Genomic DNA, 54,165 nt, shown 5'->3' on the forward strand with positions numbered 1-54,165 from the left:
GACCAGCCATGCGGCCGCGGCCAGCGCCAGCAGCAAGCCCAGCCCCTTGCCAAACATGCGCGCGGCCCCGGCGCCCGCCGGCAAGGCGTCGAACGCCCGCAGCATCACGGCCGACACCACCGCCAGGAAGGCCCAGCCCGTCATCTGCACCCAGGTCGGCACAACGGGGATCAGCATCCACCACGCGGTCGCCAGCAGCAACATGCCGAACAGGCGCTTCACGCCGTCCATCCAGGGGCCTGCCTTGGGCAGCAGCGCGCCGGACGAGGCGCCCACGATCAACAACGGCACGCCCATGCCCCAGGCCATGGCGAACAGCGCCGACCCGCCCAGCACCACGTCGCCCGTCTGCGAGATATACAGCAGCGCGCCCGCCAACGGGGCGGCCACGCAAGGCCCGACGATCAGCGCGGACAAGGCGCCCATCACAAGCGCACCGGTATAACGCCCGCCGGGAATGCGCGACGAGCGCTCCGCCAGCTTCGCCTGGATGCCCGACGGCATCTGGAAGGTGAACGCGTCGAACATTGCCAGCGCCAGCACGGCCAGCAAAATGGCGAACAGCGTCAGGATCCAGGGCGTCTGCAGCCAGGCGGCCAAGCCCGCGCCGCTCAGGCCTGCGGCCACGCCCAGCGCGGTATAGACCACCGACATGCCCAGCACATAGGTCGCCGCCAGCGCCAGTCCACGGCCACGCGTTGGCCGGGGCTGCGTCACGCCGCCCAGCACGATCGAAGACAGGATGGGGATCATTGGCAGCACGCAGGGCGTGAAAGCCAGCAACAGGCCCAGCACCAGGAACACGCCCGCGGTCTTGGCCCAGCCCAGGCCGCCCAGCGCGTCAGCCAGGCCGGTGTCGCCGGCATTGAACAGCGCGCTCAGTCCGCCCGAAGACGCGGCCTGCGACGCCGGCGCCAGTGCGGATGCGCCGCCGGCCAGCGCGTAACCGCCCGCCACCGGCGTCAGTTTCACGCTGCTGTCCATCGGCGGATAGCACAGGCCGGCGTCCGCACAGCCCTGGCCGGTCAAGGTCAGGGTGAAAGGCTGACTACCGGCGCCGACGGGCACGCGGATCACCACGTCCTTGTGGAAGACCTCCATGTCTTTCTCGAAGGTCGGGTCGTACTTGACCTCGCCCTTGGGGTACACCGCCTCGCCCAGCGTCGTCGCGCCGATAGGGCTGATCGTGATGCCGAAGCGCTCTCGGTACATGTAGTAGCCGGGCGCGACCTTGTAGCGCAGCTCCAGCGTGTCGGGCGCGGCCATCTGCGCGCTGAACACAAAGGCCTTTTCGGGATCCAGGAACTCGGCCTCGGCATGCGCCGCCGCCTGCCACCCCATCAGCAGCAGCGCCATCGCCAGGAACACGAGGCATTGCCTGAACAGGGCATGGGCCGCGCGGGCAGCGCGGGTGGCGTGAATCGGGCGCCGCGGCGCGCCGACACTACCGGCAAGTTGCAACATCAGTCTCTCTTGTTCTGCGTGACGGCCGTCTGCTCGCGCACCCAATCCAGATAAGGCGCCGCGCCACCGATGACCGGCAGCACGATGATTTCGGGCACATCATAAGGATGCATCTGCGCCAGGGCCTGAACCACTGCCTGGTGGCGCGCGTAGGTGGTCTTGATGTGGATGGGGACTTCTTCCGCCCCTTCGACCTCTCCGTTCCACTGGTAGATGGACAGGCCCGGCGCGCCAAGGTTCACGCAGGCCGCCAGCCCGTCTTCGACCAGCACGTGGGCGATGCGCTTCGCAAGCAGCACGTCCGGCGCATTGCTGATGACCAGCACGACGTCGTCATCGCGCAACATGGAGCCTCCTCGGGATACCCGTGTGAGATGTAACTCGGGGTATTTTATCGGTATTGCGGCGGCCGCCCGGATCCTCGGCGCCGGCCATGCCACCCAGCCATCCGTTTCCATCGAGGCACGCATGTCCGACAACTGCCTGTTCTGCCGCATCGCCCGGCACGAGATCCCCGCGCACGTCATCCACGAAGACGAACGCCTGCTGGCCTTCCTGGACATCCAGCCGGTGCGTCCGGGCCACGTCCTCATCATCCCGAAGCAGCACTACCCTTATTACGAGGACATGCCCGCCGATCTGGCAGGCCATATCCTGAACCTCGGGCAGAAGCTCGGACGGCACATGAAGCGCCTGTATGCCGTCGAACGCGTGGCCTTCGCCTTCACCGGCATCCACGTGGCGCACGCCCATGCCCACATCATCCCCATGCATCACACGCAGGACGTGACGTCCACGCAGTACATCGAACAGCAAGACCTCACGTTCAAGATGCCGCCCCAACCGCCTCAGGAGGCGCTGGCGGCTACCGCGGCGCAGTTGCGGGGGGAATTGCACGCCTCGTGATCCAAACGCCGTGGCGGGCGCGCAAATAAAACAAGGGCGGGTCCGAAGACCCGCCCTTGTCGCTTATCGAGCTACCGAGGATTACTCGGCGCTGTCCGCAGCGGCTTCATCAACTTCCGGACGGTCAACCAGTTCCATGAAAGCCATGGGAGCGTTGTCGCCTTGACGGAAGCCCATCTTCAGCACGCGGGTGTAGCCGCCGTTACGGGCCGCGTAGCGCGGGCCGATTTCGGCGAACAGCTTCACCACCGCATCGCGATCGCGCAGACGGGCAAATGCCAGACGCTTGTTCGCCAGCGTGGGCTCTTTGCCCAGCGTGATCAGGGGTTCGATGACGCGGCGCAATTCTTTCGCCTTCGGCAGCGTGGTCTTGATGGCTTCGTGGGTGATCAACGAAACGGCCATGTTGCGGAACATGGCAAGACGGTGACTGCTGGTGCGGTTGAGCTTACGCAAGCCATTACCGTGACGCATGATAAGTTTCCTTTGAATCTAAAGATGGCGTTCGCCATCGGGTTGCCGGCTCTTCTATCAACCTGCAATCAGGCCGCGGTCCGGTAGAAAACGGTGCATTTTACGACGATTTCGCAAACGGCCCGGCGGTAAAGCCGGGCGCTGCGGGAAACGCCCCGTTTCAGGGGCGCCACCCTCTTAAGACTTACGGACGCTCCAGACCCAGGGGCGGCCAGTTCTCGAGCTTCATGCCCAGAGTCAGACCACGTGCAGCCAGGACTTCCTTGATCTCGTTGAGCGACTTGCGACCCAGGTTCGGGGTCTTGAGCAGCTCGTTTTCGGTACGCTGGATCAGGTCGCCGATGTAATAGATGTTTTCGGCCTTCAGGCAGTTGGCCGAACGCACGGTCAGTTCCAGGTCGTCGACCGGGCGCAGCAGCACCGGATCGATCTGCGGCGTGCCGCGGACCGGGGCTTCGTACGAATCGCCAGCACCTTCCAGAGCGGCGAAGACCGAGATCTGGTCCATCAGGATGCGAGCCGACTGGCGCACCGCTTCCTCGGGCGAGATCACGCCGTTGGTTTCGATGTCCAGAACCAGCTTGTCCAGGTCGGTGCGCTGTTCCACGCGGGCGCTTTCAACCGCGTAGCTCACGCGGCGGACCGGGCTGAACGAAGCGTCCAGAACGATGCGGCCGATGGTGTGGGTACGGTCTTCCGACAGCGCGCGCACGTTGCCCGGCACGTAGCCGCGGCCCTTTTCAACCTTGATCTGCATTTCCAGCTTGCCTGCATCCGTCAGGTTGCAGATGGTGTGGCCGGGGTTGATGATCTCGACGTCGTGCGGCAGCTCGATGTCGCTGGCCAGCACGGTGCCCGCGCCGGTCTTGCGCAGAACCAGGGTCACTTCGTCGCGATTGTGCAGCTTGAAGACCACGCCCTTCAGGTTCAGCAGGATGTCGACGACATCTTCGCGAACGCCCGGGATGGTCGAATATTCGTGCACCACGCCCGTCATCTGGACTTCGGTCGGCGCGTAGCCGGTCATCGAAGACAGCAGGATGCGGCGCAGGGCGTTGCCCAGCGTGTGACCGTAGCCACGCTCGAACGGCTCCATCACGATCTTGGCATGGTGCGTGCCGACCGGTTCGACTTCAATGGAGCGCGGCTTCAGGAAACCTTGAGTGGACATTTACTGTGTTCCTTTTCAATACCCTCGGCTCGTTACACCGATAAGGCTGATGGACAGGGTGAAACATGAAACTCGGACAGCGCGAAAACGCCAGCCGATACTTACCGCAAAGCCCGCCCCACCAAAAGGCGGAAAGCGGGCTGCTGCGGAACGTGCAAACGGGTCGCGAGACCAGCTTCGTGCCGGCACACCTGCGAAGGAGGCGCCGGCCGAGACCTGATTAACGCGAGTACAGTTCGACGACCATCGATTCGTTGATGTCGCGAGCGACGTCAGCGCGATCGGGGACCGACTTGAACGTACCGGTCAGCTTGGTCGAATCGACTTCCACCCATTGGGGGATGCCGATGCTGGTGGCCAGGTCGAGCGATTCCTTGATACGGCCTTGCTTCTTGGCCTTTTCACGGATCGAAACGACGTCGCCAGCCTTGACCAGCATCGAAGCGATGTCAGCCGTGTGGCCGTTCAGTTCGATGGCGCGGTGGCTCACCAGCTGGCGAGCTTCGGCGCGCGTCGAGCCGAAGCCCATGCGGTAGACGACGTTGTCCAGGCGCGATTCCAGCAGCTGGATCAGGGTTTCGCCCGTGTTGCCACGGCGACGCTCTGCTTCAGCAAAGTACTTGCGGAATTGCTTTTCCAGCACGCCGTACATGCGCTTGAGCTTTTGCTTTTCGCGCAGCTGCAGGCCGTAGTCGGAAGTGCGGGCACCCGAAGTGCGGCCGTGTTGGCCAGGCTTGGAATCCAGCTTGCACTTGGAATCCAGCGAGCGACGGGCGCTCTTCAGGAACAGGTCAGTACCCTCGCGGCGCGAGAGCTTGCATTTGGGTCCAATATAACGTGCCATGTGGATTCCCTTTAGATACGACGACGCTTCGGCGGACGGCAGCCGTTGTGCGGAACGGGCGTGATGTCGGCGATGGACGAAATCTTGATGCCCAGCGCGTTCAGCGCACGGACAGACGATTCGCGACCGGGGCCGGGGCCCTTGATACGCACTTCCAGAGTCTTGATGCCGTACTCCAGCGCGACGCGGCCAGCCGTTTCAGCAGCGACCTGCGCGGCGAACGGGGTCGACTTACGCGAACCCTTGAAACCAGCACCGCCCGACGTGGCCCACGACAGTGCGTTGCCCTGACGATCGGTGATGGTGATGATGGTGTTGTTGAACGAAGCGTGAACGTGCGCGATGCCGTCCGAGACGTTCTTCTTAACCTTTTTGCGCACGCGCGAAGCGCCGCTGGTGGAAGCTTTCGCCATAATCCTGTTCCTCGATTATTTCTTCAGGGACGCAGCTGCACGACGCGGGCCCTTGCGGGTCCGTGCGTTGGTGCGAGTGCGCTGGCCGCGCACGGGCAAACCGCGCTTGTGACGCATACCGCGGTAGGTTCCCAGGTCGATCAAACGCTTGATCGAGAGCTGTACTTCACGACGCAGGTCGCCTTCAACCGTGAACAAACCAACATGTTCGCGGACGCGTTCCAATTCAGCGTCGTTCAGATCCTTGACCTTTTTGTCAAAGGGTACGTTTGCCGCTTCGCAAATTTTGCGAGCGCGCGTACGACCAATGCCAAAAATGGCGGTCAGTCCGATCTCGGCGTGCTGTTGCGGCGGGATGTTAATGCCAGCAATACGGGCCATGACTATTCCTTGAATAAATCTGTTGCGTAGTCGCTAACCCGAGTTAGCCTTGACGCTGCTTGTGACGCGGGTCGGTGCAGATAACACGCACCACGCCGTGACGTTTGATAACTTTGCAGTTGCGGCAGATCCGCTTAACCGATGCCATTACTTTCATGGTTGACTCCTAATTTTCCGTAATCCGGTTCCGCTCATTTGGAGCGGAAAACTATCCTGGCTCGCGTCAGATCATAGGGCGTGAGCTCCACTGTGACCTTGTCACCCGGCAGGATCCGGATGTAATGCATACGCATCTTGCCGGAAATATGGCCCAACACCACGTGGCCGTTTTCGAGCTTGACGCGAAATGTCGCGTTCGGGAGGTTCTCAAGAACCTCGCCTTGCATCTGAATGACGTCGTCCTTGGACATTCTTTTGCTTACCGCATCGGCAAACCCGCGCCCTTGAAGTTGGCCTTCTTGAGCAACGAGTCGTATTGGTGCGACATCATGTAGGCTTGAACCTGTGCCATGAAATCCATCGTCACCACCACAATAATCAACAGAGACGTACCACCGAAGTAGAAAGGAACGTTCCAGCGCATCACCAAGAATTCAGGCAACAGGCACACCAAAGTGATGTACAAGGCACCTGCGAGCGTCAGACGCATCAGGATCTTGTCGATGTAGCGCGCTGTTTGTTCACCCGGACGAATGCCCGGAACAAACGCACCACTCTTCTTCAGGTTGTCCGCCGTTTCGCGGCTGTTGAACACCAGAGCCGTGTAGAAAAAGCAGAAGAAAATAATCGCGACGGAGTACAGCGTGATGTAGAGCGGTTGACGAGGCGACAGGGCCGCAGCCAGGTCGCTAAGCCAGCGCATGTTCTCACTGCTGGAGAACCAGCTCGTGATCGTGGCCGGGAACAGAATGATCGACGACGCGAAGATCGGCGGAATCACCCCTGCCATGTTCAGCTTCAGCGGCAAATGCGAGCTTTGACCACCGTAGACCTTGTTGCCGACCTGACGCTTGGCGTAGTTCACCGTGATCTTGCGCTGTCCGCGTTCCACGAACACCACAAAAGCGGTAACCAGCACCACCAGAGCCACGATGAACAGTGCAGAAAGCACGGACATCGCGTTGGTGCGGACCAGGTCCAACAGTGCAGCCAGCGCCGCGGGCAAACCCGCAACGATACCTGCGAAGATCAGGATGGAAATCCCGTTGCCCAGACCGCGTTCAGTAATCTGCTCACCCAGCCACATGACGAACATGGTGCCAGTGACCAGAGTCACAACGGTCGTGAAGCGAAACAGCATACCCGGATCGATCACCAGTCCCTGTTGGGACTCCAACGCTACCGAAATGCCCACTGCTTGCACCAGCGCCAGCACGACTGTGCCGTAGCGGGTGTACTGGGTAATCTTCCGACGACCGGATTCGCCCTCTTTCTTGAGCGCTTCCAGCGACGGCACCACCACCGACATCAACTGCATGATGATGGATGCCGAAATGTACGGCATGATCCCCAGGGCAAAAATCGAGAAACGCGAGAGCGCCCCACCCGAGAACATGTTGAACAGGCCCAGGATCCCGCCCTGGTTCTGACGGAACAAGTCCGCCAGCGCATCCGGATTAATACCCGGTACGGGGATGTGTGTACCCAAACGGTAAACCACCAGGGCGAGCACCAGGAACACAAGACGGCGCTTCAAATCACCGTACCGTGCTCCGGTTTTGCCCAATGCCTGCGCGTTAGCCACTCGTCACCTCGTGATCAAGCAAGCGAGCCGCCCGCGGCTTCGATGGCGGTGCGAGCACCGGCCGTCGCGGTAATGCCCTTGAGCACGACCTTGCGCGAGAGTTCACCCGACTTGATGACCTTGGCGTAACGAACCGCCTGGCCAATCACGCCAGCCGCCTTCAGCACTTGCACGTCGACTTCGTCGATGGGCAGGGCTTGCAGGTCCGACAGACGAACTTCGGCATACAGGTGTTGACCGAGCGGGGTGAACCCACGCTTGGGCAGACGACGCTGCAGCGGCATTTGACCGCCTTCGAAGCCAACCTTATGGAAACCGCCCGAGCGCGACTTCTGGCCCTTGTGACCACGGCCGGCGGTTTTACCCAGACCCGAACCGATGCCACGGCCGACGCGGCGCTTGGCGTGCTTGCTGCCCTCAGCGGGCTTCAGCGAATTAAGTTGCATATCCGACATGGTGATTCCTTAGGCTTCCGAGACGGAAACGAGATAATCCACCTTACGGATCATCCCACGCACCTCGGGCGTATCGACCAGCACGCGGCTGCTGTTGATGCGACCCAAGCCCAAACCGCGAACCGTATCACGGTGCGATTGCTTGGTACCGATCACCGAGCGCACGAGGGTCACTTTGATCTGCTTCTGAGCCATGATTTACCCCAGGATTTCTTCGACCGACTTGCCGCGCTTGGCAGCAACATCGGCCGGGGTCAGGGAAGCGCGCAGACCGTTCAACGTGGCGCGAACCATGTTGTAGGGGTTGCTCGAGCCCAGGCTCTTGGCAACCACGTTACGCACACCCATCACTTCAAAAATAGCGCGCATCGGGCCGCCGGCGATAACGCCAGTACCTTCAGCAGCCGGCGAGATCAGCACGGTAGCGGCGCCATGCTTGCCAACCACGGTGTGGTGCAGCGTGCCGTTCTTCAGGGCAACCTTGAACATGCCGCGACGGGCCTGTTCCATTGCCTTCTGAACGGACACCGGCACTTCACGCGCCTTGCCCTTACCCATGCCGACGCGACCATCGCCATCGCCAACCACGGTCAGCGCGGCAAAGCTCATGGTGCGACCACCCTTGACCACTTTGCTCACGCGGTTGACCGCGATCATCTTTTCGCGGAGGCCGTCATCGTTCTCTTTTTCCGCGGCGTTCTTGCCTTGTACTTTAGCCATTTGACAGATCCTCGCTTAGAACTTCAGGCCGGCTTCACGCGCGGCATCGGCCAGCGCTTTCACGCGGCCATGGTAACGAAAGCCCGAGCGATCGAAAGCGACCAGTTCGATACCGGCAGCCTTGGCCTTTTCGGCCACGCGCTTGCCGACCAGCGTGGCAGCGGCAGTGTTGCCACCCTGACCGGTTTGGCCGGCCAGTTGCGCACGCACTTCGGCTTCCACCGTCGAGGCGCTGACCAGAACGCGATCGCCTTCCGGCGAAATGATGTTGGCGTAGATGTGCTGGTTCGAGCGGAAGACCGAGAGGCGGTGAACGCGCAGCTCGTTGATCTTCCGGCGGGTCGGAACCGCACGACGCAAACGGGAAACTTTTTTGTCCATGATTCGTCCTTGCGTGCGCCGTTATTTCTTCTTGGTTTCTTTGATGACGACGCGTTCGTCCGAGTAACGCACACCCTTGCCCTTGTAGGGTTCAGGTTCGCGGTACGCGCGGATTTCAGCGGCCATCTGACCGACGACTTGCTTGTTGGCGCCCTTGATGACGATTTCCGTCTGGGTGGGGCATTCGGCCTTGATACCGGCCGGCAACTGATGCAAAACGTCGTGCGAGAAACCGAGCTGCAGCTTAACGGCATCGCCTTGGATCGAGGCGCGGTAACCCACGCCAACCAGGGTCAGCTTGCGCTCGAAGCCCTTGCTCACGCCGGTAACCATATTGGCCACCAGAGCGCGCACGGTACCCGACATGGCATTGGCGTGACGCGTTTCGTTGGCGGCGGCAAACGTGAGCTTGCCTTCGTCCAACGCAACGGTGACGTCGCCAGTCAGGGCTTGGGTCAGGGTGCCCAGCGGGCCCTTGACAGTGATCTGATCCTGCTTGATGTCAGCTTCGACACCCTTGGGCAGTTCGACCGGATACTTAGCGATACGTGACATTAGAATTTCTCCTTAGGCCACGTAGCACAGCACTTCGCCGCCGACGCCGTTGGCGCGAGCCTTACGGTCGGTCATGACGCCGCGCGAGGTCGAAACGATAGCCACGCCCAGGCCGTTCATGACCTGAGGAATGCTGGTACGGCCCTTGTAGATACGCAGACCGGGGCGCGAAACGCGTTCGATGCGCTCGATAACCGGACGACCAGCGTAGTACTTCAGGGTGATCTCGAGCTCAGGCTTGGCCTGGGTGCCCTTGATTTCAAAGCTGTCGATGTAGCCTTCGTCTTTCAGCACAGCGGCAATAGCCGCCTTCAGCTTCGAGGAGGGCATGCTCACCGTAACTTTGTCCACTTGCTGCGCATTGCGAATGCGGGTCAGCATATCGGCGATGGGATCGCTCATGCTCATAATGTATCTCCTACCAGCTGGCCTTGGTGATGCCGGGGATTTCGCCCTTCATCGCCATTTCACGCAGTTTGTGACGCGTCAGGCCGAACTTGCGGAACACACCGCGCGGACGACCGGTGACCACGCAACGGTTACGTTGGCGCGTCGGATTGGCATTGCGCGGCAGCTGTTGCAGCTTGAGCCGAGCTTGGTAACGTTCTTCGTCGGTCTTCGACTGGTCGTCGATGATCGCCTTCAACTCAGCGCGCTTGCCAGCGAACTTGTCAGCCAGCTTGGCGCGCTTGATGTCGCGATTGATGAGGGAAAGTTTTGCCACGTCATCAGCCCCTTAGTTACGGAACGGGAAGCTGAAGGCCGTCAACAGCGCCTTGGCTTCTTCGTCGGTCTTCGCGGAGGTGGTGATGCTGATGTTCAGCCCACGCAGCGCGTCGATCTTGTCGTACTCGATTTCGGGGAAAATGATTTGCTCTTTCACCCCGATGTTGTAGTTGCCACGGCCGTCAAATGCACGACCCGAGATACCACGGAAGTCGCGCACGCGAGGCAGCGCGACCGCAACGAGGCGATCCAGGAATTCATACATGCGTTGACCACGCAGCGTGACCATGCAACCAATCGGGTAGTTTTCGCGGATCTTGAAACCGGCGATAGCCTTCTTGGTCTTCGTCACGACAGGCTTTTGGCCAGCGATCTTGGTCAGGTCCGACACCGCGTGTTCGATAACCTTCTTATCGGACACGGCTTCCGAGACACCCATGTTCAGGGTGATCTTGGTGATGCGCGGCACTTCCATGACGCTCTTGTAGCCAAACTTGGCCTGCAGGTCGCCAGCGACCTTGCTCTTGTAGAAATCTTGCAAACGAGACATGTCTATCGCCCCTTACGCCTTGGCGCCGACAACGGCACCATTGGAACGGAACACGCGGACCTTGCGACCTTCGACTTCTTGAACGCCCACGCGGTCGCCACGACCGGTTGCGGGGTTGAAGAGCGCCACATTCGAGATGTGGATCGGCATGGTCTTTTCGACAATCCCGCCCGGGTTGTTAGCCATCGGGTTGGCTTTCACGTGCTTCTTGGCGATGTTGACGCCTTCGACCAGAACGTGGTCGGCATCAACACGAGCCAGCACGGTACCGCGACGCTTCTTGTCGCGGCCGGTCAGGACGATGACTTCGTCGCCTTTACGAATGTTGTTCATCGTAGGGCTCCTTACAGCACTTCCGGGGCCAACGACACGATCTTCATGAACTTCTCGGTACGCAGTTCACGCGTAACGGGTCCGAAGATGCGGGTGCCGATGGGCTCCAGCTTGGCGTTGAGCAACACGGCGGCATTGCCACCGAAACGAATCAGCGAACCGTCTTTACGGCGCACGCCCTTGGCGGTACGAACCACCACGGCATTGTAAATTTCGCCTTTCTTGACGCGTCCGCGCGGAGCCGCATCTTTGACGCTCACCTTGATGATGTCGCCGATACCGGCATAACGGCGCTTGGAGCCACCGAGCACCTTAATGCACATGACATGACGCGCACCAGTGTTATCGGCCACGTCCAGCGTGGTCTGCATTTGGATCATGATTTTTCCTGTTCCAACTTAACTGGAAATACGGTTTTCCCAATAAGGGAACACTGCAATTCCTGCCAGTTTTGGTCCCGTCAGGTCTGCCGCCCTGCTTTATGTGTTGTAGCGCTAGAGCTTTCGCCCTATCTCTGCAACTGGTTGGCAACGCAACGACCCTGGGTTGAAATCCTGCGGGTATTCCCCCAACACGCCGACTAGTCTTCGAAACAACTTTCGGTTAACTGGATCGACAATCTGGGAAAGCTGATCATTCTAGCGTGGTTAAATTTTGAGCGCAAGCACTTTGTTGGAATGACGCACAAAACACCACGCCCCCTCTATGAGGGGAATGGTTTGCGGGCCATCCGCCCCTTATTTGTGGCGGTAAAAGCCCTTCTCCCAGGCATCGTGGTTGGCCTTGCCGCGCCGGATTTCGTCCGTGAACGGGGCCGCCCTGAGCACCAGGCGATTCAGCCATTTTACCGGAACCCGGCACGGGCGTTCAAAGTCTACGAACAACACGGCCCGCAAGCCGTCCGTATCGTTGTGCACCTGGTGCGGATACAGGTCGTCGAACACCACGGCGCGGCCTTCCCGCCAGCTGTAGCGTTCGCCCCCGACCTCGATCCAGCACCGGTCGGCCGGCTCGGGGACGACCAGCCCCAGGTGCAGGCGCAGGACGCCGTTGTACGGGCCGGTGTGCAGCGGGATCCGCTTACCGGGCTCAAGGATGGAGAAGAAGGCGCTGCGGATGCCCGGGATCCCTTCAAGCGCCCGAGCCGTGGCCGGGCAACTGGCCAGGTTGCGTTCGGAACGCAGCCCGTAGCCCATGAAGAGGAACGTCTTCCATTGATCGTCGGACGTGATCATGCCCACATCGGGGGAGATCTCGTGGAAGGCCGGCAACTGCTGCCGTTGCGCCAGCAGCCCCGTCAGTTCGGCGCGGATGGCAGGCGTTTGGGCCTCCAGTGCGGCGATCCAGGGGAACTGGCTGTTTTGGAAGATGGGGCGGTCGCCCACCAGCGACGCCCGGGCGATCCGGTGGCGCAGCCAATCGATGAAGCGGAACAACACGCGGGAATAGAGGCTGGACTTGCCAGCGGGACGCGCGTCGACGGGTTGCACGATGGGTTCGGTGATAGTCGGCCAAAGAGCCCCATTGTGGCCATGCGCGCAAGGGCTGGCAAGAAGGAACGCAGCGCCTCGGATTGGCTCCAGGTTCGCGCGCGGGAGTGGCCCTCCCTGGGGCGGACAAGCTGGTTTAGACTGGCGCGGGCGACAGCGGTCGCACTCCACTCCTATTTCGCAAGGAACGACAGGCATGTATGAACAGTTGGCGCTGTATATCGACGGCGAATTCATCTCCGGCGAGGGTAGGCGCACCCAGGACGTCATCAACCCGGCCACGCTGGAAGTGCTTGGCCAGTTGCCGCACGCCACCGAAGCGGATCTGGACCGCGCACTAGCCGCCGCCCAGCGCGCCTTCGAGTCCTGGAAGAAGTCTTCGCCCATGGACCGCTCCGCCATCCTGCGCAAGGTCGCCACGCTGTCGCGCGAGCGCGCCAAGGAAATCGGCCGCAACATGACGCTGGACCAGGGCAAGCCGCTGGCCGAAGCCGTGGGTGAAGTCACCTCCTGCGCCGAGCACGCCGATTGGCACGCAGAGGAATGCCGCCGGATCTACGGCCGCGTCGTACCGCCCCGCAATCCGGACGTGCGCCAGTTCGTCGTGCGCGAGCCCATCGGCGTGTGCGCCGCGTTCACGCCCTGGAACTTCCCGTACAACCAGGCCATCCGCAAGATCGCCGCCGCGCTCGGCGCCGGTTGCACGGTGGTGCTGAAAGGCCCGGAAGATTCACCCAGCGCCGTCATGGCGATAGCCCGCATGTTCCACGACGCCGGCCTGCCCAAGGGCTGCCTGAACATCGTCTGGGGCGAGCCCGCCAAGATCTCCGACTACCTGATCCGTTCGCCGATCGTGCGCAAAGTCTCGTTCACCGGTTCCGTGCCGGTGGGCAAGCAGCTGGCCGCGCTGGCCGGCGCGCACATGAAACGCGTCACGATGGAGTTGGGCGGCCATTCGCCCGTGCTCGTGTTTGACGACGCGGACGTCGAACGCGCCGCCGAGATGCTGGCCAGGTTCAAAGTCCGCAATGCCGGCCAAGTTTGCGTGTCGCCCACCCGCTTCTACGTGCAGGAAGGCGCCTACGAACAATTCCTGGCGCGCTTCTCGGACGTGTTGAAGAACATCAAGGTCGGCGACGGCCTGGAAGCCGGCACCGATATGGGCCCGCTGGCCCATGAACGCCGCGTGCCCGCCATGAGCGCCTTCATCGACGACGCCAAGAAGCACGGCGGCAAGGTCGTGGTCGGCGGCGGCCCGCTGGACCGCAAGGGATTCTTCTTTGCCCCCACGGTCGTGACGGATCTGCCTGACGATTCCATGCTGATGACCGAAGAACCCTTCGGCCCCGTCGCGCCCGTCGTCCGCTTCAAGGACACCGACGAAGTGCTGCGCCGCGCCAACAGCCTGCCCTTCGGGCTGTCGTCCTACGTGTTCACGAACTCGCTGAAGACGGCCACGAAGGTCTCGAACGGCCTGGAAGCCGGCATGGTCAACATCAACCACTTCGGCAGCGCGCTGGCCGAAACGCCGTTCGGCGGCATCAAGGACAGCGGCATCGGCAGCGAAGGCGGCCTGGAGACGTTCGACGGGTACCTTGTCACGAAGTTCATCACGCACATCTGACCGCTCGCCCGCCACACGGAAAAAGCCCCCTCGGGGGCTTTTTTTCGTCTTCGATGGCGGGATTCAGCCCCGCGCGGCCTCGACCTGCAGGCCCGCCGCCTTCCACTCCGGGAATCCGGCGTCCAGCCGGCGCGCCGGCACGCCATGCGCGCGCAGGGCGGCCACGGCGTCGGTGGACAGCACGCAATACGGCCCGCGGCAATAGGCGACGATGTCGGTGCCCGCGGGTAGGTCGGCCAGCCGGCGTTCCAGGTCTTCGGTCGGGATGTTGATGGCGCCGGGCAAGTGGCCCTGCGCAAACTCGTCGGGCGGACGCACGTCCAGCAGCACGACGCTGCCGCTGTCCAGCATGCCCAGCAATTCCTCGATGGAAACGCCATCCAGGCGGTCGCGCTGATGGATGCTGTCTGCAATAACGTCGCGGATCTCGGCATGCTGATGTTCGGCATAGCCGCGCAGCGCAGCCAGAAGCGGCGCAATCGGCCCCGCCCCCAACCGGTAAAGCACCCGCTTGCCGTCCCGCCGGGTCTGCACGAAACCGGCGCGGCGCAGGTGCTGCAGATGCTGGGAGGTATTGGCAACCGACAGCCCCGAGAGCTCCGCTAGGCGCTCGACCGCGCGTTCGCCCTGTGCGATGTGTTCAAGCAGGGCCAGGCGATGGGCCTGCCCCAGGGTCTTGGAGATCTCGGCAAGCGCATCGAAGCGCTGGGAAGGTTGCGGGCTGTCTGGCGAATTCATTGACAGGACAATAGCATCACTCTAACATTCAATCAATAAATTGAATGACATAACCAGGATACCCGCCGATGACCCCAGCAGTAATTGAATTCATCCACCGCGCCGTGCTGATCGGCGTGGGCGCCACGCTGGTGATGGACCTGTGGGCGCTTTTCATCAAACGCTGCTTCGGCGCCCCTTCCTTGAACTTCGCGATGGTGGGCCGGTGGATCGGCCATCTGCCCCGCGGCCGCTTCCTGCACGAGAACATCGCCCGGTCGGCGCCCGTGCGCGGCGAAGCGTTGCTGGGGTGGGGTGTGCATTACGCGATCGGCATTGTCTTCGCGGCGATGCTGCTGGCCGTCGTGGGCATGCCTTGGACGCTGCGCCCCACGCTGGCGCCCGCCCTGCTCTTCGGTGTCTTGAGCGTCGCCGCACCGTTCTTCATCCTGCAACCCGGTATGGGCGCCGGCATCGCGGCCAGCAAGACGCCGCGCCCCAACACCGCGCGCCTGCGCAGCCTGATGGCGCATGCCGTGTTCGGCGTCGGCCTGTACGTGGCGACGTGGGCCTTGACGCATTTCTACGGCGGCTGACGCCCCCAGCCAGCCCCCCGCTCCTCCTACGAACTCGCCCGCAGGTCCCGCGGCGTCATGCCGAAGCGCCGTTTAAACAGGCGGCTGAAATGCGAAGGATGCGAAAACCCCACCTGATAGGCCAGTTCGGCGATGCTGCGATGGCGGTGCTGCGGACTTAGCAGCAGTTCGCGGCACTTGTCCAGCCGCTGATCGAAAAGGAAGGACTCGGCCGACAAGCCGCCCGCGCGCAGGATGCGGTGCAGGTACGCGACAGACACGCCGCACCCTTGCGCCACGGCCTGCGGCGACAACGCCGGGTCGGCCAGATGCTGCCGGATGTAGGCCAGCACGCGCTGCCGGTGCGCGACCGTGACGCTGCTATCGGATTCCGACGCATGCCCCTGCCCCGACTGCACCAGGAACAGGACGATCAGGTCGATCAGGCGTTCGCCAAGTTCGGTCACCTCGGTGTCGGACCAGCCGTCCATGCCCTTGAACAGGTGCTCCATGTAGCTGGCCAGCATTGCGCCACGCGGCGAACCGTCGTCGACGCGCAGCTTGTAGAAAGCGCCGATGCGGGAGTCCCGCTGCGACAGGGCGCTGCGCGGAAAGGACACGCTCAGGCTGCGGTAGCCCGACGCACCCAGCGCCGTCGCCTGATAAGGCAGGCTCTGGTTCATCAGGTATACGCAGCCGGGCTCGACCTGGAACTCGCGGCCCTGCTGCCGCACGGCCAGCGGACCCGCCAGCGGCAGCCCGAAGGTGTAGAACTCCTGGTCCAGGCGCGACACATTGCCCGCCGTGCGCTCCAGCTTTTGCCCCTGGTAGTGCAGATCGTTGAACTGCAGGCTGGCGCGGCGCGCGTAGCGCACATGCCCGGCGAAATGGCTGGGCATGCCGCCGTGCACCTCGAACGGGCCGAAAGCGTCCGACAGCGCCGCGCGCCATTGCTCACGCCGGTCAGCGCCGGCGCTGGCCGAAATGGCGAATTCCGTATCGGGCATGGCGCGGTCTCCTGTACGCGGCGGGAAGCGCAATTTGATCTTGCGTCTACAACTTCTTGACTCACCCTGCTCTGGGGTGCGCGGCGCATTGTGGATGCGTTTGGCGCAAGTCTATAGTCAGCCCGATAAGCACACAACCTGGACAACCCGGGAGGAGACTCATGGCAAACGCGCCCGCAACGGCCGCCCGCCACACGCCGGCTTCGCGCTATCTGCGCTGCGAAGGCCGCGAGCTGCACCTGACCGAATGGGGCGAGCCCGACGCGCCCCCCGTCGTCATGTGGCACGGCCTGGCCCGCACCGGGCGCGACTTCGACGAACTGGCGAAGGCGCTGGCCGACGACTACCGCGTCATCTGCCCCGATACGATCGGCCGCGGCCTGTCGCAATGGAGTCCCGATCCGGTCGCCGAATACCGACTGGACTTCTACGCGCGCCTGGCCCTCGCCCTGGCCGACGGTTTGTCGCTTTCCCACATGCGTTGGGTGGGCACGTCGATGGGCGGCGCCACCGGCATGCACGCCGCGGCCACGACGCTGCGCGGGCGGATCTCGCACCTGGTCGTCAATGACATCGGGCCCGAGCTGCCGCAGCCGGCCATCGACCGCATCCTGGCTTATGCGGGCAACCCGCCCGCGTTCGATACGGTCACCGAACTGGAGGCCTGGCTTCGCGTCGCCTACAAGCCGTATGGCTGGCAGAGTGACGAGCAATGGCGCCGGATGGCCGAGACCTCGGTGCGCCGGCTGCCCGACGGCCGCGTCACGGCGCATTACGATCCGGCGATCGTCGGGCAGTTCAGCCATCACCCCGGCGACTATGACCGCTGGAGCGGCTACGACTCGCTGCGCATGCCGGTGCTGCTGCTGCGCGGCGCCCAGTCCGATCTGCTGCTGCCCGAGGTCGCCGACGCGATGACGCGGCGCGGACCGTGCGCGCAACGCATCGACTTCCCCGATTGCGGGCACGCTCCCGCCTTGAACGTGGCGCCGCAGATCGACGCCATCCGCCGGTTCCTGGCCACGCCGCCCCCCTGCATGACCACACGGCGGCCGCGCGCGCCCGCTGATAACAGGAGACATCCATGAATCGCATTCTGCTCGCCGCGCTGGCGGCCCTTTGCATGAATTCGGCGGTAGCCGCAAAAGACGTCGTCGTCGCCCACGTCTACGACAAGACGGGCCCGCTGGAGGCCTACGCCAAACAGACGCAGAACGGGCTGATGCTGGGCCTGGAGTACGCCACGCAGGGCACCATGACGGTGGCCGGCCGGAAGATCCGCGTGATTGAAAAGGACAACCAGGGCAAGCCCGACGTGGCCCGCGCGCAGTTGGCGTCCGCGTATGCCGATGACAATGCCGATATCGCCGTCGGCCCCACCTCGTCGGGCGTTGCGCTGGCCATGCTGCCGATCGCCGAAGAGTACGAGAAGATCCTGCTGGTGGAGCCCGCCGTGGCGGATTCCATCACAGGTGAAAAGTGGAACAAGTACATCTTCCGCACCGGCCGCAACTCGTCGCAGGATGCGATCGCCAACGCGGTGGCCTTCGACCAGGCCGGCACCTCCATCGCCATGCTGGCGCAGGACTATGCCTTTGGCCGCGACGGTGTGAAGGCCTTCAAGGGCGCGCTGAAGAACGCCAAGATCGTGCACGAGGAATACCTGCCCGCCAACGCCACCGACTTCACCGCGGGCGCACAGCGCCTGTTCGATGCGCTGAAAGACAAGCCGGGCCGCAAGATCATCTTTATCTTGTGGGCGGGTGCGGGCAACCCGTTCAAGATTGCCGATCTGGACCCCAAGCGCTTCGGCATCGAGATCGCCACGGGCGGCAACACGCTTGCCGCGATGACGCCGTTGAAGTCGTTGGCGGGCATGGAAGGCGCCACGTATTACTACTACGGCATCCCCAAGAATCCGATCAATGATTGGCTCGTTGCCGAACACCAGAAGCGCTACGGCCAGCCGCCGGACTTCTTCACGGCGGGCGGCATGTCATCCGGCATCGCCATCGTGGCGGCGTTGAACAAGACCGCTGGCGATTCGGATACGGACAAGCTGATCAAGGCCATGGAAGGCATGAGCTTCGACACGCCCAAGGGCAAGATGACGTTCCGGCCGGAAGACCACCAGGCCATGCAATCCATGTACCACTTCCGCATCAAGAACGATCCCTCGGTGCCGTGGGCGGTGCAGGACCTGGTCAAGGAAATCACGCCTGACCAGATGGCTGTGCCGATCCAGAACAAACGCTGAAAGCAAGCCGCTGCAATGTTGGAAACTGAATCGCTCACGATCCGTTTCGGCGGGCACGTGGCCGTCAATGATGTCAGCTGCCGTTATGCGCCTGGCACGCTGACGGCCATCGTCGGCCCGAACGGCGCGGGCAAGACCACTTACTTCAATCTGATCTCCGGCCAGTTGCGCGCAAGCGCCGGGTCGGTGCGGCTGAATGGCCGAGACCTGACCCCGCTGTCGGCCCCCGCGCGCATGCACGCCGGCCTGGGCCGCGCGTTCCAGCTGACGCAATTGTTCCCGCGCCTGTCGGCACGCCGCGACCACGCCGCCGCGGACCTGCCGCATGGCGACCAGCGCAAGCTGGAAATCGCGATGCTGATCGCGCTGGAACCGCAGGTCTTCATGTTCGATGAACCGACCGCCGGCATGAGCGTGGACGATGTGCCCGTGGTGCTGGAGCTGATTCGCGAAATCAAGAACGACCCATCCAAAACGATCCTGCTGGTGGAGCACAAGATGGATGTGGTGCGCGAACTGGCCGACCGGATCGTCGTACTGCACAACGGGCAGCTGATGGCAGACGGCGATCCCGCCACCGTCATCGCATCCCCCATCGTGCAGCAAGCGTATCTGGGCATGAGCCCGACGGAGCCCAAGGCATGACCGTCCCGCTGCTTGAACTCAAGGCCGTGCACACGCATATCGGTGCGTATCACATCCTGCACGGCGTGGACCTGTCGGTGCCGCCCGCCGCGGTGACGATACTGCTGGGCCGCAACGGCGCGGGCAAGACGACGACGCTGCGCACCATCATGGGCTTGTGGCGGGCCTCGCAAGGCCGGGTGACGTTTGACGGCACGCCCATCGGCGGACCCGGCACACGCAAATCGCCGCCCGACATGGCGCGCATGGGCATGGCCTATGTGCCCGAGAACATGGGCATCTTTGCGGACTTGTCGGTGAAGGAAAACATCTTGCTCGCCGCGCGGCAGGCGCGCAGCGCAGACCAGCTGGACACCCGGCGGCTGGAATGGATCTTCGGTTTCTTCCCCGCCCTGAAGAAGTTCTGGCTGCATCCGGCAGGCAAGCTGTCCGGCGGACAGAAGCAGATGCTGGCAGTAGCCCGCGCCATCATCGAGCCACGCCGGCTGCTGCTGATCGACGAGCCCAGCAAGGGACTGGCGCCTGCCATCGTGCAGAACATGATCGACGCCTTCCTCGAACTCAAGGAAGCGTCCACCACCATCCTGCTGGTCGAGCAGAACTTCAACTTCGCGCAGCGGGTCGGCGACCATGTCGCGATCATGGACAACGGCCGCATCGTGCACGCCGGCAGCATGCGCGAGCTTGCGCAAGACGAAGCACTACAGACACGCCTGCTTGGCCTGTCATTGGGAAGCCATCAATGAGCACCCTGGATATCGATACTCCACTGCCACGCACGCGCGCGGACCTGCGCCCCGTGCTGCTGGTCGCGGCGTTGGCCGCCATTGCGCTGCCACTGGTGGGTTCCTTTTCGACCTGGGTCACGCTGACGCTCGCGGGCCTGGCGATGGGCATGATCATCTTCATCGTGGCCTCGGGCATGACGCTGGTGTTCGGCCTGATGGACGTCCTGAATTTCGGGCACGGCCTCTTCATCGCCATCGGCGCCTATATGGCGGCGACAGTGCTTGGCGGCATGGCCGACTGGACCCAGACAGGCAGCCTGTGGATGAACCTGGCCGCGGTGCTGCCCGCCATGATCGTGGGCATGCTGGTGGCGGGCGCCGTCGGCTTGGCGTTCGAACGCGTGATCGTGCGGCCTGTGTATGGGCAGCACCTGAAGCAGATCCTGATCACCATGGGCGGCATGATCATCGGCGAAGAGATCATCAAGATGATCTGGGGTCCGCAGACGCTGTCTCTGCCGCTGCCTGAAGCGCTGCGCGGCGCATTTCTGCTGGGCGACGCGGCGATCGAGAAGTTCCGTATCGTGGCGCTGACCGTAGGCGTCCTGGTGCTGGGCGGCATGCTGTGGCTGCTGAATCGCACCAAGCTGGGCCTGCTGATCCGCGCCGGCGTGGAAGACCGCGAGATGGTGGAAAGCCTGGGCTATCGCATCCGGCACCTGTTTGTGGGCGTGTTCGTCGCCGGATCGATGCTCGCCGGGCTGGGCGGCGTGCTGTGGGGCATGTACCAGCAGTCGGTGGTGCCGCAACTGGGCGCGCAGGTGAACGTGCTGATCTTCATCGTGATCATGATCGGCGGCCTGGGCTCGACCGTGGGCTGCCTGATCGGCGCGCTGCTGGTGGGGCTGATGGCCAACTACACCGGCTTCCTCGTGCCCAAGGCCGCCCTGTTCTCGAATATCGCGCTGATGGTCGCCATTCTGTTGTGGCGGCCGCAAGGCGTGTATCCGGTCACGAATCGATAGGAACCGCCGACATGTCTTTCCGCCTGCTCTCCGGCGATCCGCCGCGCAGCCTCCCCCTGACGCTGGCACTGGTCGCGGTCGTCGCCCTGCTTGCCATGGCGCCCTTCCTCTTTCCGGGTCCCAAATCGCTGGCGGTGGCCGCCAAGATATTGGTGTTCGTGATCCTGGTCGCCAGTTATGACCTGCTGCTGGGCTACACGGGCATCGTCAGCTTCGCGCACACCATGTTCTTCGGCATCGGCGCCTACGGCGTGGCGATCGCCAGCATCCGGATGGAACCTGGCTGGACCGCCGTGTTCGCCGGCGTTGGCGGGGCACTGGCGGTGTCGCTGGCCTTCGCCCTGCTGATCGGCCTGGCCAGCCTGCGCGTGCGTGCCATCTTCTACGCAATGATCACATTGGCGGTTGCGGCCGCCTTCCAGACGCTGGTGTCGCAGCTATCGGACCTGACGGGTGGCGAAGACGGTTTGAATTTCAAAGTACCCCAGATGCTGCGGCCCGCGTTCCGGCCATTGTCCGAACCGCTATTCGGCGTCACGGTCGACGGCCGCATCATCACCTACTACTTGATCACCGCGGTCTGCGCCGTGCTGTTCCTGATGTTGCTGCGCATCGTGAATTCCCCGTTCGGCCGCGTATTGCAAGCGATCCGCGAGAACCCCTTCCGCGCCGAGGCGATCGGCTACCGCACCGTGCTGTACCGCAGCCTGTCCAACCTGCTGGCGGCGGGGTTCGCCACGCTGGCCGGCGCAATGTATGCGCTTTGGCTGCGCTACAACGGCCCGGACACGTCCCTGTCGTTCGAGATCATGCTGAACATCCTGCTGATGCTCGTGATCGGCGGCATGGGGACCATGTACGGCGCGGTAGTGGGCGCGAGCCTCTTCGTGTTCGCACAGAGCTATCTGCAAGACGGCCTGCAGGTGATCCACGACGCCGTGTCGGGCATCGCGCCGCTGTCCCTGCTGTTCGAGCCGGACCGCTGGCTGCTGTGGCTGGGGATTCTGTTCGTGGTGTCGGTCTACTACTTCCCGACCGGCATTGCGGGACGGCTGCGGGAACTGGCGCGGCGGCGCTGACGGCGTAAAAAGGGGGCACGGGATGAGGCACGCGCGGCCGCGCCGCGCATGCCTCGCACCGCCTTATTTCACCTTTCTGCTCAAGCGATCCAGGTCGTTGCTAAGCTGATTGACCTGACGTTCCAGCGCGGAAATCTGCCGCTCGTTTGCACTGTTGCTGCTGCTGTTGCGGCTGCTGTCGCTTTGGTTGCGCTCAAGCAAGTCGATCTTCCTGCCCTGTTCGTCCACTTTGCGTTCCAGCGCGCGGTTCTGGTTCCGGAGTTCGTCCAGCGCGCGAGCCTGATCCCTGACCTGGTCCAACGCCTTCTCCAACTCCCGGACTTCGATTCCTGCGCGCGCCCGGCTGTTGCTGCCGACGACCAGGACGCTGTCATGGTACGGCCGGGGGACCTCCACGTCCTTGAAGTTGATATTCTGAGCACCGGCCGAAGGCGAATATGCCGTCCATGCCAGCACCATGAAACCCCCAACGCCCAACCTGCCCGCGGACTTGATCATTGACGCGACTCCTGTGTCCAAAACTGCCAGCGCGTGCGTGCGCTGCTGGATTTATATCAGGAACCGGAAGGCCCGCCGCACCGTCCACGCCAAACGTTGCTACGCCGCGTTTCAACGGCCGCAAACGGCGCGAAGGCCTCGTTATTTGCCGCTGTTTCGCAAGATATCGGCCTCGCGCCGCATGCGGTCAACGCGCCGCTGCATCTCATCGACCTGGCCGTGGCCAAGCTGCGATCCGCCGGGCGTTGGTGCCAAAGGCCTCATCGTCGAACCAGTGTTCAGCGGCAACATCGCCGGCGGCGCCGTGGCGGCGTCCACGGGTTTCTGGTTGAGCAGCCGCTCAAGCAGCCGCAGTTGATCGCGCTGCCCTTGCAGCGCCTGCTCTTGCGACGCCAAGGCTTGCTCGCCTTCGTCGTCGGAGCCGAAAATGGCCGCGTGGTCGCGCGATCCGGGAGGAAGCTTGACGCGCGGCTCCGGCCCAGCATTCAGGACATTCTTGCCCGCGCGCGAATCATCAACGGGCGAGGCCGCCGTGACTTCCGCGCCGGAATCGATGCCTTGCGCGCCGGCGGCCGCTGTCGCGCATAGCGCGACGCCAAGCATGCCGGCCTTGATGGTCCTGCGCATGATGTCCGTTACCTGCATGGGCATGGATCTCCAGGGCAAAAAAAAACGGCAAGGGGGTTAGCCCTTGCCGTTTTATATCAGAACGGCGAACCGTTCCGATGACGACTTAGATGATACGCGCGGCTTCAACCAGACGCACCACACGCCACGACTTCGAGCGCGAGATGGGACGGCCTTCAGCGATTTCAACCGTATCGCCTTCGTTGAATTGGTTCGATTCGTCGTGTGCCTTGTACTTCGCGGAGCGCACGATGATCTTGCCGAAGATGGGGTGCTTGACGCGGCGCTCGACGAGCACAACGACAGTCTTGTCCATCTTGTTGCTGACGACCTTGCCAACCAGCGTACGCTGGCGCTTGGCCACTTGGGTGTTTTGAGTTTCGCTCATGTTTATTTCCCTGCCTTCTCGGTCAGCAAGGTACGAACGCGCGCAATGTCGCGACGCACGTTGCGCAGCTGGCTGGTGTTGGCCAGTTGCTGCGTGGCCTTCTGCATACGCAGACCGAATTGTGCCTTCAGCAGGCTTTCGAGCTCTTTGCCGAGCTCGGCGGCGTCTTTCGAACGGAGTTCGCTAGCTTTCATGTTAGTACTCCTTAAGCACCGATATGACGCGCGACGAACGTGGTCGAAATCGGCAGCTTGGCAGCGGCCAGGCGGAAAGCTTCACGCGCGATCTCTTCGCTCACACCTTCCATTTCGTAGAGCACTTTGCCGGGCTGAATTTCAGCGACCCAGTACTCAGGATTGCCCTTACCGTTACCCATACGGACTTCGGCGGGCTTTTGCGAGATGGGCTTATCCGGGAAAATGCGAATCCAGATACGGCCGCCACGCTTGATGTGACGATTGATAGCACGACGAGCGGCTTCGATCTGGCGAGCGGTCAGACGGCCACGGCCGGTGGCCTTCAGACCGAATTCGCCGAACGACACGTGGGTACCACGAGTCGCCAGACCGGTGTTGCGGCCCTTCTGCTCTTTGCGATACTTTCTGCGAGAGGGTTGCAGCATGGTTATTCTCCTTCAGGCGCCGGAGCAGCGTCCGCCTTGCGGGGACCACCACGACCACGACCACCCGGACGACCGGTGCGAGCACCGTCCGGACGATCACCACGCGGAGCGCGGCGCGGACGACGTTCTTCTTCGCGCGGGGCAGCGGTTTCCGGCGGCAATTCGCCGTTAGCCAGCATGTCGCCCTTGTAGACCCAGACCTTGATGCCGATCACGCCATACGTGGTGTGGGCTTCGGAGGTGCCGTAGTCGATGTTGGCCTTGAGGGTGTGCAGCGGCACACGGCCTTCGCGATACCACTCGGTGCGGGCAATTTCGATACCGTTCAGACGGCCGGCGCTCATGATCTTGATGCCTTGGGCACCCAGACGCATTGCGTTCTGCATCGCGCGCTTCATTGCGCGACGGAACATGATGCGCTTCTCGAGCTGTTGCGAGATCGAGTCGGCGATCAGTTGAGCATCGGTTTCCGGCTTGCGGATTTCTTCGATGTTGACGTGCACAGGCACGCCCATCAGACGCTGCAGATCAGCCTTCAGGCTTTCGATGTCTTCGCCGCGCTTGCCGATCACCACGCCCGGACGAGCCGAGTAGACGGTGATGCGGGCATTCTTGGCCGGACGCTCGATGATCACGCGACCAACGGAGGCGCTCTTGAGCTTCTTCTTCAGGTACTCGCGAACGCGAATGTCTTCGGCAAGCATCGTGCCGAAGGCCTTGTCGTCGGCGAACCAACGCGAGGACCAATTACGGGTGACCGCGAGACGGAACCCAGTGGGGTGAATTTTCTGACCCATCGTGACTCCTTAAGCTCCGACCTTGACCGTGATATGGCAGGTCTGCTTCTCGATACGGTTGCCGCGGCCCTTGGCGCGAGCGGAGAAGCGCTTCATCGACTGAGCCTTGTCCACAAAAATCGTGGTGACTTTCAGTTCGTCGATATCGGCGCCGTCGTTGTGCTCGGCGTTGGCGATGGCGGACTCGACAGCCTTCTTCAGGATGACGGCAGCCTTCTTCGGCGAGAAGGTGAGGATCTCCAGCGCACGGCCGACCTTCTGACCACGGATCAAGTCCGCAACCAGACGGGTCTTCTGTGCCGAGATATGCACCCCACGGATAATGGCAGTAGTTTCCATCGCTTACCTCTTCGCCTTCTTGTCCGCAGCGTGGCCCTTGAACGTACGGGTCAGCGCGAACTCGCCCAGCTTGTGACCGACCATGTTCTCGTTGATGTACACGGGGACATGCTGCTTGCCGTTGTGCACAGCGATCGTCAGACCGATGAACTCGGGCAGGATCGTGGAACGACGCGACCAGGTCTTGATCGGCTTCTTGTCTTTGCCCGCGACGGCCGTGTCCACCTTTTTGATCAGGTGAGCATCGACAAACGGGCCTTTCTTGATCGAACGTGACATAGTGTTCGCCTCTTACTTGCGCTTGCGCCGTTGGACGATCATATTGTTCGTCCGCTTGTTGCGACGGGTCTTGAAACCCTTCGCCGGAGTGCCCCACGGGCTGACCGGTTCGCGTGCTTCACCGGTACGGCCTTCACCGCCACCGTGCGGGTGATCCACCGGGTTCATGGCAACGCCACGGACCGTCGGGCGGATACCACGCCAACGCATTGCACCGGCCTTGCCGATTTGGCGCAGGCTGTGTTCTTCGTTACCGACTTCACCAATGGTGGCGCGGCATTCGATGTGCACACGGCGGACTTCACCCGAGCGCAGACGAACCTGAGCGTAGATGCCTTCGCGAGCCAGCAGGACGGCGGAAGCGCCAGCCGAGCGGACCATCTGAGCACCCTTGCCAGGCAGCATTTCGACGCAGTGAATCGTCGTACCCACCGGGATGTTGCGGATCGGCAGGGTGTTGCCGGCGCGGATCGGGGCTTCGATGCCCGACAGCACAGTGGCACCCACTTCCAGACCACGCGGAGCGATGATGTAACGACGTTCGCCGTCGGCGTAGCACAGCAGAGCAATGTGCGCCGTACGGTTGGGGTCATATTCCAGACGCTCAACCTTCGCCGGGATACCGTCCTTGTCACGACGGAAGTCGACCAAGCGGTAGTGTTGCTTGTGACCGCCGCCACGATGGCGGATCGTGATGTGACCGTTGTTGTTACGGCCAGAACCACGGGTCTTCTTTTCCAGCAGCGGCGCGTAGGGCTCACCCTTGTGCAGGTTGGGGCTAACAACCTTCACCATGCCACGGCGGCCGGCCGAAGTCGGCTTAACTTTTACGAGGGCCATTTACTTCACCTCCGCAAAGTCGATTTCCTGGCCGTCCTTGAGCGACACGTAAGCCTTGCGCTCATTACGGCGACGGCCAACGAATCGGCCAAAGCGCTTGACTTTGCCCTTACGGTTGAGGACCTGCACGGACTCGACCTGCACCTTGAAGAGCAGTTCGACGGCAGCCTTGATTTCCGGCTTGGTAGCGTCAGCCACGACACGGAAAGCGACTTGCTGATTCTTCTCAGCGACGAACGTGGCCTTTTCGGTCACGATCGGAGCCAGAATGACTTGCATCAAGCGTTCAGCGTTCATCCCAGCATCTCCTCGAGTTGAGCGATGGCCGGCTTGGTGATCAGCACTTTCTTGTAGTGGACCAGCGACAACGGATCGGCATAACGGGGCTCGACAACAGCAACATGCGGCAGGTTGCGGGTGGCGAGGTAAACATTCTCATCAACGCTGTCGGTGATGATCAGGACCGAGTCCAGGCCCAGGCTCTTCAGCTTTGCGGCTGCGTCCTTGGTCTTGGGCGATTCCAGATCGAACGATTCGACAACAGCGATGCGGTCTTCGCGAGCCAGTTGCGACAGAATCGAACGGATCCCGGCGCGGTACATCTTCTTGTTGACCTTCTGGCTGAAGTTCTCTTCGGGCGAGTTCGGGAAAATCCGACCACCGCCACGCCACAACGGCGACGAAGTCATACCGGCGCGTGCGCGGCCGGTACCCTTCTGGCGCCAGGGCTTCTTGGTCGAGTGCTTAACTTCGGCACGATCCTTCTGAGCGCGGTTGCCGGCACGGGCATTGGCTTGGAAAGCCACCACGATCTGATGAATCAGCGCTTCGTTGAAGTCACGGCCGAAGATCGTATCGGGCGCGCTGAACGTAGCAGCGGCCTGACCTTGGTCGTTCAGGAGCTTGAGATCCATTTACTTACGCTCCCTTCTTGGCCGGGGCCTTGATGGCCGGGCGCACGACGATGTCGGCGCCAGCGTGGCCGGGGACAGCGCCCTTGACCAGCAGCAGGCCGCGCTCAACGTCAACGCGAACGACGTCGAGGTTTTGAACGGTGCGGGTGACATCACCCAGGTGACCAGCCATGCGCTTACCCGGGAAAATGCGGCCCGGATCTTGTGCTTGGCCAATCGAGCCGGGAACGCGGTGCGAACGGGAGTTACCGTGCGAAGCGCGTTGCGAACCGAAGTGGTGACGCTTGATGGTACCGGCGAAGCCTTTACCAATGGTCGTGCCCGTCACGTCGACCTGTTGGCCGGCTTCGAACACGGATTCCACGGCGATCACGGAACCGGCTGCAAATTCAGCAGCGCGAGCGGGATCAAGGCGGAATTCTTTGAGGATGCTACCGGCTTCAACGCCGGCTTTGGCGTAGTGGCCCGTTTGCGGCTGAACCACACGCGAGGCACGACGAGTGCCATAAGTCACTTGGATCGCGGCGTAGCCGTCGGTTTCCTGCGACTTAACTTGGGTCACGCGGTTGTTCGACACGTCCAGCACGGTCACCGGGATGGATTCACCTTCCTCGGTAAAAATGCGGGTCATGCCGACCTTGCGACCCACCAGCCCCAGCCGGTGAGCGGCGGGCGTGGGTGTCGAATTCGACATCGTTTTCTCCATTCCCGACTGCGATTGGTCGGGGCTAATCGGGCAAAAGGTAACGGCCTTTGCCCTACGACTATGTTCAACCTGGGTCGAGGAGTAATTTGGGGGGATCAGTTGGGTTTTAGCCCATCCCGCCATCCTGTTCCCATAGTCAGTCTTGCCACAAAATGGCAAGCTTGGCATATTAGCATGTTTTTTCTCGCCAACACAAGTACTTAGCGCACTTTGCCGTAGCTTGCGCGCCACGGGCACAACGCGTGTTGGCCGTCCAGCGAGGCGGGCTTTTCAGTGAGTCCGGGAACTACCGCCTGCCGGCACCCGGACGGCAAGTGAGTGCACGCTAACGGATAGCGAACGCCCACGAAGAACGCAGGGCGCCAAAAACAAAATGGCCGCACTCCCGAAGGAATACGGCCATTTTTTTCGAGCCTACCGGCGAAGGTAGCAGGCTCGGTACGCCTTACTGCAGCGCGATTTCGACGTCGACGCCGGCCGGCAGGTCCAGACGCATCAGCGCGTCAACGGTCTTGTCGGTGGGATCAACGATGTCCATCAAGCGCTGATGGGTACGGATTTCGAACTGGTCGCGCGACGTCTTGTTGACGTGCGGCGAACGCAGGACGTCATAGCGACGGATACGCGTGGGCAGCGGCACCGGGCCGCGGACAACGGCGCCGGTACGCTTGGCGGTGTCGACGATTTCAGCGGCCGATTGATCGATCAGCTTGTAATCGAAGGCTTTCAAGCGGATACGGATCTTTTGGTTTTTCATGGCGTTTCCTAAAGAACGAGAGGCGAAGGCGGCAAAGCGCCTTCGCTGGTTGTTTGCTGCTTAAGTGATCCGAATTACTTCAGGATCTTGGCGACGACGCCGGCGCCGACGGTACGACCGCCTTCACGGATGGCGAAACGCAGGCCTTCTTCCATGGCGATCGGAGCCAACAGCTTGACCGTCATGGCCACGTTGTCGCCCGGCAGAACCATTTCCTTGTCGGCCGGCAGCTCGATCGTGCCCGTCACGTCCGTCGTGCGGAAGTAGAACTGGGGACGATAGCCTTGGAAGAACGGAGTGTGACGGCCGCCTTCTTCCTTGGACAGGATGTACACCTCGGACGTGAAGTCCGTGTGCGGGGTGATCGAGCCCGGCTTGGCCAGAACTTGGCCGCGCTGGACGTCTTCACGCTTGGTGCCGCGCAGCAGGATGCCCACGTTGTCGCCGGCTTGACCTTGGTCGAGCAGCTTGCGGAACATTTCAACGCCCGTGCAAGTCGTCTTGACCGTCGGAACCAGACCCACGATTTCGATTTCTTCGCCGACCTTGACGATGCCGCGTTCGATACGGCCAGTCACCACCGTGCCACGACCCGAGATCGAGAACACGTCTTCAACCGGCATCAGGAACGCGCCGTCAACAGCACGCTCAGGCGTCGGGATGTACGAATCCAGCGCTGCCGCCAGGTTCATGATGGCCTGTTCGCCCAGTTCGCCCTTGTCGCCTTCCAGCGCCAGCTTGGCCGAACCCTTGACGATCGGGGTGTCATCGCCCGGGAAGTCATACTTCGACAACAGTTCGCGGACTTCCATTTCCACCAGCTCGAGCAGCTCGGCGTCGTCAACCATGTCAGCCTTGTTCAGGAAGACGATGATGTACGGCACGCCAACCTGGCGGCTCAGCAGGATGTGTTCACGCGTTTGCGGCATCGGGCCGTCAGCGGCCGACACAACCAGGATCGCGCCGTCCATTTGCGCGGCGCCCGTGATCATGTTCTTCACATAGTCAGCGTGGCCCGGGCAGTCAACGTGCGCGTAGTGACGCGCTTCCGTTTCGTACTCGACGTGAGCCGTGTTGATCGTGATGCCGCGAGCCTTTTCTTCAGGAGTCGCATCGATCTGGTCGTAGCCCTTGGCTTCGCCACCGAACTTGTTCGACAGAACGGTCGTGATAGCTGCCGTCAACGTCGTTTTGCCGTGGTCAACGTGACCAATCGTACCCACGTTCACGTGCGGCTTGGTACGTTCAAACTTGCCTTTTGCCATGATCTCTATCCTTTAACTTTCAAGGAAACTTGAATCTGCCAGGCCGCCCGGATGAGCGGACCTGGCTAGGGTTATTTACTTGGCCCGAGCGGCGATGACTTCGTCAGCGACGTTCTTGGGAGCCTCGGAGTAATGCTTGAATTCCATCGTGTACGTGGCACGACCTTGCGTCAGCGAACGCAGGTTCGTGGCGTAACCGAACATCTCGGCCAGGGGCACTTCAGCCTTGATGGTCTTGCCGCCACCGACCATGTCGTCCATGCCTTGGACCATGCCGCGACGCGAGGACAGATCGCCCATCACGGTACCAGCGTAGTCTTCCGGCGTTTCGACTTCAACGGCCATCATCGGTTCCAGCAGCACGGGGCTGGCCTTGCGCAGACCTTCCTTGAATGCCATGGAGCCGGCCATCTTGAACGCGTTTTCGTTCGAGTCCACATCGTGGTACGAACCGAAGAACAGCGTGACCTTGACGTCGACGATCGGGTAGCCAGCCAACACGCCCGAAGGCAGCGTTTCCTGGATGCCCTTGTCCACCGCGGGGATGTATTCGCGAGGAACCACACCGCCCTTGATGGCGTCGACGAATTCGAAACCACCGCCAGGAGGCAACGGCTCGACCTTCAGCACCACGTGGCCGTACTGGCCGCGGCCGCCCGACTGCTTGACGAACTTGCCTTCAACTTCGTCGCAGGTCTTGCGGATGGTTTCACGGTAGGCCACTTGCGGCTTGCCGACGTTGGCTTCAACGCCGAACTCACGCTTCATGCGGTCGACCAGAATTTCCAGGTGAAGCTCGCCCATGCCGGAAATGATGGTTTGGCCGGATTCTTCGTCGCTGCGCACGCGGAACGACGGATCTTCCTGAGCCAGACGCGACAGCGCCAGACCCATCTTTTCCTGGTCAGCCTTCGACTTCGGTTCCACGGCCTGCGAAATCACGGGCTCCGGGAAAATCATGCGTTCGAGCAGGATGTGGGAGTCGATGTCGCACAGCGTTTCGCCGGTGGTCACGTCTTTCAGACCCACCACAGCGGCGATGTCGCCTGCCAACACTTCCTTGATTTCTTCGCGGTTGTTCGCGTGCATCTGCAGAATGCGGCCGATACGTTCCTTCTTGCCCTTGATGGGGTTGTAGACCGTATCGCCCGACTTCAGGACGCCCGAGTAAACGCGCACGAAGGTCAATTGACCCACGAACGGATCGCTCATCAGCTTGAATGCCAGAGCCGAGAACTTCTCGCTGTCGTCAGCCGAACGCTTGACCGGATTGCCGTCATCGTCCATGCCGTCGACCGGGGGAATGTCCACGGGCGAAGGCAGGTAGTCGATGACCGCGTCCAGCATGCGCTGCACGCCCTTGTTCTTGAAGGCGGTGCCGCACAGCATCGGCTGGATTTCGCCAGCGATGGTGCGTTGGCGGATGGCCAGGTTGATTTCTTCTTCGTCCAAGGAACCCGTTTCCAGGTACTTGTTCATCAGCTCTTCCGACGATTCGGCGGCAGCTTCAACCAGCTTTTCACGCCATTCGTTGGCTTGATCAACCAGTTCAGCCGGAATGTCGTGGTAGTCGAACTTGATGCCTTGGCTGGCTTCGTCCCAAATGATCGCCTTCATCTTGACCAGGTCGACCACGCCTTGGAACGTGTCTTCGGCACCGATCGGGATCACGATCGGCACGGGATTGGCGCGCAGGCGGTTCTTCAACTGGTCGTAGACCTTGAAGAAGTTGGCGCCGGTGCGGTCCATCTTGTTGACGAAGGCCAGACGCGGCACGCCGTACTTGTTGGCTTGGCGCCACACGGTTTCGGACTGGGGCTGAACGCCGCCCACTGCGCAGTAGACCATGCAAGCACCGTCCAGGACGCGCATGGAACGTTCCACCTCAATGGTGAAGTCCACGTGCCCCGGGGTGTCGATGATGTTGATGCGGTGTTCGGGATAGTTCTTCGCCATGCCACGCCAAAACGCCGTCGTAGCTGCCGACGTAATGGTGATGCCACGCTCTTGCTCTTGTTCCATCCAGTCCATGGTGGCTGCGCCATCATGCACTTCGCCAATCTTGTGATTGACGCCGGTGTAGAACAGGATACGTTCGGTCGTGGTGGTCTTCCCTGCATCGATGTGCGCAGAGATACCAATGTTGCGATAGCGCTCGATCGGGGTTTTGCGGGCCATGGTGGATTAGTCCTTAAATTACCAGCGGAAATGGCTGAAGGCCTTGTTGGCCTCTGCCATCTTGTGCGTGTCTTCGCGCTTCTTCATCGCGGCGCCACGACCTTCGGAGGCGTCGATCAGTTCGCCAGCAAGACGCAGATCCATCGACTTCTCGCCACGCTTCTTAGCGGCTTCACGGAGCCAACGCATAGCCAGGGCCAGGCGGCGCACGGGGCGCACTTCAACCGGCACTTGGTAGTTGGCACCGCCAACGCGGCGGCTCTTCACTTCGACGATCGGCTTGATGTTGTTGATCGCCAGGCTGAAAACTTCGATCGGCTCTTTGCCGGTCTTGGTTTGCACTTGCTCGAGGGCACCGTAAACGATGCGCTCGGCGACGGCCTTCTTGCCGTCCAGCATGACGACGTTCATGAACTTGGCGAGTTCGACGCTGCCGAACTTGGGATCGGGCAGAATCTCGCGCTTGGGTACTTCGCGACGACGGGGCATTGTTGCTTCCTTGTGTCTGTTCAGTTGAACCGTGTTTCATTACACGGCCATGGCCGTCCATTGGGACGACCCCTTACGTGCCGCGCTCCATCCCAGAAACCGGAGGGCGCGGTCGCACTTCCCTAGTGACGGACTTCCGCCACGCGGGGGTACTGCTGACTCGTTATTAAGCCTTCTTCGGGCGCTTGGCGCCGTACTTCGAGCGGGCTTGCTTACGATCCTTGACGCCTTGCAGGTCGAGGGAACCGCGCACGATGTGATAACGCACACCGGGCAAGTCCTTCACACGACCGCCACGCACCAGAACCACCGAGTGCTCTTGCAGGTTGTGGCCTTCACCGCCGATGTACGAAATGACTTCGTAACCGTTGGTCAGACGCACTTTGGCAACCTTGCGCAGAGCGGAGTTCGGCTTCTTGGGGGTGGTGGTGTACACGCGAGTGCACACGCCGCGGCGTTGCGGGCAGTTTTCGAGCGCGGGGCTCTTGCTTTTGATGATGCTGACTTCGCGCGGCTTGCGCACGAGTTGGCTAATGGTAGGCATGACCTTTGAAATCCCTTTTACGTACCACTGGTAAGTACTTACGTACTCGTCTCCTCAAGAGTGTCTTTCGGAGAAGGCAGTTCGCGCAAAACCGCCTCAAACGTTCATATACGTAAAAGAGCGGGCTTGCCAACAAACTATGACAAACGCACAAAACTGGATGCCTCGGGGGCAGTCGGACTGATGGACCCAAAATCAAATGGCTCGTGACGCACCTTGATTTCAGACCCTGGACTGTTTACCCTTTAGCGTACAGATTTTGCGCGCGAAATAAAGCAGTAAGCCCTTTAGCATAACTGAGATCAAGGGATACTGTCAAAGAAATTTGTAAATGCCGCAGCGCGGCGCGCCGGCGATGAAATGGCGGCGCAAAGACAACGGTTTCGGCGCGGGTCGTGAAAAATGGGGTCACGTACCCGACAAATCCTGGACGGCCACTGGGCCTGAGCAAGGCCCGATCCGGCCTGGAATCGGCCGGATCGCCTGGGTAAACCCCAAGCAGACAGAGGCGCCTTCGCCACGCGCATGAGCACGTACGCTAGCAGTTTACCTGCCCCCGCAGGCCTATTGGTCGGCGAATAGGTAACCGCTGCCGTAGACCGTGCGGATCGGCAGCATGACGCCGGCCAATTCCGCCTTGCGGCGCAGCCGGCTGACGATCACGTCGATGCTGCGCGACCCGCTGGCGCGCATTCCGCCCCCTTCCACGCGAAGTTCGTCGCCCAGTTCGGAGCGCCCCACCGCCCTGCCCGCCACTTCCAGCAGCGACCGCACGATCAGCCGCTCGTTGGCCGAAAGCGAAATAGCGGCGCCCGACGGCGCGACCAGCGTCCAGCCCTGATCCCGCAATTCCCATTGGCCATTAACCGTATCGTCCGAGACGGGGTTCTCCTGACCAGCGGGCAGACGACGGGCCAACGCCAGCAGGATGCAAGCGAGCTCACGCGGATCCTGGGGATCGGTCAGACAAGCGTCCGCGCCGCTTTGCAGGCAACGCAGCCGGCTGTCCACGGACATCCCGCGGCCGGAGACCACGATCCCCATAGGGGACGAGCCATGCAGCCGCGCGACCAGGGCGTAGCCGATTTCACCCAGCGTCCCGACATCCAGGACGACGGCATCGTAGATACCGCTATTGAGCAATCCGAACAGTTCAAGAGACGTCGAGCAGCCGCGCGCCGAGATCCCGGCCTGCAACAGCGCGGACACGGCGGCGTTACGGGCCACCTCGTCCGGCGACATCATAAGTATGCGCAATTGATTCATAGCTAATTTCCACCTCTAACCCGAAATCGCTCCGTATTGCTGAAATGTGACAGCTAGACGTGGGGCGATTGAGACAGTGTGGCGTCTTGTTACGCAACAACTCCAGTCAAGATTCGTCAACTTTGCAATGTTTGACAGTTCTTTCCACAACGTAGCCAGCCCTGGCGCCGCCCGAGTTATCATTCGATTACACAAATTCGCTCACCCTCTTGCAGTAGGGCGCCATTGGGCGCGCTTGCGTGGCAAGCCTTCGCGAGAACACGTTTGATGAAAATCGCGTCGCTGGAAGACGACCTCGATCAAGCCCGGCGAATCCAGCAAGTGCTGACCGCCGCGGGATATACCTGCACCAGCTATCACCAAAGCCGTGAGCTGTTGGCCGCATTGCGCACTGAAAGCTTCGATCTGGTGCTGCTGGACTGGCATTTGCCCGATATCGACGGCGACGATGTGGTGCGCTGGCTGCGCGCCAATATCGGCCCGCGCGTGCCCGTCATTTTCCTGACGAACCGGTCCAGCGAAGATGATCTGGTGGAAGGCCTGCGCGCCGGCGCCGACGACTACATCGTCAAGCCTTTGCGGCCGCTGGAATTGCTGGCCCGCGTGGCGGCGTTGCTGCGCCGCAGCCAGATCGCCGAACCCGCCAACGATTCCTTCGACGTGGCCAACTACCGCGTCGAACCGGCAGCGCGCGTCATCTCGCTGAACGGCACCGCGGTGAGCCTGGCGCCGAAGGAATTCGAACTGGCGCTGCTGTTCTTCCGCAACCAAGGCCGCCTGATGTCGCGCGACGTCCTGGCGGAGTGCGTCTGGAACCGGGAAATCCCCGCGACCTCGCGCACGCTGGATACGCACTTGTCGAACATCCGGCAGAAGCTTCAGCTTCGCCCTGAGAACGGTGTGCGCCTTACCTCTTCCTACGCCCTGGGCTACCGCCTGGAACTGACCGGTGCGTCGGAAGACAACCCGGCGAGCCCGTCGTAGACGCCTGCGCGCCCCCTGGAGAACTGATCGCTATGAGCCGCTGCCGCGCGCTTTCTTTGCTTGTCTTGCTTTCTTGTGCGCTGACGGCCCCTGTCCTTGGTCAGCCCGCGGGCGCCCTGGGCGACGATTTCATCTATCGCGTCCGCCAGGGCGACACCTTGATCAACCTGGCCACGCAATACACGCGCAACCAGGCCAACTGGGTGCCGCTGCAGACGCTGAACAAAGTCGTCACGCCGGAACTGCTGCCCATCGGACTGGAGTTGCGTATTCCGCTGGCGATGATCCCGGAACGTGCCGCCGAGGCGCGCGTGCTGCACGTCAGTGGCCAGGCCAAGACGAACGGCAAGCCCCTGCAGCAGGGCCAGAGCCTGTCCGAAGGCAGCACGGTGGTGACGGCGCCCAATGGCTTCGTCACGCTGGAGCTGGCCGACGGATCCAAGCTCACCTTGCCCGCCGGCGGGTCGGTCGAGCTGGCGCGCCTGCGCCAATTCGAAGGCACCGCGCTGACGGACTCTGTCATCCATGTGCAGCGCGGCAGCGTTGAATCGACCGTCGCGCCCACCGGGCAGGGCGTCGGCCGCTTTGAAGTCCGTACCCCCGTCGCCGTCACCGGTGTGCGCGGCACGCGTTTCCGCGTGCAAAGTGGCGCTGGCGGCGTGCAGAGCGAAGTGCTGGAAGGCAGTGTGCGCCTGCAGCCACATGCGCCCGGAACAGCGCCCGCCAAGCCGGTTTCGGTCGCGCGCGGCTATGGCGCGGCCGTGCGCAACGACGGCAGCGTATCGGGCGTGCGCGAACTGCTGGCCGCCCCGCAACTCTCCGCCCCCGCACGTTCGGGCGGCGCCTGGACCACCACCTTCGCCCCCGTAGCCGGTGCGCAGAGCTATCTGGTGCGCGTGTCGCGCGACGCGGACGGCGCGCTGCCCGTGTCCTCGACCGCCTTCCCCACGAACGCCATTCGCTTCACCGCGCCCGGCCCCGGCACCTACTACGTGTCGGTACGCGCCGTCGACGACCTCGGCCTTAGCGGTCAGGATGCGGTGGCGACGTTCGAAGGCGCAAACCAACTGATGACCTCCTATGGCCTGGGTGTCGGCAGCGGGTCGGGCGACCCCGTCATACTGACCGAATACTAGAGCCCGCCTCATGGCTGACGCCGCCGACACCGTTGACCGGACCTCGCGCTCAGGGCTGTGGTTGACGATAGTGCTGGCGGTGCTGGCGGCCGTGCTGGGTTCCCTCAATGGCCTGGGCCGGGTCGATCAGATCCTCTATGACCGTGTCGCGGCGCTGACCGGCCGCGCGGCCGACCCCGACATCCTGATCGTCGCCATTGACGACGCCAGCATCGATACGCTGGGGCGATGGCCGTGGCGGCGTGCGATCCATGCGGCGCTGCTGGACCGCCTGCAAGGCGTCCGCGCCGTCGGGTTGGACCTGATCTTCGCGGAAAGCGACACCGTCAACCCCAACGACGACCGCATCCTGGCCGACAGCATCCGCCGCAATGGCCACACCGTCTTGCCGGTCGTGCTGGACCGTCTGTCCAACCCGTCGTCCATGGCCTCCCCCATCCCCATCCTGGCGCAAGCGGCCGCATCCAGTGGCTTCATCAACGCCCGTGTCGATTCCGACGGCGTCGTGCGCGAAGCGACGCCGGCGATGGAATTCGCGGGCAAACGCCGCTTCCATCTTGCCCTGTCCATGCTCGAGGTCGGCGGCCAGCCCGAGAAAGCGCAACAGCTGCTGCAACAGGCGGGCCCCGACGGCAGCATCCTGATTCCCTACGCCGGCTCCACGGCCCACATGCGCAGCGTCTCGTACCTGTCGGTGCTGCGCGGCGACGTGTCGCCCGACGAATTACGCGGCAAATACGTGCTGGTCGGCGCCTGGGCCACCGGCCTGGGCGACGCCTACCCCACGCCGGTCTCGCATGACCTCGCCGGCATGTCCGGCGTGGAGATCATCGCCAACGTGCTGCAAGCGGCGCGCGACGGCATTTCGTACCAGCGGCCGGCGGCCGCCTGGAACGCGGTGTTCTCCGCCCTGCCTGTGCTGCTGGCCTGCCTGGCCTTGTGGCGGCTATCGCCCAAACGCGCGCTGCTGGTCAGCGTCGCCTTGATCGCGGGCATTCTGCTGGCCTCCTGGATGCTGCTGGCCCACGCCAATCTGTGGTTTGCGCCCACTGCCGCCCTGCTGGGGGTGACACTCTGCTACCCGCTCTGGAGCTGGCGAAGCCAGGAAGCGGCCCTGCGCTACATGGACAACGAACTGCGCCGGCTGCAGCGCGAGTACCCGCCGGTGTTGAACGAGGCCCGCGCCCAGCTCGCCGGCCCTAACGCCTCGCTTGAAAGCCGGGTGGGTGAATTGCGGCGCGCACTGGCACGCGTGCGCAACCTGCGGCGCTTCCTGGCTGACGGGCTCGACGGCATGCCCGACGCCACGCTCGTCTTCGATCAGGAAGGCCGCATGCAATTCCGCAATCAGGCCGCCGTCATGTACTTCCAGCGTCTGGGTATGCGGCCGCCGCGCGTCGGCCACCCTGCCACGCACCTGCTTGAGAAGACCATTTCCGACGACGCCACCCGGCAGCGCGTGGCGGAGGCGCTAAGCGGGCAACGTCCCGCGGACGCGACATCGCCTTGGAGCGCCGACTTGGAAGTGCGCGATTACGCCGGCCGCGACCTGATCCTGAAATGCGCCCCCATCCATACCGCCGAAGGCAACTTCGCCGGCACCGTCGCCACGCTGACCGATATCTCGCGCATCCGCCAGGCAGAGCGGCAGCGGGAAGAGACCCTGCGCTTCATCTCGCATGACATGCGCGCGCCGCAAAGCTCCATCCTGGCGCTGGTGGAGATGAAGCAGGAGGACGGTGCGCAGGACGGCCAGGGCGATACCCTGGCCCGCATCGCCACGCTGGCTAATCGCACCCTGCATCTGGTCGACGACTTCGTGCATCTGACGCGGGCCGAGTCCATGACGATCAGCGCCGTGGAACTGGACCTGGGCAGCCTGCTGCAGGACGGCGTCGACGAATTCTGGGCATCCGCCCACAAGCGCGGCATCGCGCTGGACCTGCGCATGCCGTTGCCCGCCGCCTACACCCGCGGCGACCAGACGCTGTTGATGCGCGCGCTGTGCAACCTGATCGACAACGCCATCAAATACAGCCCCGCGCAGACACGGATCGAATGCGGCATTGACGAAGAGCCCGGCTTCTGGCGGGTGGCTATCCGCGATCAGGGCCAAGGTATCGCCGAAACGGATCTGGCCCGCTTGTTCGAACCCTTCTCGCGGATCGGCGTCGAAACGCGCGGTGACGTAGGCGGTGCAGGCCTGGGCCTGGCCTTCGTGCGCACGGTGGCCGAGCGCCATGGCGGATCGGTCGAGGTTGCGAGCGAACTGGGCACCGGTTCGGTATTCACCTTGCGCCTGCCCGCAGCGCCCGAAGCCCCGTAGCGCCAGCGCCTACTGGAAGGTGTGCGAGATCACGCCGGGCTTGCCGGCCTTGATTTCCAGGGTGCCCCGGTATGGCGGCAAGTCCGCATTGCGCAGCACCACCTGGTACTTCCCGGGTATCAGCCGCAGCTCTTTGACGGGCGGGCTGATGCCGCGTGCGATGCCGTTGATCCACACCTCGCCCCAAGGGCGGATGTCCAGGCGCACCGTCACGGGAACCGCCAATGGCTTGGGCTTGGGCGCTTCGTCGGTGGACGGCGCCGCAACGGCCGGCGCTTCGGTGGCAGGAGCCGGTGCTTGCACCGATGCGGCGGGAGGAGGCTCCGCCACGCTGGGATCCTTTGTGGCCGGCGCCTGTTCCGGCTGGGGCGCCGTCGGCGCCGGGGGTTGCCATTGCGCGGTCGGCAGCGGCGGCGTCGACGCCACAGGCGGCAAGTTCGCTTGCGGGAGCGGATGAACCGCAGGCGGGTTGGGCTGGACCAATTCCGAACTCGTGATCAGGGTATGCGGCGTCCCCATGCCCCAATGGACCCAGGCATACATGCCCATGCCGATCAGCGCGGCGACGCACAGCAGGCCCAACACTGGGCGGCGGCGACTGGCCGGCTTGGCCGCCGGGGCCGAGGGCGGCGGCACATAGGCGGCGCCCGCCCCGGAGTCGGCTTGCGCCGGTGCCGGTTCAATGTATGCCGCCACGCCCAGCAAGGCGGCCAGTTCCGCCAGCGTCTGTGGCCGGTCCGCGGGCGCCATGGCAAGACCCGTGTCAATGACGGCAAGGAAATCGGGGCTGTACTTGGAAAAACCTTGGGAAGCCAACGGTTCGTAGGTGTCCGTGGCGCGGCGTTCCGGCGCGGGCGGCGGACGATGGCCAGTCACCAGGGCATGCATCACGGCGCACAAGGCGTAGACGTCGCTCCAGGGGCCGCGTGGCCATTCCATGGAGTCGGAATACAGTTCGAACGGCGCAAAGCCCGGGGTCGGGCTCCGGCTGGCGCGGCGCGAGCGCGCCACGACAAGTTCTGGCAGCAAATGGGCGCGCGCGCCCTCGTCCATGCCCACCGTTTCCAGCGAGATATCGCCACAGATCTCGCCTTGCGCATGCAGGGCGATCAGCGACGGCAGCAGATCCGACAAGAGCCGCTTGATACGCGTTTCCGGCACGCCTCCCGCCGTGCTGGCGGCGATCGCGCTCAAAGGGCGCAGGGCAAGCGGCGCAGCGCCGGAAAAGGGGCCACGCGGCGTCAGGAGGCCGGTGGACGAAGGCATTATCGGAATTGCGCTCATGCGCGTAGTGTGCAAAGGTTGAATAGCCTGAATATTATCCAATCCGCAACAGCAGGACATTGCCGAAAATGTCCGAGCGCATCAGGCTGTGGCACGATAGCGTACCGCCTAATACCCCTACTCCCCTTTCAAGCTATGAAAATCCGCTTTCTGAGCAGTCTGCTCGGCGCGTCGTTGATGCTGGCGGGCTGCGCCGGGATCCCGTCCGGCCCACCCGAAGCCCCGGCCACCCCCGAGGCATTGTCGCAATTGCAACAAATCCGCGATGCCTATGGCGCCGGCAGATATGGCGAAGTCATCCGCGGCGTCGCCACTTCCGACGCCTTGGCGACCTCGCCCCGCGCTGTGCGCGTCGAGGCCTACAAGCTGCAGGCATTCAGCTATTGCGTCACCCGTTACGCCCAATTGTGCGAAGACAGCTTCGCCCGGATCCTGGCGCTGGATCCTGCTTTCGAACTAGCCCCGAACGAAGCCGGACACCCGTCCTGGGGGCCGGCCTTCCAGCGCGCGCGAGCGCAAGCCGGAAAGTAGCCGCATCCCGGCTCCTGCGGCTTGCCAGCCGCGCAAGAAAGAAAAAGGCCGCTGATTCGCATCAGCGGCCTTCTTGTTTTCAGCCCCCGCGCCGGGACGGCGCGCGGGGGACTGCCGGGGGTTCCGCTTATTCGGCGGCGTCCTCGGTGCCGATATCGGCGGCCGGGCTTTCCGCGTCCGCACCCACCGTGACCGGCGAGTCTTCGAACGGGTTGGCCTGCTGGCGAGCGGCTTCGCGTTCCGCCGCCTCCAGCTCTTCCTTGTCGCGGCGTGCATGGTGGTAAGCCAAGCCGGTACCCGCCGGGATGAGGCGGCCGACGATGACGTTTTCCTTCAAGCCACGCAGGTCGTCGCGCTTGCCCATGATGGCGGCTTCGGTCAGGACACGAGTGGTTTCCTGGAACGAAGCGGCCGAGATGAACGAGTCGGTCGACAGCGAGGCCTTCGTGATACCCAGCAGCACGTTGTCGTAGGTTGCCGGGATACGCTCTTCGGCTGCCATGCGATCGTTGGCGTTCAGCAGTTCGGAGCGCTCGACCTGCTCGCCCGGGATGAACTCGGTATCGCCAGCATCGACGATGTTCACGCGGCGCAGCATCTGACGAACAATCACTTCGATGTGCTTGTCGTTGATCTTCACGCCTTGCAGACGGTACACGTCCTGCACTTCGTCGACGATGTAGGTCGCCAGCTTCTCGATGCCTTGCAAGCGCAGGATGTCGTGGGGATCGGCCGGGCCGTCCACGATCATTTCGCCCTTGTTCACCACTTGGCCGTCGTGCACCAGAACCTGCTTTTCCTTCGGAATCAGGAACTCGTGGCTCACGCCTTCCAGGTCGGTGATGACCAGACGCTGCTTGCCCTTGGTGTCCTTACCGAACGACACCGTACCGGTGACGTCGGCGAGCATGCCGGCGTCCTTCGGCGAACGGGCTTCGAACAGTTCGGCCACACGCGGCAGACCGCCGGTAATGTCGCGGGTCTTTTGCGATTCTTGCGGAATACGCGCCAGGACTTCACCCACGGCAACCTGCTGGCCGTCGCGCACGGTAATCAGCGCGCCCACCGGGAACGAGATGTTCACCGAGTGATCGGTGCCGGCGATCTTGACGTCTTCGCCGTTCTCGTTGACCAGCTTGATCTGCGGACGCATGACGATCTTGCCGCCACGGGTCTTCGGCGTGATGACGACGAGCGTCGACAGGCCGGTGACTTCGTCCACCTGCTTGGCAACGGTCACGCCTTCTTCGATGTTCTCGAAGCGGACGGCACCGCCGTATTCCGACACGATCGGACGGGTCAGCGGATCCCACGTCGCCAGACGCGCACCCGCCTTCACGGCTTCGCCATCGCCCACCAGCACGGTCGCGCCGTACGGGATCTTGTGGCGTTCGCGTTCGCGGCCGTTGTCGTCGAAGATCGCCAGTTCGCCGGAGCGCGAGATCGCCACACGTTCGCCCTTGGCGTTCGTGACATAGCGCATCGTGCTGGCAAAACCGACCAGACCGCTGGACTTGGTTTCCACCGCGCTGGCCAGGGCCGAACGCGATGCCGCGCCACCGATGTGGAACGTACGCATCGTAAGCTGCGTGCCCGGTTCACCGATGGACTGGGCAGCGATAACGCCAACTGCCTCGCCCTGGTTGACCGGCGAACCGCGACCCAGGTCACGGCCGTAGCAGTGTGCGCACAGACCGTGACGCGTTTCGCACGTCAGCGGGGTGCGGACCTTGACTTCGTCCACGCCGATGCGGTCGATGGTGTCGACCAGGTCTTCGTCCAGCAGGGTGCCGGCGACGATGGCCGTTTCCTGCGTGTCCGGGTTGATGATGTCCACGGCGGCAACACGACCCAGGATGCGGTCGCGCAGCGGTTCGATGACTTCACCACCTTCCACCAGGGCCTTCATGTTGTAGCCCAGCGACGTACCGCAATCGTCCTCGGTGATCACCAAGTCTTGCGTCACGTCGACCAGACGACGGGTCAGGTAGCCCGAGTTCGCGGTCTTCAGTGCCGTATCGGCCAGACCCTTACGCGCACCGTGAGTCGAGATGAAGTACTGAAGCACGTTCAGACCTTCACGGAAGTTCGCGGTAATGGGCGTTTCGATAATCGAGCCGTCCGGCTTGGCCATCAGGCCGCGCATACCGGCCAGCTGGCGGATCTGGGCAGCCGAACCACGGGCGCCCGAGTCAGCCATCATGTAGATCGAGTTAAACGATTCCTGGCGCACTTCTTCGCCGTGACGGTTCACAACCGGCTCGGTAGCCAGTTGTTCCATCATCGCCTTGCCGACCTTGTCGCCAGCCTTGCCCCAGATGTCCACCACGTTGTTGTAGCGTTCTTGGGACGTGACCAGACCCGACGAGTACTGCTTGTCGATTTCCTTCACTTCGCGGCTGGCTTCAGCCAGGATGCCTTCCTTGGCGGTCGGGATCAGCATGTCGCCCATGGCGATCGAGATACCGCCGCGCGTGGCCAGCTTGAAACCGGACTGCATCAGCTTGTCGGCAAAAATCACCGTGTCGCGCAGGCCGCAACGGCGGAACGACTGGTTGATCAGGCGCGAAATTTCTTTCTTCTTCAGGGCCTTGTTCAGGACCGTGAAGGGCAGGCCCTTCGGCAGGATCTCGGACAGCAGCGCGCGGCCGACCGTCGTTTCATGACGGCGGATCACGGGTTGCCATTCGCCAGCCTCGTCGCGCTCGTGCTCTTTCAGACGCACGGTCACGCGGGATTGCAGCTCGACTTCACCGTTGTCGTAGGCGCGTTGCACTTCAGCGACGTCGGTGAAGAAAATGCCTTCGCCGCGGCCGTTGATGCGCTCACGCGTCGTGTAGTACAGACCCAGCACGATATCCTGGGACGGCACGATCGACGGTTCGCCGTTGGCCGGGAACAGCACGTTGTTCGACGCCAGCATCAGCGTACGCGCTTCCAGCTGGGCTTCCAGCGACAGCGGCACGTGGACAGCCATCTGGTCACCGTCGAAGTCGGCGTTGAACGCCGCGCAAACCAGCGGGTGCAGCTGGATGGCCTTGCCTTCGATCAGGACCGGCTCGAACGCCTGGATGCCCAAACGGTGCAGCGTGGGCGCACGGTTCAGCATGACCGGGTGTTCGCGGATGACTTCTTCCAGGATGTCCCAGACCACCGGTTCCTGGCTTTCCACCAGCTTCTTGGCAGCCTTGATGGTCGTGGCCAGGCCCATCATCTCCAGACGATTGAAGATGAACGGCTTGAACAGTTCCAGGGCCATCAGCTTGGGCAGGCCGCACTGGTGCAGCTTGAGCTGCGGACCCACCACGATGACCGAACGGCCCGAGTAGTCGACGCGCTTGCCCAGCAGGTTCTGACGGAAACGACCGCTCTTGCCCTTGATCATGTCGGCCAGGGACTTCAGCTGGCGCTTGTTGGCGCCCGTCATGGCCTTGCCGCGGCGACCGTTGTCCAGCAGCGAGTCAACAGCTTCCTGCAGCATCCGCTTTTCGTTGCGCAGGATGATTTCCGGCGCCTTGAGCTCCAGAAGGCGCTTCAAGCGGTTGTTGCGGTTGATGACGCGGCGGTACAGGTCGTTCAGGTCGGAGGTCGCGAAGCGGCCGCCGTCCAGCGGCACCAGCGGACGCAGGTCCGGCGGCAGCACGGGCAGCACTTCCATGACCATCCACTCGGCCTTGATGCCCGACTTCTGGAAGCCTTCCAGCACCTTCAGGCGCTTGGAGATCTTCTTGATCTTGGCTTCCGAGCTGGTGGCCTTCAGTTCGCCGCGCAGCGTTTCCACTTCGCGGTCGATGTCGATGGTGCGCAGCAGTTCGCGCACGGCTTCCGCGCCCATCAGGGCACGGAAGTCGTCGCCGTACTCTTCGGTCTTGGCAAGGAAATCGTCATCCGACATGATCTGGCCGCGCTTGAGCGGCGTCATGCCAGGTTCGATCACGCACCAGGCTTCGAAGTACAGGACGCGTTCGATGTCGCGCAGGGTCATGTCGAGCACCATGCCCAGACGCGACGGCAGGCTCTTCAGGAACCAGATGTGCGCGACGGGGCTGGCCAGCTCGATGTGGCCCATGCGTTCACGACGAACCTTGGCGACGGTGACTTCAACGCCGCACTTCTCGCAGATCACGCCACGGTGCTTCAAGCGCTTGTACTTGCCGCACAAGCACTCGTAGTCCTTGATCGGGCCAAAGATCTTCGAGCAGAACAGGCCGTCGCGCTCAGGCTTGAACGTGCGGTAGTTGATGGTCTCGGGCTTGCGAACTTCGCCGTAAGACCACGAACGGATCTTCTCGGGCGAGGCGATGCCGATCTTGATGGCATCGAATTGCTCGTCTTGCGAGACTTGCTTAAATAGGTCGAGTAGCGCTTTCATTAGTTACGCTCCAAATCCATGTCCAGGGCCAACGAGCGGATTTCCTTAACCAGCACGTTGAACGATTCCGGCATGCCGGCGTCGATGACGTGGTCGCCCTTGACGATGTTTTCGTAAACCTTGGTACGGCCAGTGATGTCGTCCGACTTCACCGTCAACATTTCTTGCAGGGTGTAGGCGGCGCCGTATGCTTCCAGCGCCCACACTTCCATTTCCCCGAAACGCTGACCACCGAACTGCGCCTTACCACCCAGCGGCTGCTGCGTGACAAGCGAGTACGGACCGGTGGAACGCGCGTGCATCTTGTCGTCGACCAAGTGGTGCAGCTTCAGGTAGTGCATGTAGCCAACGGTCACGGGGCGCTCGAATTTCTCGCCCGTGCGGCCGTCGAACAGCCATGCCTGCGTACGCGAAGGCGTCAATGCCATGCGCTCGGCGACGTCGTCCGGATAGGCCAGCTCCAGCATCGTGGTGATTTCCTCTTCGGTCGCGCCGTCGAAGACGGGCGTCGCGAACGGCACGCCGTTCTTGAGGTTCTGGGCCATTTCCATGACTTCTTCGTCGGTCAGCTCGTCGATGCGGGCGCCGGAACCGGTCGTGTTGTAGACCTTGTCCAGGTAGGCACGGACGTTCTTGACCTGCGCAGTGCGCTCGTCGCGCAGCAGATCGGCAATGCGGTGGCCCACGCCCTTGGCAGCCCAGCCCAAGTGCACTTCCAGCACCTGGCCGACGTTCATCCGCGAGGGCACGCCCAGCGGGTTCAGAACGATGTCGGCCGGCGTGCCGTCAGCCATGTGCGGCATGTCTTCCACCGGGGTGATACGCGAGACCACCCCCTTGTTGCCGTGACGGCCTGCCATCTTGTCGCCAGGCTGCAGACGACGCTTCACGGCCAGGTAGACCTTGATCATCTTCAGCACGCCCGGGGGCAGCTCGTCGCCTTGCGTCAGCTTCTTGCGCTTCTCTTCGAAGGCCAGATCGAACTGGTGACGCTTCTGCTCCAGCGATTCCTTGGCTTGCTCCAACACGACAGCGTGCGGCTCATCGGCCAGACGGATGTCGAACCACTGCCAGCGGTCCAGATCAGCCAGGTAAGCCTTGGTGATCGTGGCGCCCTTGGCCAGCTTGCGCGGGCCGCCGTTGACGGTCTTGTTGACCAGCATCTTTTCGATACGGTCGAACTGGTCGTTTTCAACGATGCGCAGCTGGTCGTTCAGGTCTTGGCGATAGCGGCGCAGTTCATCGTCGATGATGGACTGGGCGCGCTTGTCGCGCACGATGCCTTCACGCGTGAACACTTGCACGTCGATCACGGTGCCGGTCATGCCCGAGGGCACGCGCAGCGAGGTGTCCTTAACGTCGGACGCCTTTTCACCGAAGATGGCGCGCAGCAGCTTTTCTTCCGGCGTCAGCTGGGTTTCGCCCTTAGGCGTGACCTTGCCGACCAGCACGTCGTCGGCGCTGACTTCGGCGCCGATGTACGTGATGCCCGAATCGTCCAGGCGGTTCAGTTGCGTCTCAGCCAGGTTGCTGATGTCGCGCGTGATTTCTTCCGGACCCAGCTTCGTGTCGCGGGCGACAACCGTCAGTTCCTCGATGTGCACCGAGGTGTAGCGGTCATCAGCCACAACCTTTTCGGAGATCAAAATCGAGTCTTCGAAGTTGTAGCCGTTCCACGGCATGAACGCGATCAGCATGTTCTGACCCAGAGCGAGTTCGCCCAGGTCGGTCGATGCGCCATCGGCCAGCACGTCACCCTTGGCAACCTTATCGCCACGCTTGACGATAGGACGCTGGTTGATGTTCGTGTTCTGGTTCGAACGCGTGTACTTGATCAGGTTGTAGATGTCGACACCGACTTCGCCGGCGACGTTTTCTTCGTCGTTCACGCGAATCACGACGCGCTCGGCGTCAACGTGGTCGACCAGGCCGCCACGCAATGCCTGCACGGTCGTGCCCGAGTCAACGGCCACGGTGCGCTCGATACCCGTACCCACGACCGGCTTTTCCGGACGCAGGCAAGGCACGGCCTGACGTTGCATGTTGGCGCCCATCAGTGCGCGGTTCGCGTCGTCGTGCTCCAGGAACGGAATCAGCGAGGCAGCGACCGACACGATCTGCGACGGGGCAACGTCCATGTAGTGCACGTTGGCCGGCGAGGTCAGCATCGTTTCGCCTGCTTCACGGCAAGCGACCAGGTCGTCCACGAAGGCGCCTTCCTCGTCCAGCGCGGCGTTAGCCTGCGCGATGACGTAGTGGCTTTCTTCGATCGCCGACAGGTAATCGATCTGCTCGCTGACGCGACCGTCGATAATCTTGCGGTAAGGCGTTTCCAGGAAGCCGTACTCGTTCAAGCGAGCGTACAGCGCCATGGAGTTGATCAGGCCGATGTTCGGGCCTTCCGGCGTTTCGATCGGGCACACGCGGCCGTAGTGGGTCGGGTGCACGTCGCGGACTTCGAAGCCGGCGCGCTCGCGGGTCAGGCCGCCCGGGCCCAGTGCGGAAACACGACGCTTGTGCGTGATTTCCGACAGCGGGTTGGTCTGGTCCATGAACTGCGACAGCTGGCTCGAACCGAAGAACTCCTTGATAGCGGCCGAGATCGGCTTGGAGTTGATCAGGTCGTGCGGCATCAGGTTTTCCGTCTCGGCCTGGCCCAGACGTTCCTTGACGGCGCGCTCGACACGCACCAGGCCGGCGCGGAACTGGTTTTCGGCCAGTTCGCCCACGCAACGCACGCGGCGGTTACCCAAGTGATCGATGTCATCGATCTGGCCACGGCCGTTACGCAGCTCAACCAGCACCTTGATGGTTTCAAGGATGTCTTCGTTGGTCAGCGTCATCGGGCCGGTGATGTCTTCACCACGGCCCAGACGGCTGTTGACCTTCATGCGGCCGACGCGCGACAGGTCGTACGTCTCTTCGCTGTAGAACAGACGCTGGAACAGCGCTTCCACCGCTTCTTCGGTGGGCGGCTCGCCAGGACGCATCATGCGGTAGATGGCAACACGCGCGGCCATCTGGTCGGCGGTTTCATCGGTGCGCAGCGTTTGCGAGATGTACGGACCACGGTCCAGGTCGTTCGTGTAGAGCGCCTGGATGTCGTAGACGTTCGAGGCGCGCAGGGCGCCCAGCACGCTTTCCGTGATTTCGTCGTTGGCGTTGGCGATGACTTCGCCGGTATCTTCATCGACGATGTTCTTGGCCAGCACACGGCCGTACAGGAAGTCTTCCGGCACGGAGATGCGCTGGATGCCGCCGGCAGCCAGGTCGCGCAGATGCTTGGCATTGATGCGCTTGTCTTTTTCGACGATGACCTTGCCATCGCGGTCCGAGATGTCGAAACGGGCCATTTCGCCCTTCCAACGCTCGGGCACGAATTCCATCATCGCGCCTTCGCTCTTCAATTCGAAGTTATCGAAGTCGAAGAAGTTGGCCAGGATGGATTCCGGCGTCATGCCGATGGCCTTGCACAGGATCGTGACAGGCATCTTGCGACGGCGGTCGACGCGGAAGAACAGGACGTCCTTCGGGTCGAATTCGAAGTCCAGCCACGAACCGCGGTAAGGAATCACGCGGGCCGAGAACAGGAGCTTGCCGGAGCTGTGCGTTTTGCCGCGGTCGTGTTCGAAGAACACGCCAGGCGAACGGTGCAGCTGCGACACGATGACACGCTCGGTGCCATTGATGACGAAAGAACCCGTGCCTGTCATGAGCGGAATTTCGCCCATGTAGACTTCCTGTTCCTTCACTTCCTTCACGGTCGGCTTGCTGACTTCGCGGTCAAGCAGCACCAGGCGGACCTTGGCTCGCAGGGGCGAGGCATAGGTCAGGCCACGTTGCTGACATTCCTTGACATCGAACACCGGTTCGCCGAGCACGTAGCTCACGAACTCCAAGCGCGCCATACCGTTGTGACTAACGATCGGGAAAATCGACGAGAACGCCGCCTGCAAACCGTCGGCTACGCGATCGGACGGGGCGGTATCCGCCTGCAGGAAAGTTAGGTAGGATTGAAGCTGTGTCGCCAAAAGGAAAGGAACGTTTTGAACGTCTTCACGCTTGGCGAAGCTTTTGCGGATGCGCTTTTTTTCGGTGTACGAGTAAGGCATGAGCACTCCGACTCGAGGTTGCATGGGCCGTCAACCACGGCCCTAGGTGATACGACTCCAGGAAACCCCTCTGAAAAGGCATGACCCCAGTAGGGGTTTCCTGGAAACGCAAAAGCCCGGGGACTGCAAACTGTGCTGTCCCCGGGCAGTTGACGCAGGTCTTACTTGACTTCGACCTTGGCGCCAGCTTCTTCCAGCTTCTTCTTGGCGGCTTCGGCGTCAGCCTTGGCCACAGCTTCCTTGACGGGCTTCGGAGCGCCGTCAACCAGGTCCTTGGCTTCCTTCAGACCCAGACCGGTCAGCTCGCGCACGGCCTTGATGACGCTAACCTTGTTCGCGCCGGCTTCCAGCAGGACGACGGTGAACTCGGTTTGCTCTTCAGCAGCGGCGGCAGCGCCACCAGCAGCGGGAGCAGCGACAGCGACAGCAGCGGCAGCAGCCGACACGCCGAACTTCTCTTCCATTTCCTTGATCAGCTCGGACAGCTCGAGCACGGTCATGCCAGCGATGGCGTCAAGGATTTCAGCTTTGTTAAGTGCCATTTTTCAGAACTCCAAATATTTTGGTAATGCCAGGGTTTGGGTGTCGCTTCGTCGTTCAGCGAATTCCGGACAGCAGGGCGATTAGGCCGCTGCCTTTTGGTCGCGCACAGCCGCGAGGCCACGGGCGAACTTGGTCGGAACTTCGTTGAGCGTACGCACGAATTGCGCGATGGGGGCTTGCATGGTGCCAAGCAGTTTCGACAGCAACTCTTCGCGGGACGGCATGGTGGCCAAGGCCTTCACACCATCTTGGGTCAGCAGGCTGTTGGGCAATGCGCCCGCCTTGATGACCAGCTTGTCGTTGCTTTTCGCGAAACCTGCGATGACCTTGGCCGCCGAAACCGGATCAGTGCTGATACCATAGATCAGCGGACCGGTCAGTTGCTCAGCCAACGGCTCGAAAGCCGTGCCGGCAACAGCACGACGGGCCAGCGAGTTCTTCAGAACACGCAGATACACGCCCGATTCACGCGCAGTTTTGCGCAGTACGGTGACAGAGGCGACGTCCAGACCACGGTACTCAGCGATAACAATCGATTGTGCCTTGGCCACTTCAGCCGAGACTTCCTCGATTACCACCGCTTTCTCTTGACGATTGAGACTCACGGTTTGAACACTCCATCAAAAGACGCCTGGGGCCTGAGCCTTGCGCGTCAACCGAATGCGGCGCCTGGTCGAGTTCTTCGTGTAAAGAAATCTTCCTGGGGACGCCGTCTACGCTGGATCCGAACTAGGTGAGCTTCGGGATTAAGCGGGGCAGCGGGGATGCTGCTTTCCATACGGAAGGGAGAACCCTTCCACTACCCTGCTCCAGCGGTCTTTGACAGCAACATCCGGAGGAATCCGGATGCAGCCCAAAGTACGTTTACTGCTGTTGGCTTAGTTAGAAGCCGACAGCGAGGCAATTTCAACGCGAGCACCGCCGCCCATCGTGGACGAGACGGCCAGCTTGCGCAGGTAAATGCCCTTGGCAGCTGCGGGACGAGCCTTTTGCAGGGCGTCGACCAGAGCGGCCAGGTTGGTTTGCAGCTGTTCCACGCCGAACGACGCACGGCCGATCGTTGCGTGGATGATGCCAGCCTTGTCGGTGCGGTACTGAACCTGACCGGCCTTGGCGTTCTTGACAGCGGTCGCGACGTCAGGCGTCACGGTGCCGACCTTCGGGTTCGGCATCAGGCCACGGGGACCCAGGATCTGGCCCAGGGCACCCACGACACGCATCGTGTCGGGCGAAGCGATGACCACGTCAAAGTCCATTTGACCGGCCTTGATCTGGTCAGCCAGGTCGTCCAGGCCAACGATGTCGGCGCCGGCGGCCTTGGCGGCCTCAGCCTTTTCGCCTTGGGCGAACACGGCCACGCGGACCGACTTGCCGGTGCCGGCGGGCAGAACGACCGAGCCGCGAACCAGTTGGTCCGACTTCTTCGGGTCGATGCCGAGCTGCACAGCCACGTCAATGGATTCATTGAACTTGGCGACAGCGGTTTCCTTGACCAGCGTCAGGGCTTCAGCGACCGGGTACAGCTTGGTGCGGTCGATCTTTTGTGCAATAGCGGCGGCGCGCTTGGACAGTTTTGCCATGATTAGATCCCCTCAACCGTGATGCCCATGCTGCGGGCGCTGCCAGCGATCGTGCGCACAGCGGCGTCCAGATCAGCGGCGGTCAGATCGGGGCCCTTGGCCTTGGCGATTTCTTCAGCTTGAGCGCGGGTCAGCGTGCCGACCTTGTCGGTATGCGGCTTGGCCGAACCCTTTTGCACGCCAGCAGCCTTCTTGATGAGGACCGTCGCGGGCGGGGTCTTCATGATGAAGGTGAAGCTCTTGTCCGCGAAAGCGGTGATCACCACCGGAATCGGCAGACCAGGCTCCATGCCTTGGGTCTTGGCGTTGAACGCCTTGCAGAATTCCATGATGTTCAGGCCGCGTTGACCCAATGCCGGGCCAATCGGGGGGGAGGGGTTAGCCTTACCAGCCGGTACTTGCAGCTTGATAAAGCCGACGATCTTCTTCGCCATGCTTTGCTCCTTGCGGGTTATATCGCCCGGACCTTACTGGCCTGGGCTCCCCGGGGGTTGAAATCAGGTCTTTTCGACCTGGCTGAAATCGAGTTCGACGGGTGTGGCACGACCAAAAATGGTGACCGACACGCGCACCTTGCTCTTTTCGTAATTGACTTCTTCGACGTTGCCGTTGAAGTCCGCAAACGGACCTTCCTTGACCCGAACCATCTCGCCCACTTCGAACAAAATCTTGGGGCGGGGTTTCTCGACACCCTCTTCCATCTGGGAGAGGATCTTCTCGACTTCCTTTTCGGAAATCGGGGTCGGACGGTTGCCCGAGCCACCCAAAAAGCCGGTGACGCGGTTCGTATTCTTGACCAAATGCCACGTTTCGTCGGTCAGATCCATTTCAACCAGGACATAACCAGGGAAAATACGGCGTTCGGTGATCGACTTCTGTCCACCCTTGACCTCGACGACTTCTTCGGAGGGCACAAGGATTCGGCCGAAAGACGTTTGCAAGGCCGCGCGCTCGATGCGCTCAATCAGGGCCTTGTGAACACTCTTTTCCATGCCGGAGTACACATGGACGACATACCAACGCTTACTCATTCGCCGTCCTTATTTCCAGCCCAACAACAGGCCGTAAAGAATCCATTCGATGCCCTTGTCGAGCACCCACATGAAAATGCCCATGACCGCCACGAACGCAAAAACGATACCCGTCATCTGGGTCGTTTCCTTGCGGGTGGGCCACGCGACACGCTTGACTTCGTTGTAGGACTCGTTGGCAAAGCTCAGGGTGCGGCGGCCGGGCTCGCTGAACCAGGCGATCACCGCAGCGATCACGAGGCCGCCGACGAACACGCCGACACGAGCAGGCATCGGCTGTGCGCTAAGCACGGAAAACCCGACGATGCCAGCAATAACGACGAGAACCGCCAGCCCGAGCTTGACCCGGTCGGCGGTACTGGTTACGGTTTCTACGCTGGTATTAGACATATTGCGACGCGAGCCGCCGTGAATGCGTAACTCGCGATGATCTCCCGCGGGTTTATCCTGGCGGTGGCAGGGGCAGTAGGAATCGAACCTACAACCTTCGGTTTTGGAGACCGACGCTCTGCCAATTGAGCTATGCCCCTAAAACACTACTGGCTTGCACTACATTCACTGACTTCCCCGACCGCTCAAAACCGCTTTTTCAAGCTATTCGGCGCAAATGATCGCGGAGCCAAACATCATAACACTTTTACGGCAAAAATGGGTAGAGGGACTTTTCGTCCACTCTACCCACTTGGGTATTGCTTACTTCAGGATCTTGGCGACGACGCCGGCGCCGACGGTACGACCGCCTTCACGGATGGCGAAACGCAGGCCTTCTTCCATGGCGATCGGAGCCAACAGCTTGACCGTCATGGCCACGTTGTCGCCCGGCAGAACCATTTCCTTGTCGGCCGGCAGCTCGATCGTGCCCGTCACGTCCGTCGTGCGGAAGTAGAACTGGGGACGATAGCCTTGGAAGAACGGAGTGTGACGGCCGCCTTCTTCCTTGGACAGGATGTACACCTCGGACGTGAAGTCCGTGTGCGGGGTGATCGAGCCCGGCTTGGCCAGAACTTGGCCGCGCTGGACGTCTTCACGCTTGGTGCCGCGCAGCAGGATGCCCACGTTGTCGCCGGCTTGACCTTGGTCGAGCAGCTTGCGGAACATTTCAACGCCCGTGCAAGTCGTCTTGACCGTCGGAACCAGACCCACGATTTCGATTTCTTCGCCGACCTTGACGATGCCGCGTTCGATACGGCCAGTCACCACCGTGCCACGACCCGAGATCGAGAACACGTCTTCAACCGGCATCAGGAACGCGCCGTCAACAGCACGCTCAGGCGTCGGGATGTACGAATCCAGCGCTGCCGCCAGGTTCATGATGGCCTGTTCGCCCAGTTCGCCCTTGTCGCCTTCCAGCGCCAGCTTGGCCGAACCCTTGACGATCGGGGTGTCATCGCCCGGGAAGTCATACTTCGACAACAGTTCGCGGACTTCCATTTCCACCAGCTCGAGCAGCTCGGCGTCGTCAACCATGTCAGCCTTGTTCAGGAAGACGATGA

At 62.3% G+C, this 54,165-nt stretch carries 64 protein-coding genes and 1 tRNA gene (1 of these 65 only partly in view); 13 read left to right on the top strand and 52 right to left on the bottom strand.

What is annotated here, in order from left to right; all coding sequences use genetic code 11:
* Together dsbD and cutA are read right to left on the bottom strand one after the other, a co-directional pair.
* Positions 1-1,464: protein-disulfide reductase DsbD (gene dsbD, locus HG262_RS05650; RefSeq protein ID WP_169270115.1), on the bottom strand; the 1,464-nt coding region annotated here is incomplete at its 3' end.
* The gene (gene cutA / locus HG262_RS05655; protein ID WP_006227424.1) at positions 1,464-1,811 is read right to left on the bottom strand and encodes a divalent-cation tolerance protein CutA; all 348 of its coding nucleotides are present in this window, start codon (positions 1,809-1,811) and stop codon (positions 1,464-1,466) included. The genes dsbD and cutA, both read right to left, overlap by 1 nt.
* Positions 1,812-1,932: 121 nt before the next feature.
* Here cutA and HG262_RS05660 point away from each other — a divergent pair, with 121 nt between their 5' ends.
* On the top strand, positions 1,933-2,370 hold the full coding sequence (locus tag HG262_RS05660) for an HIT family protein (RefSeq protein ID WP_169270116.1): 438 nt from the start codon (positions 1,933-1,935) through the stop codon (positions 2,368-2,370).
* An 81-nt stretch (positions 2,371-2,451) separates the two neighbouring features.
* Here HG262_RS05660 and rplQ read toward each other — a convergent pair whose 3' ends face one another.
* The 19 genes from rplQ to HG262_RS05755 form a co-directional block, all read right to left on the bottom strand.
* Entirely contained in the window at positions 2,452-2,844 is a 393-nt protein-coding gene (rplQ, locus tag HG262_RS05665) for a 50S ribosomal protein L17 (RefSeq protein WP_006216513.1), read from the bottom strand.
* Between the two features lie 184 nt (positions 2,845-3,028).
* Complete coding sequence (gene rpoA / locus HG262_RS05670; RefSeq protein WP_169270117.1) at positions 3,029-4,015, bottom strand: DNA-directed RNA polymerase subunit alpha; 987 nt, start codon at positions 4,013-4,015, stop codon at positions 3,029-3,031.
* 220 nt (positions 4,016-4,235) lie between these two features.
* A complete protein-coding gene (gene rpsD / locus HG262_RS05675) occupies positions 4,236-4,859 on the bottom strand; it encodes a 30S ribosomal protein S4 (protein WP_006227422.1) in 624 nt (207 codons plus the stop codon).
* An 11-nt stretch (positions 4,860-4,870) separates the two neighbouring features.
* Entirely contained in the window at positions 4,871-5,272 is a 402-nt protein-coding gene (rpsK, locus tag HG262_RS05680; protein WP_006216516.1) for a 30S ribosomal protein S11, read from the bottom strand.
* A 15-nt stretch (positions 5,273-5,287) separates the two neighbouring features.
* The gene (gene rpsM, locus HG262_RS05685; RefSeq protein ID WP_006216517.1) at positions 5,288-5,653 is read right to left on the bottom strand and encodes a 30S ribosomal protein S13; all 366 of its coding nucleotides are present in this window, start codon (positions 5,651-5,653) and stop codon (positions 5,288-5,290) included.
* A gap of 43 nt (positions 5,654-5,696) precedes the next feature.
* Entirely contained in the window at positions 5,697-5,810 is a 114-nt protein-coding gene (gene rpmJ / locus HG262_RS05690; protein ID WP_003806928.1) for a 50S ribosomal protein L36, read from the bottom strand.
* A gap of 34 nt (positions 5,811-5,844) precedes the next feature.
* Entirely contained in the window at positions 5,845-6,063 is a 219-nt protein-coding gene (gene infA / locus HG262_RS05695; protein WP_003806927.1) for a translation initiation factor IF-1, read from the bottom strand.
* 8 nt (positions 6,064-6,071) lie between these two features.
* Positions 6,072-7,397, bottom strand: coding sequence for a preprotein translocase subunit SecY (gene secY, locus HG262_RS05700; protein ID WP_105555710.1), 1,326 nt, complete (start codon positions 7,395-7,397; stop codon positions 6,072-6,074).
* A 14-nt stretch (positions 7,398-7,411) separates the two neighbouring features.
* Positions 7,412-7,852 carry a 50S ribosomal protein L15 gene (gene rplO / locus HG262_RS05705; RefSeq protein WP_105555709.1) on the bottom strand — a complete coding sequence of 147 codons (441 nt, stop codon included), beginning with the start codon at positions 7,850-7,852 and terminating at the stop codon, positions 7,412-7,414.
* A 9-nt stretch (positions 7,853-7,861) separates the two neighbouring features.
* Positions 7,862-8,047, bottom strand: coding sequence for a 50S ribosomal protein L30 (rpmD, locus tag HG262_RS05710; protein WP_006216520.1), 186 nt, complete (start codon positions 8,045-8,047; stop codon positions 7,862-7,864).
* A 3-nt stretch (positions 8,048-8,050) separates the two neighbouring features.
* Positions 8,051-8,572, bottom strand: a complete 522-nt coding sequence (gene rpsE / locus HG262_RS05715; RefSeq protein WP_006216521.1) for a 30S ribosomal protein S5 — start codon at positions 8,570-8,572, stop codon at positions 8,051-8,053.
* Positions 8,573-8,587: 15 nt separating this feature from the next.
* Positions 8,588-8,953: a 50S ribosomal protein L18 gene (gene rplR, locus HG262_RS05720; RefSeq protein WP_006227039.1), complete on the bottom strand. Its 366-nt coding sequence runs from the start codon at positions 8,951-8,953 to the stop codon at positions 8,588-8,590.
* A gap of 21 nt (positions 8,954-8,974) precedes the next feature.
* Complete coding sequence (gene rplF / locus HG262_RS05725) at positions 8,975-9,508, bottom strand: 50S ribosomal protein L6 (protein WP_006227038.1); 534 nt, start codon at positions 9,506-9,508, stop codon at positions 8,975-8,977.
* 12 nt (positions 9,509-9,520) lie between these two features.
* A complete protein-coding gene (rpsH, locus tag HG262_RS05730; protein WP_006216525.1) occupies positions 9,521-9,916 on the bottom strand; it encodes a 30S ribosomal protein S8 in 396 nt (131 codons plus the stop codon).
* A gap of 10 nt (positions 9,917-9,926) precedes the next feature.
* Positions 9,927-10,232, bottom strand: coding sequence for a 30S ribosomal protein S14 (gene rpsN, locus HG262_RS05735; protein WP_105555707.1), 306 nt, complete (start codon positions 10,230-10,232; stop codon positions 9,927-9,929).
* A gap of 12 nt (positions 10,233-10,244) precedes the next feature.
* A complete protein-coding gene (gene rplE / locus HG262_RS05740) occupies positions 10,245-10,784 on the bottom strand; it encodes a 50S ribosomal protein L5 (RefSeq protein WP_006216529.1) in 540 nt (179 codons plus the stop codon).
* 12 nt (positions 10,785-10,796) lie between these two features.
* The gene (gene rplX, locus HG262_RS05745; protein WP_105555706.1) at positions 10,797-11,117 is read right to left on the bottom strand and encodes a 50S ribosomal protein L24; all 321 of its coding nucleotides are present in this window, start codon (positions 11,115-11,117) and stop codon (positions 10,797-10,799) included.
* A gap of 11 nt (positions 11,118-11,128) precedes the next feature.
* Positions 11,129-11,497 carry a 50S ribosomal protein L14 gene (gene rplN, locus HG262_RS05750; RefSeq protein ID WP_006216531.1) on the bottom strand — a complete coding sequence of 123 codons (369 nt, stop codon included), beginning with the start codon at positions 11,495-11,497 and terminating at the stop codon, positions 11,129-11,131.
* 357 nt (positions 11,498-11,854) lie between these two features.
* Positions 11,855-12,607, bottom strand: coding sequence for an aspartyl/asparaginyl beta-hydroxylase domain-containing protein (locus tag HG262_RS05755; RefSeq protein ID WP_169270118.1), 753 nt, complete (start codon positions 12,605-12,607; stop codon positions 11,855-11,857).
* A 196-nt stretch (positions 12,608-12,803) separates the two neighbouring features.
* Between HG262_RS05755 and HG262_RS05760 the strand changes: the two genes are divergently transcribed.
* Positions 12,804-14,231 (top strand): NAD-dependent succinate-semialdehyde dehydrogenase, encoded by a 1,428-nt coding sequence (locus HG262_RS05760; RefSeq protein WP_169270119.1) that lies wholly within the window; start codon positions 12,804-12,806, stop codon positions 14,229-14,231.
* Positions 14,232-14,294: 63 nt separating this feature from the next.
* On the opposite strand, the gene HG262_RS05765 is transcribed toward HG262_RS05760, so the two are convergent.
* Positions 14,295-14,969: a metalloregulator ArsR/SmtB family transcription factor gene (locus tag HG262_RS05765; protein ID WP_169270120.1), complete on the bottom strand. Its 675-nt coding sequence runs from the start codon at positions 14,967-14,969 to the stop codon at positions 14,295-14,297.
* A 68-nt stretch (positions 14,970-15,037) separates the two neighbouring features.
* Here HG262_RS05765 and HG262_RS05770 point away from each other — a divergent pair, with 68 nt between their 5' ends.
* Complete coding sequence (locus tag HG262_RS05770) at positions 15,038-15,544, top strand: DUF2938 domain-containing protein (RefSeq protein ID WP_169270121.1); 507 nt, start codon at positions 15,038-15,040, stop codon at positions 15,542-15,544.
* 26 nt (positions 15,545-15,570) lie between these two features.
* Here HG262_RS05770 and HG262_RS05775 read toward each other — a convergent pair whose 3' ends face one another.
* Entirely contained in the window at positions 15,571-16,530 is a 960-nt protein-coding gene (locus HG262_RS05775) for a helix-turn-helix domain-containing protein (protein WP_169270122.1), read from the bottom strand.
* Positions 16,531-16,691: 161 nt separating this feature from the next.
* On the opposite strand from HG262_RS05775, the gene HG262_RS05780 reads away from it, so the two are divergent.
* From HG262_RS05780 to HG262_RS05805, 6 genes are read left to right on the top strand one after another with little or no spacing between them, the layout of a single operon-like run.
* Complete coding sequence (locus tag HG262_RS05780) at positions 16,692-17,618, top strand: alpha/beta hydrolase (RefSeq protein WP_169270123.1); 927 nt, start codon at positions 16,692-16,694, stop codon at positions 17,616-17,618.
* The gene (locus tag HG262_RS05785) at positions 17,615-18,787 is read left to right on the top strand and encodes a substrate-binding domain-containing protein (protein WP_169270124.1); all 1,173 of its coding nucleotides are present in this window, start codon (positions 17,615-17,617) and stop codon (positions 18,785-18,787) included. Before HG262_RS05780 ends, HG262_RS05785 begins: the two co-directional genes overlap by 4 nt.
* A 15-nt stretch (positions 18,788-18,802) precedes the next feature.
* A complete protein-coding gene (locus HG262_RS05790) occupies positions 18,803-19,432 on the top strand; it encodes an ABC transporter ATP-binding protein (protein ID WP_169270125.1) in 630 nt (209 codons plus the stop codon).
* Positions 19,429-20,178, top strand: coding sequence for an ABC transporter ATP-binding protein (locus HG262_RS05795; protein ID WP_169270126.1), 750 nt, complete (start codon positions 19,429-19,431; stop codon positions 20,176-20,178). Before HG262_RS05790 ends, HG262_RS05795 begins: the two co-directional genes overlap by 4 nt.
* Positions 20,175-21,185, top strand: coding sequence for a branched-chain amino acid ABC transporter permease (locus HG262_RS05800; protein ID WP_169270127.1), 1,011 nt, complete (start codon positions 20,175-20,177; stop codon positions 21,183-21,185). Before HG262_RS05795 ends, HG262_RS05800 begins: the two co-directional genes overlap by 4 nt.
* A gap of 11 nt (positions 21,186-21,196) precedes the next feature.
* Positions 21,197-22,264, top strand: coding sequence for a branched-chain amino acid ABC transporter permease (locus HG262_RS05805; RefSeq protein WP_169270128.1), 1,068 nt, complete (start codon positions 21,197-21,199; stop codon positions 22,262-22,264).
* Positions 22,265-22,327: 63 nt separating this feature from the next.
* Here HG262_RS05805 and HG262_RS05810 read toward each other — a convergent pair whose 3' ends face one another.
* The 18 genes from HG262_RS05810 to HG262_RS05895 all read right to left on the bottom strand — a co-directional run bounded on the left by HG262_RS05810 (position 22,328) and on the right by HG262_RS05895 (position 34,773).
* Positions 22,328-22,762 (bottom strand): hypothetical protein, encoded by a 435-nt coding sequence (locus tag HG262_RS05810; protein ID WP_169270129.1) that lies wholly within the window; start codon positions 22,760-22,762, stop codon positions 22,328-22,330.
* 141 nt (positions 22,763-22,903) lie between these two features.
* Complete coding sequence (locus HG262_RS05815; RefSeq protein WP_248293252.1) at positions 22,904-23,365, bottom strand: hypothetical protein; 462 nt, start codon at positions 23,363-23,365, stop codon at positions 22,904-22,906.
* Positions 23,366-23,495: 130 nt separating this feature from the next.
* Positions 23,496-23,777: a 30S ribosomal protein S17 gene (gene rpsQ, locus HG262_RS05820; RefSeq protein ID WP_006227023.1), complete on the bottom strand. Its 282-nt coding sequence runs from the start codon at positions 23,775-23,777 to the stop codon at positions 23,496-23,498.
* 2 nt (positions 23,778-23,779) lie between these two features.
* On the bottom strand, positions 23,780-23,971 hold the full coding sequence (gene rpmC, locus HG262_RS05825) for a 50S ribosomal protein L29 (protein WP_003806912.1): 192 nt from the start codon (positions 23,969-23,971) through the stop codon (positions 23,780-23,782).
* Between the two features lie 11 nt (positions 23,972-23,982).
* Positions 23,983-24,399 carry a 50S ribosomal protein L16 gene (gene rplP / locus HG262_RS05830; RefSeq protein WP_006216552.1) on the bottom strand — a complete coding sequence of 139 codons (417 nt, stop codon included), beginning with the start codon at positions 24,397-24,399 and terminating at the stop codon, positions 23,983-23,985.
* 2 nt (positions 24,400-24,401) lie between these two features.
* Positions 24,402-25,196 (bottom strand): 30S ribosomal protein S3, encoded by a 795-nt coding sequence (rpsC, locus tag HG262_RS05835; protein WP_006227022.1) that lies wholly within the window; start codon positions 25,194-25,196, stop codon positions 24,402-24,404.
* Positions 25,197-25,205: 9 nt separating this feature from the next.
* Positions 25,206-25,535: a 50S ribosomal protein L22 gene (gene rplV, locus HG262_RS05840; protein WP_006227021.1), complete on the bottom strand. Its 330-nt coding sequence runs from the start codon at positions 25,533-25,535 to the stop codon at positions 25,206-25,208.
* A gap of 3 nt (positions 25,536-25,538) precedes the next feature.
* A complete protein-coding gene (gene rpsS / locus HG262_RS05845; protein ID WP_006216555.1) occupies positions 25,539-25,814 on the bottom strand; it encodes a 30S ribosomal protein S19 in 276 nt (91 codons plus the stop codon).
* 12 nt (positions 25,815-25,826) lie between these two features.
* Positions 25,827-26,654 (bottom strand): 50S ribosomal protein L2, encoded by an 828-nt coding sequence (rplB, locus tag HG262_RS05850; RefSeq protein WP_006227020.1) that lies wholly within the window; start codon positions 26,652-26,654, stop codon positions 25,827-25,829.
* Positions 26,655-26,951: a 50S ribosomal protein L23 gene (rplW, locus tag HG262_RS05855; RefSeq protein ID WP_006216557.1), complete on the bottom strand. Its 297-nt coding sequence runs from the start codon at positions 26,949-26,951 to the stop codon at positions 26,655-26,657. It lies immediately after the preceding gene.
* Positions 26,948-27,568, bottom strand: a complete 621-nt coding sequence (gene rplD / locus HG262_RS05860; protein ID WP_105555697.1) for a 50S ribosomal protein L4 — start codon at positions 27,566-27,568, stop codon at positions 26,948-26,950. Before rplD ends, rplW begins: the two co-directional genes overlap by 4 nt.
* 4 nt (positions 27,569-27,572) lie before the next feature.
* Positions 27,573-28,262 carry a 50S ribosomal protein L3 gene (rplC, locus tag HG262_RS05865; protein WP_169270130.1) on the bottom strand — a complete coding sequence of 230 codons (690 nt, stop codon included), beginning with the start codon at positions 28,260-28,262 and terminating at the stop codon, positions 27,573-27,575.
* 457 nt (positions 28,263-28,719) lie between these two features.
* The gene (gene rpsJ / locus HG262_RS05870) at positions 28,720-29,031 is read right to left on the bottom strand and encodes a 30S ribosomal protein S10 (RefSeq protein WP_003806903.1); all 312 of its coding nucleotides are present in this window, start codon (positions 29,029-29,031) and stop codon (positions 28,720-28,722) included.
* Positions 29,032-29,105: 74 nt separating this feature from the next.
* Positions 29,106-30,296 (bottom strand): elongation factor Tu, encoded by a 1,191-nt coding sequence (gene tuf, locus HG262_RS05875; protein ID WP_057285896.1) that lies wholly within the window; start codon positions 30,294-30,296, stop codon positions 29,106-29,108.
* 75 nt (positions 30,297-30,371) lie between these two features.
* A complete protein-coding gene (fusA, locus tag HG262_RS05880; RefSeq protein WP_169270131.1) occupies positions 30,372-32,474 on the bottom strand; it encodes an elongation factor G in 2,103 nt (700 codons plus the stop codon).
* 18 nt (positions 32,475-32,492) lie between these two features.
* Entirely contained in the window at positions 32,493-32,963 is a 471-nt protein-coding gene (rpsG, locus tag HG262_RS05885) for a 30S ribosomal protein S7 (RefSeq protein ID WP_006216561.1), read from the bottom strand.
* Between the two features lie 166 nt (positions 32,964-33,129).
* Positions 33,130-33,507 carry a 30S ribosomal protein S12 gene (gene rpsL, locus HG262_RS05890; protein WP_005017264.1) on the bottom strand — a complete coding sequence of 126 codons (378 nt, stop codon included), beginning with the start codon at positions 33,505-33,507 and terminating at the stop codon, positions 33,130-33,132.
* Positions 33,508-34,071: 564 nt separating this feature from the next.
* Entirely contained in the window at positions 34,072-34,773 is a 702-nt protein-coding gene (locus HG262_RS05895; RefSeq protein ID WP_169270132.1) for a response regulator transcription factor, read from the bottom strand.
* Positions 34,774-35,040: 267 nt separating this feature from the next.
* Here HG262_RS05895 and HG262_RS05900 point away from each other — a divergent pair, with 267 nt between their 5' ends.
* From HG262_RS05900 to HG262_RS05910, 3 genes are read left to right on the top strand one after another with little or no spacing between them, the layout of a single operon-like run.
* Positions 35,041-35,757, top strand: a complete 717-nt coding sequence (locus tag HG262_RS05900; protein WP_169270133.1) for a response regulator transcription factor — start codon at positions 35,041-35,043, stop codon at positions 35,755-35,757.
* Between the two features lie 32 nt (positions 35,758-35,789).
* Positions 35,790-36,893: a FecR domain-containing protein gene (locus tag HG262_RS05905; protein WP_169270134.1), complete on the top strand. Its 1,104-nt coding sequence runs from the start codon at positions 35,790-35,792 to the stop codon at positions 36,891-36,893.
* 10 nt (positions 36,894-36,903) lie between these two features.
* A complete protein-coding gene (locus HG262_RS05910) occupies positions 36,904-39,219 on the top strand; it encodes a CHASE2 domain-containing protein (RefSeq protein ID WP_169270135.1) in 2,316 nt (771 codons plus the stop codon).
* 9 nt (positions 39,220-39,228) lie between these two features.
* On the opposite strand, the gene HG262_RS05915 is transcribed toward HG262_RS05910, so the two are convergent.
* Positions 39,229-40,485, bottom strand: coding sequence for a serine/threonine protein kinase (locus HG262_RS05915; protein WP_169270136.1), 1,257 nt, complete (start codon positions 40,483-40,485; stop codon positions 39,229-39,231).
* A gap of 153 nt (positions 40,486-40,638) precedes the next feature.
* Between HG262_RS05915 and HG262_RS05920 the strand changes: the two genes are divergently transcribed.
* Entirely contained in the window at positions 40,639-41,034 is a 396-nt protein-coding gene (locus HG262_RS05920) for a TssQ family T6SS-associated lipoprotein (RefSeq protein WP_169270137.1), read from the top strand.
* A 127-nt stretch (positions 41,035-41,161) separates the two neighbouring features.
* Here HG262_RS05920 and rpoC read toward each other — a convergent pair whose 3' ends face one another.
* From rpoC to tuf (HG262_RS05970), 10 genes are all read right to left on the bottom strand, one after another.
* Positions 41,162-45,406: a DNA-directed RNA polymerase subunit beta' gene (rpoC, locus tag HG262_RS05925; RefSeq protein WP_169270138.1), complete on the bottom strand. Its 4,245-nt coding sequence runs from the start codon at positions 45,404-45,406 to the stop codon at positions 41,162-41,164.
* Positions 45,406-49,518, bottom strand: coding sequence for a DNA-directed RNA polymerase subunit beta (gene rpoB / locus HG262_RS05930; protein WP_169270139.1), 4,113 nt, complete (start codon positions 49,516-49,518; stop codon positions 45,406-45,408). Before rpoB ends, rpoC begins: the two co-directional genes overlap by 1 nt.
* Before the next feature lie 161 nt (positions 49,519-49,679).
* Positions 49,680-50,060 (bottom strand): 50S ribosomal protein L7/L12, encoded by a 381-nt coding sequence (gene rplL, locus HG262_RS05935; protein WP_006227008.1) that lies wholly within the window; start codon positions 50,058-50,060, stop codon positions 49,680-49,682.
* A gap of 81 nt (positions 50,061-50,141) precedes the next feature.
* Positions 50,142-50,666 carry a 50S ribosomal protein L10 gene (rplJ, locus tag HG262_RS05940; protein WP_006216572.1) on the bottom strand — a complete coding sequence of 175 codons (525 nt, stop codon included), beginning with the start codon at positions 50,664-50,666 and terminating at the stop codon, positions 50,142-50,144.
* A gap of 273 nt (positions 50,667-50,939) precedes the next feature.
* On the bottom strand, positions 50,940-51,641 hold the full coding sequence (gene rplA, locus HG262_RS05945; RefSeq protein WP_006216574.1) for a 50S ribosomal protein L1: 702 nt from the start codon (positions 51,639-51,641) through the stop codon (positions 50,940-50,942).
* 2 nt (positions 51,642-51,643) lie between these two features.
* The gene (gene rplK, locus HG262_RS05950) at positions 51,644-52,075 is read right to left on the bottom strand and encodes a 50S ribosomal protein L11 (protein WP_006227005.1); all 432 of its coding nucleotides are present in this window, start codon (positions 52,073-52,075) and stop codon (positions 51,644-51,646) included.
* A gap of 63 nt (positions 52,076-52,138) precedes the next feature.
* A complete protein-coding gene (gene nusG / locus HG262_RS05955) occupies positions 52,139-52,672 on the bottom strand; it encodes a transcription termination/antitermination protein NusG (protein WP_105555685.1) in 534 nt (177 codons plus the stop codon).
* A gap of 9 nt (positions 52,673-52,681) precedes the next feature.
* On the bottom strand, positions 52,682-53,062 hold the full coding sequence (secE, locus tag HG262_RS05960) for a preprotein translocase subunit SecE (protein WP_105555684.1): 381 nt from the start codon (positions 53,060-53,062) through the stop codon (positions 52,682-52,684).
* A 64-nt stretch (positions 53,063-53,126) separates the two neighbouring features.
* Positions 53,127-53,202 (bottom strand) — tRNA-Trp (locus tag HG262_RS05965).
* A gap of 163 nt (positions 53,203-53,365) precedes the next feature.
* A protein-coding gene (gene tuf / locus HG262_RS05970; protein WP_057285896.1) for an elongation factor Tu crosses the window boundary here: on the bottom strand, positions 53,366-54,165 show its 3' portion. 391 nt of this gene lie beyond the right edge of the window; 800 of the gene's 1,191 nt are visible here — the last part of the coding sequence; its start codon lies off the right edge, out of view — the gene reads right to left on this strand; the stop codon is at positions 53,366-53,368.

Origin of the sequence: Achromobacter sp. Bel (assembly GCF_012928505.1) — a bacterium.
Lineage (GTDB): Bacteria > Pseudomonadota > Gammaproteobacteria > Burkholderiales > Burkholderiaceae_B > Achromobacter.

What these genes read in the sequence shown, in the direction of transcription:
- cutA (WP_006227424.1), bottom strand. Translation starts at nt 1,811, where the DNA reads ATGTTGCGCGATGACGACGTCGTGCTGGTCATCAGCAATGCGCCGGAC.
- HG262_RS05660 (WP_169270116.1), top strand. Translation starts at nt 1,933, where the DNA reads ATGTCCGACAACTGCCTGTTCTGCCGCATCGCCCGGCACGAGATCCCC.
- rplQ (WP_006216513.1), bottom strand. Translation starts at nt 2,844, where the DNA reads ATGCGTCACGGTAATGGCTTGCGTAAGCTCAACCGCACCAGCAGTCAC.
- rpoA (WP_169270117.1), bottom strand. Translation starts at nt 4,015, where the DNA reads ATGTCCACTCAAGGTTTCCTGAAGCCGCGCTCCATTGAAGTCGAACCG.
- rpsD (WP_006227422.1), bottom strand. Translation starts at nt 4,859, where the DNA reads ATGGCACGTTATATTGGACCCAAATGCAAGCTCTCGCGCCGCGAGGGT.
- rpsK (WP_006216516.1), bottom strand. Translation starts at nt 5,272, where the DNA reads ATGGCGAAAGCTTCCACCAGCGGCGCTTCGCGCGTGCGCAAAAAGGTT.
- rpsM (WP_006216517.1), bottom strand. Translation starts at nt 5,653, where the DNA reads ATGGCCCGTATTGCTGGCATTAACATCCCGCCGCAACAGCACGCCGAG.
- rpmJ (WP_003806928.1), bottom strand. Translation starts at nt 5,810, where the DNA reads ATGAAAGTAATGGCATCGGTTAAGCGGATCTGCCGCAACTGCAAAGTT.
- infA (WP_003806927.1), bottom strand. Translation starts at nt 6,063, where the DNA reads ATGTCCAAGGACGACGTCATTCAGATGCAAGGCGAGGTTCTTGAGAAC.
- rplO (WP_105555709.1), bottom strand. Translation starts at nt 7,852, where the DNA reads ATGTCGGATATGCAACTTAATTCGCTGAAGCCCGCTGAGGGCAGCAAG.
- rpmD (WP_006216520.1), bottom strand. Translation starts at nt 8,047, where the DNA reads ATGGCTCAGAAGCAGATCAAAGTGACCCTCGTGCGCTCGGTGATCGGT.
- rpsE (WP_006216521.1), bottom strand. Translation starts at nt 8,572, where the DNA reads ATGGCTAAAGTACAAGGCAAGAACGCCGCGGAAAAAGAGAACGATGAC.
- rplR (WP_006227039.1), bottom strand. Translation starts at nt 8,953, where the DNA reads ATGGACAAAAAAGTTTCCCGTTTGCGTCGTGCGGTTCCGACCCGCCGG.
- rplF (WP_006227038.1), bottom strand. Translation starts at nt 9,508, where the DNA reads ATGTCACGTATCGCTAAGTATCCGGTCGAACTGCCCAAGGGTGTCGAA.
- rpsH (WP_006216525.1), bottom strand. Translation starts at nt 9,916, where the DNA reads ATGAGCATGAGCGATCCCATCGCCGATATGCTGACCCGCATTCGCAAT.
- rplE (WP_006216529.1), bottom strand. Translation starts at nt 10,784, where the DNA reads ATGTCTCGTTTGCAAGATTTCTACAAGAGCAAGGTCGCTGGCGACCTG.
- rplX (WP_105555706.1), bottom strand. Translation starts at nt 11,117, where the DNA reads ATGAACAACATTCGTAAAGGCGACGAAGTCATCGTCCTGACCGGCCGC.
- rplN (WP_006216531.1), bottom strand. Translation starts at nt 11,497, where the DNA reads ATGATCCAAATGCAGACCACGCTGGACGTGGCCGATAACACTGGTGCG.
- HG262_RS05760 (WP_169270119.1), top strand. Translation starts at nt 12,804, where the DNA reads ATGTATGAACAGTTGGCGCTGTATATCGACGGCGAATTCATCTCCGGC.
- HG262_RS05765 (WP_169270120.1), bottom strand. Translation starts at nt 14,969, where the DNA reads ATGAATTCGCCAGACAGCCCGCAACCTTCCCAGCGCTTCGATGCGCTT.
- HG262_RS05770 (WP_169270121.1), top strand. Translation starts at nt 15,038, where the DNA reads ATGACCCCAGCAGTAATTGAATTCATCCACCGCGCCGTGCTGATCGGC.
- HG262_RS05775 (WP_169270122.1), bottom strand. Translation starts at nt 16,530, where the DNA reads ATGCCCGATACGGAATTCGCCATTTCGGCCAGCGCCGGCGCTGACCGG.
- HG262_RS05780 (WP_169270123.1), top strand. Translation starts at nt 16,692, where the DNA reads ATGGCAAACGCGCCCGCAACGGCCGCCCGCCACACGCCGGCTTCGCGC.
- HG262_RS05785 (WP_169270124.1), top strand. Translation starts at nt 17,615, where the DNA reads ATGAATCGCATTCTGCTCGCCGCGCTGGCGGCCCTTTGCATGAATTCG.
- HG262_RS05790 (WP_169270125.1), top strand. Translation starts at nt 18,803, where the DNA reads ATGTTGGAAACTGAATCGCTCACGATCCGTTTCGGCGGGCACGTGGCC.
- HG262_RS05795 (WP_169270126.1), top strand. Translation starts at nt 19,429, where the DNA reads ATGACCGTCCCGCTGCTTGAACTCAAGGCCGTGCACACGCATATCGGT.
- HG262_RS05800 (WP_169270127.1), top strand. Translation starts at nt 20,175, where the DNA reads ATGAGCACCCTGGATATCGATACTCCACTGCCACGCACGCGCGCGGAC.
- HG262_RS05805 (WP_169270128.1), top strand. Translation starts at nt 21,197, where the DNA reads ATGTCTTTCCGCCTGCTCTCCGGCGATCCGCCGCGCAGCCTCCCCCTG.
- HG262_RS05810 (WP_169270129.1), bottom strand. Translation starts at nt 22,762, where the DNA reads ATGATCAAGTCCGCGGGCAGGTTGGGCGTTGGGGGTTTCATGGTGCTG.
- HG262_RS05815 (WP_248293252.1), bottom strand. Translation starts at nt 23,365, where the DNA reads ATGCTTGGCGTCGCGCTATGCGCGACAGCGGCCGCCGGCGCGCAAGGC.
- rpsQ (WP_006227023.1), bottom strand. Translation starts at nt 23,777, where the DNA reads ATGAGCGAAACTCAAAACACCCAAGTGGCCAAGCGCCAGCGTACGCTG.
- rpmC (WP_003806912.1), bottom strand. Translation starts at nt 23,971, where the DNA reads ATGAAAGCTAGCGAACTCCGTTCGAAAGACGCCGCCGAGCTCGGCAAA.
- rplP (WP_006216552.1), bottom strand. Translation starts at nt 24,399, where the DNA reads ATGCTGCAACCCTCTCGCAGAAAGTATCGCAAAGAGCAGAAGGGCCGC.
- rpsC (WP_006227022.1), bottom strand. Translation starts at nt 25,196, where the DNA reads ATGGGTCAGAAAATTCACCCCACTGGGTTCCGTCTCGCGGTCACCCGT.
- rplV (WP_006227021.1), bottom strand. Translation starts at nt 25,535, where the DNA reads ATGGAAACTACTGCCATTATCCGTGGGGTGCATATCTCGGCACAGAAG.
- rpsS (WP_006216555.1), bottom strand. Translation starts at nt 25,814, where the DNA reads ATGTCACGTTCGATCAAGAAAGGCCCGTTTGTCGATGCTCACCTGATC.
- rplB (WP_006227020.1), bottom strand. Translation starts at nt 26,654, where the DNA reads ATGGCCCTCGTAAAAGTTAAGCCGACTTCGGCCGGCCGCCGTGGCATG.
- rplW (WP_006216557.1), bottom strand. Translation starts at nt 26,951, where the DNA reads ATGAACGCTGAACGCTTGATGCAAGTCATTCTGGCTCCGATCGTGACC.
- rplD (WP_105555697.1), bottom strand. Translation starts at nt 27,568, where the DNA reads ATGGATCTCAAGCTCCTGAACGACCAAGGTCAGGCCGCTGCTACGTTC.
- rplC (WP_169270130.1), bottom strand. Translation starts at nt 28,262, where the DNA reads ATGTCGAATTCGACACCCACGCCCGCCGCTCACCGGCTGGGGCTGGTG.
- rpsJ (WP_003806903.1), bottom strand. Translation starts at nt 29,031, where the DNA reads ATGAAAAACCAAAAGATCCGTATCCGCTTGAAAGCCTTCGATTACAAG.
- tuf (WP_057285896.1), bottom strand. Translation starts at nt 30,296, where the DNA reads ATGGCAAAAGGCAAGTTTGAACGTACCAAGCCGCACGTGAACGTGGGT.
- fusA (WP_169270131.1), bottom strand. Translation starts at nt 32,474, where the DNA reads ATGGCCCGCAAAACCCCGATCGAGCGCTATCGCAACATTGGTATCTCT.
- rpsG (WP_006216561.1), bottom strand. Translation starts at nt 32,963, where the DNA reads ATGCCCCGTCGTCGCGAAGTACCCAAGCGCGAGATTCTGCCCGATCCC.
- rpsL (WP_005017264.1), bottom strand. Translation starts at nt 33,507, where the DNA reads ATGCCTACCATTAGCCAACTCGTGCGCAAGCCGCGCGAAGTCAGCATC.
- HG262_RS05895 (WP_169270132.1), bottom strand. Translation starts at nt 34,773, where the DNA reads ATGAATCAATTGCGCATACTTATGATGTCGCCGGACGAGGTGGCCCGT.
- HG262_RS05900 (WP_169270133.1), top strand. Translation starts at nt 35,041, where the DNA reads ATGAAAATCGCGTCGCTGGAAGACGACCTCGATCAAGCCCGGCGAATC.
- HG262_RS05905 (WP_169270134.1), top strand. Translation starts at nt 35,790, where the DNA reads ATGAGCCGCTGCCGCGCGCTTTCTTTGCTTGTCTTGCTTTCTTGTGCG.
- HG262_RS05910 (WP_169270135.1), top strand. Translation starts at nt 36,904, where the DNA reads ATGGCTGACGCCGCCGACACCGTTGACCGGACCTCGCGCTCAGGGCTG.
- HG262_RS05915 (WP_169270136.1), bottom strand. Translation starts at nt 40,485, where the DNA reads ATGCCTTCGTCCACCGGCCTCCTGACGCCGCGTGGCCCCTTTTCCGGC.
- HG262_RS05920 (WP_169270137.1), top strand. Translation starts at nt 40,639, where the DNA reads ATGAAAATCCGCTTTCTGAGCAGTCTGCTCGGCGCGTCGTTGATGCTG.
- rpoC (WP_169270138.1), bottom strand. Translation starts at nt 45,406, where the DNA reads ATGAAAGCGCTACTCGACCTATTTAAGCAAGTCTCGCAAGACGAGCAA.
- rpoB (WP_169270139.1), bottom strand. Translation starts at nt 49,518, where the DNA reads ATGCCTTACTCGTACACCGAAAAAAAGCGCATCCGCAAAAGCTTCGCC.
- rplL (WP_006227008.1), bottom strand. Translation starts at nt 50,060, where the DNA reads ATGGCACTTAACAAAGCTGAAATCCTTGACGCCATCGCTGGCATGACC.
- rplA (WP_006216574.1), bottom strand. Translation starts at nt 51,641, where the DNA reads ATGGCAAAACTGTCCAAGCGCGCCGCCGCTATTGCACAAAAGATCGAC.
- rplK (WP_006227005.1), bottom strand. Translation starts at nt 52,075, where the DNA reads ATGGCGAAGAAGATCGTCGGCTTTATCAAGCTGCAAGTACCGGCTGGT.
- nusG (WP_105555685.1), bottom strand. Translation starts at nt 52,672, where the DNA reads ATGAGTAAGCGTTGGTATGTCGTCCATGTGTACTCCGGCATGGAAAAG.
- secE (WP_105555684.1), bottom strand. Translation starts at nt 53,062, where the DNA reads ATGTCTAATACCAGCGTAGAAACCGTAACCAGTACCGCCGACCGGGTC.